Origin of the sequence: Chromobacterium haemolyticum (genome assembly GCF_002081825.1) — a bacterium.
In the GTDB taxonomy this organism is placed as follows: Bacteria; Pseudomonadota; Gammaproteobacteria; order Burkholderiales; family Chromobacteriaceae; genus Chromobacterium; species Chromobacterium fluminis.
In genome coordinates, this window is sequence record NZ_MUKU01000018.1 from 1 (window position 1) to 55,950 (window position 55,950).

Genomic DNA, 55,950 nt, shown 5'->3' on the forward strand with positions numbered 1-55,950 from the left:
AGTTTATGTCTGGTGGCCATAGCGAGGTGGTCCCACGCCTTCCCATCCCGAACAGGACCGTGAAACGCCTTAGCGCCGATGATAGTGTGGCATTCGCCATGTGAAAGTAGGACACCGCCAGACGCCCCATTGCGAAGCCCAGCTCACACGAGCTGGGCTTTATGCATTTGCGCCTCGGCGCCACAGCAAAGCCTCCCTATGGGAGGCTTTGTTGCGTTTGGGGCCCGTCGGGGCAGAAGAAGCAAAACGACATCGCCGTTTTGTTATTTTTTGGGCTTGGCTGCTGAGGGTTTCTCGGTCGGACTTTCCTGCTTTTTCACCTGTTTATCCGGAGCGATCTCGGTTAGCAACTGCTCCAGCAGTTTGCTGCGAGAGGCGATGTGATGGTCGAAGCGCCAGTCTTTCAGGAGATCAATGGCAACGTCGAAATAACGCATGTCGATATCGTAGAGCAGGCTCAGGTCGAAAGAGCGACCCATTTCCAATGCGGTCGCCAGTTCTTTGAGCACTTGCATTTGCTGCGGATCGTGCCCTTCTTCGATGAAACGGCGTATTTTCTTGGCGGCATTCATGGGGGAGGCTCCCTTGTTGGCAATGTGCCTATCTTAGCCAATGTCGTCGGGGCTGTAACTTGCATTGGCGCAAAGCCAGCCAGTCTTGCCGCTTTCCCCCCTCTACTGTGTTGTTCCTTTCTCGAATACCACCCAAAAGAACTATTTCGATTAGATCGTTTTTCCTTGTGCTTGCCCACGTCTGGCGAATGGGTTTTCCTGCGTACCAGCAGTATGGTGTGAGTATGGAGTTGGACTGGCCGGCCGCTTGGCCGCTGAGGGAGAAAACATGACATCCGCGGCATATAAGCAGTACTCGGTGCTGGCCGTCAGCACTTTTGCTTTCACCGTCTGTTTCATGGTTTGGATGATGATGGGCGTGGTGGGCATTCCAGTGAAGCAGCAACTGGGTCTGAACGAAACCGAGTTCGGGATTCTGGTGGCGATGCCGGTGTTGTCCGGCTCGCTGGTACGGGTGCCGTTGGGAATTTGGACCGATCGCTATGGCGGCCGCATTGTTTTGTTCTGTCTGATGCTGAGCACGGTGCTGCCGATTTATCTGATGGAGTACGCCTCCCAATATTGGCATTTCTTGCTGATTGGTTTGTTCATCGGTTTGGCTGGCGGCAGCTTCTCGGTGGGCACGCCTTATGTGGCGCGTTGGTTCGACGCGCGACATCAGGGGATGGCGATGGGTGTGTTCGGCGCGGGCAACTCCGGCGCGGCGGTGAACAAGTTCGTGGCGCCGGCCTTGATCGCGTTGGGCGGCTGGACGCTGGTGCCTCAGGTCTACGCCGGGGTGATGCTGGCCACGGCGCTGCTGTTTTGGTTTTGCAGCCATCACAACTCTGCGCATTTGAGTGGCGGCGGCCAGCGTTTCATCGATCAATTGCGGGTGATGCGCGACCCTAGGGTTTGGCGCTACTCGCAGTATTACTCGGTGGTGTTTGGCGGTTATGTGGGTCTGTCGTTGTGGCTGACCAAGTATTTTGTAGGCGAATACGGCTTTGATATGAAAACAGCCGCCTTTCTCGCCGCTTGTTTTTCCTTGCCTGGCGGCGTGCTGCGCGCGATCGGGGGCTGGATGTCGGACCGGTTCGGCGCGTATCGCACGACTTGGTGGGTGATGTGGGTGTTGTGGGTTTGCTTCTTCATTTTGTCCTATCCGCAAACTGAAATGGTGGTGGCCACCGTTAAGGGGCCGTGGAGCTTGCATATCGGTTTGAACTCCGTGCTGTTTACCTCGGTTTTGTTCATTGCCGGCGTGGCGATGGCGGTGGGCAAGGCGTCGGTGTTCAAGTTCATCGCTAACGATTTTCCCGACAACATCGGCGCGGTGTCCGGCGTGGTGGGGCTGGCTGGCGGCTTGGCCGGTTTCGTGTTGCCGATTTTGTTCGGCGCGCTGGTGGATCTGGCGGGAGTGCGCTCCAGCTGCTTCATGCTGCTGTACGGCACGGTCTGCGTCAGCTTGGTCTGGATGCATTACTCGTTCAAGCCGGTGGCGGAGGAACGTTTACGCCTGGCGGCAGCTAGTCGTTGAGTTCGAGTTGAATGGCGGCGCTGAAGCGATCCGCTTTTAAAAGATTGTCAAATAGCGCTGGTCTGGCCATGACTTGGGCCGGCGGGGAGGGTTGAGTCATGTCTTATGTCATCAAACGGTGGGAGCCGGAAAGCGTCGAGTTCTGGCAACAGGAAGGCCAGAGTATTGCGCGGCGCAATTTGTGGATTTCGATTCCGTGTCTCACGCTGGCTTTCGTTATTTCCGTATTGTGGAGCGTGGTGACTTTGAACCTGCCGAACGCGGGGTTCAACTACACCAAGGATCAACTGTTTTTGCTGACGGCCTTGCCCGCTCTGTCCGGTGCGACCTTGCGCATTTTTTACTCCTTCATGCCGTCCATTGTCGGCGGGCGCAAATGGACGACCTTGTCCACCGCCTCGCTGTTGATCCCTGCCTTGTGGCTGGGCTTTGCGGTGCAGGATCCCACGACGTCTTATCCGGTGATGCTGGCGATCGCCTTGCTGTGCGGGCTGGGCAGCGGCAATTTCGCCAGCTCCATGGCCAATATCGCTTACTTTTTCCCCAAGGCGCAGAAGGGCGCGGCCAACGGCTTGAACGCGGGCTTCGGCAACCTCGGCGTGTCCTTGGCCCAGTTCGTGATTCCGCTGGTGGTGACTGGCGGCATGTTCGGCGCCTTCGGCGGCGATGCGCAGCATTATGTCAAGGATGGGGTGGAAAAGAGCTTGTGGCTGCAGAACGCCGGCTTCGTCTGGGTGCCGTTCATTGTTTTGGCCACGGCGGCGGCCTGGTTCGGCATGAATGACTTGGCTGACGCCAAGGCTTCGTTCACCGAGCAGGCGGTGATTTTCCGCCGTAAGCATAATTGGTTGATGTGCTGGCTGTACATTGGCACTTTCGGCAGCTTCATCGGTTTTGCCGGCGCCTTTGCTCTGTTGACCAAGACCCAGTTTCCGGATGTGCCGGTGGCCAAGTTCGCTTTTATCGGCCCCTTGCTCGGCGCCCTGGTGCGCCCGATAGGCGGCGTGATTTCGGACAAGCTCGGCGGCGCGCGGGTGACCATGTGGGTGTTCGCGGTGATGGCCTTGGCGGTGGTGGGGGTGTTGCACTTCCTGCCGGCGCATGACGCGGCCGGGCAGTTGAGTGGCGGCAGCTTTGCCGGTTTCTTCGCCATGTTCCTCTTGCTGTTCACCATGGCCGGCGTGGGCAATGGTTCGACTTACCGGATGATTCCGACCATCTTCACTACCGGGCGGCTGCGCGCGGCGGCTGGCCGCGGCGAAGACGCGCGCAAGCAGGCCGAGGCGGACGGGGTTAAGGAATCGGCCGCGGCAGGCGGTTTCATCAGCGCCATTGGCGCTTACGGCGGCTATTTCATTCCGCAGAGCTTTGGCGCGTCCATGAAGGCGACTGGCGGCGCGGAGCCGGCACTGTTGTGCTTCATTGTTTTCTATATCAGCTGCATCGCCTTGTGCTGGTGGTTCTATGCGCGCAAGAACGCCGAAGTGAGTTGCTGACAAGCTAAAGCAGGAAGCAGAACCGGCGGGGCGTCAAGACGATGCCTCGCCGGTTTGTCGTTTATCGTATGCTTTGGGGGCGGGAACTTGGCCGGGCGGGATGCTCAGGGGAGTTTGACGATGTAGTTGGGGCCGCCTTCCCGCGCTTTCTGCAGGGCTTCGTTCAGCCGTTCCAGCATGGGCTTGGGGGTGTTTTCACTGCCGCGCAGGGCGCTCAGCCCGACGCAGGCCGCCGCTTTGCGTTCTTCTCCCTGATACACGAAACTCAACTGGCGCAGCGATTTGATGAGCCTGCGAGCCAGTTCGTTGGCTCCGCTTACGCCGGTGTTGGGCAGCAGAATGATGAAGGCGTCGTCTTCTCGCTGGGCAACGAGGTCGCTATCGCGCGTGCTTTGCAGGCATAGGCTTCCGGCGAGGCGCAGCAAGTGGCGATGAGCCGAGCCTTCGTCAAGCTCCGGCATCGGTTCCGGCACGTTCATCAAACTGAGGATCAAGCCGGAGACGGCGCCGCCGTAGCGACGTGCGCGGCCGGTTTCGGCGTGGGCGGCGGACAGCAGGCGGTGCATGCCGGCCACACCGGTCAGTTTGTCGTCGTCGGTTAGTTTTTCTTCCGCGCGCAGGCTTTTCATCAGGCTGATCGAGCGCTCCACCAAATTGCGCTCAAAATCCAGCAACTGGCTCATCACCTTGGTTTCCGTGCGGTCGCTGAAGCTGTAGATCAGCATGAGCGCGCCTTCCAGCTCCACCTCGCGCAGCGACATCTGCACCTCGAAGCACCGCCCGCCACTGGCTTGCAAGGTCAGCGAGCGGTTGTAGATCATGCTGGTGCGACGCAGTTCCCTGGCCAGCTGTTCTGCGTCGACGGGGTCCGGCAGGAATCGGGAAAAGGGTTGCCCAATCAGGTCGCCGTGCGGGGTGGCCAGCAGGATGGCCGCCAACTGATTGGCGCTGACGATCTGGCCATCGGCGGGCAGCGCAATGACCAGGGCGCCTTGTACGGTGTCGATCAGCGATTGAAAGGCTTGCAGTATCGCCATAGGGCTCTCCGTAAGTCGCGTGAGGCCGGCGAGTTCGCACCTGGGATGGCCAGGCGCGTAGCAGTGGGGCCGCTGTCTAAGAGCTGCTGACAAAACTCCGGACGTCGGGTTGCGTCGGCTCGCCGTCTTGTTTGCGCTGTCCGCGCCGGCGCGTCCCGCCTCGGGGTGAAACTGATATTCGTCAGCCGCTCTAAGTGTATTCCCTGAGTACAGATATTTCATGCTCAACTTGTTGGCTGGAGGCTGACTTGCTCATCTTTGCCGGGAAATGGCCGTACCTATCCGGGAAATAAGAATTAATTGCCTGCGTACGCTGGAAATTGTCATCAATCATGGTAAATTGGCGTTTGTACGCAAAATACACTAGCGAGAACCATAGCCCGTCGCCACCCCTGACGCGGCTTTTGGCCCGCCCACACGGCGATTTTCTCTCCCTTGCCCGGCTTGCCGGGTCCCTTCCGTTCGCTTCCGGGCTTCATGATCTGGCCTGGCGCGGGCCGCGCCTTGTCGGCGCAAAACAGCACCTTTGCCGCTGCGGCGATCGCGTTTGGGCGCGGGCGTCGATTTCGGCGATTCAAAAACAAATATTCGGACAAAGAAGCAGACTGCATTATGGCAAGATCACAATGGGGCTCGCGCCTCGGTTTCATCCTCGCCGCCGCCGGCTCGGCCATTGGGCTGGGGGCGATCTGGAAATTTCCCTATGTCGCCGCAACCAATGGCGGCGGCGCTTTCTTGTTTATTTACCTCGGTATCTGCCTGACGCTGGGTTTGGCGCTGATGTTGGCCGAAATGGCGCTGGGGCGCGCGTCCAAGGCCGGCGCCGTAGGCGCCTTCCGGCAGTTGGCCGGCGGCGGCTGGCCCATCATCGGCTATATGAGCGTCTTGGTGTGTTTCCTGATTCTGTCTTTCTATAGCGTGGTGGGCGGCTGGACAATCGCCTACATCGTCAAGGCGCTGGGGGGCGGCATTATGACGTCGGACGCCAAGACTCTGGGCGCCATCTTCAGCGGCTTCATCAGCGATCCGCTGGAGCCTATCGCCTATCACGCCGGTTTCGCCTTGTTGACAGTGTGGGTGGTGGCCGGCGGCGTGCAGAAGGGTATCGAAAACCTGTCGAAGTTTCTGATGCCGGCCTTGTTTGTGCTGATGTTGGTGTTGATCGCCCGCGGCCTGACGCTGCCCGGCGCTTGGGACGGCGTGAAGTATTTCGTGGCCCCGGACTTTTCCAAGGTCAGCAGCGCCATGCTGGTGGACGCCTTGGGGCTGGCGTTCTTTTCGCTGTCGCTGGGCCTGGGCATCATGATTACTTATGGCTCTTACGTCAGTAAGGACTCTAATCTGCTGGGGTCGGCCTTATGGGTGATAGCGCTGACGGTGGCCACTTGCTTCCTGGCCGGCCTGATGGTGCTGCCGGCGGTGTTCGCTTTTGGCTTCGACCCCTCGGCCGGTCCGGGCTTGACCTTCATCACCATGCCGGCGGTATTCGCCCACCTGCCGCTGGGGCAGCTGTTCGCGGTGATGTTCTTCTGCCTGCTGTTGCTGGCGGCGTTGACGTCTTCGGTGTCCTTGCTGGAGGTGGTGACCAGTTTCGCGATGGACGAATTTGGCCTCAAGCGCACGCAATCCGCCTGGGTGATGACGCTTGGCATCTTCCTGCTGGGCATCCCCGCTTCGCTGTCGCTGGGCGTGTGGAGCGAGTACCAATTGTTTGGCATGAGCTTTTTCGACTTTCTGGATTATCTGACCTCCAAGCTGCTGATGCCGGTGGGTGAACTGCTGCTGGCCTTGTTCGTCGGCTGGAAGGCTTGGCCGGTAGTGCGCCGAGAACTGAGCGGCGAAGGCGCTGGGCGCGGCATGCGTCTGATGCGCGGCTTCTGCATGGCGATGGCGCCGGCTTTGATCGGCTGGATCATGATCGCCAGCCTGCGCGCGGCTTGATCGTCGTCTCCTCGCAACCCGCCGTCTTCCACGGCGGGTTTTTCTTTGCGCGCGCTTGATCTATGCGCTCGCCATGTCAGTGTTATTGCCTTGCCCAGCCATTGCCTATAGTTAGAGCGGTTGGACCGCCGCGCAAGGGTATGCGCCCGGCGGTTTTTGATCCATGGCTTGCAAACAGGATACCCGATGCACTTCCGTCTGAAGCTGGTGCACAAGCTGGCCTTGCTGATCGCTCCGCTGGTGCTGCTCTTGTTGTGCGGCGCTTTGTGGTTTGCCTTTGCGCAATGGCGGACGGTCCAGGCTTTACAACGCGACCAGGCGCTGGTGGACGATGTACAGAAAGTGGGGGAGCTGATTCACGCGTTGCAGAGCGAGCGCGGCCTGAGCAACCGCTATCTTAACGAGCATAAGCCGATGCCGGCCGCCTTGCCGCGGCAAAAGGCGCTGGCCGATGCCCTGCTGGTCCGCTTGCGCCAGCAACCCGCCGAGGGACTGTCGCGCAAGGCGGGCTTGTTTCTCTCCCAGCAGTTGCCGGCGGTGGAGCTGCTTACTACTTTGCGCCGCGATGTGGCGCAGCGCCATATTTCGCCATTGCCGGCGTTTGAGCGTTACACCGAAGTCATCGAGCGGCTTTCCAAAGTCATCACGCTGTTCTACTCGCAAAGCGAGGACGTGCGCGCCTTGGTGCAACAGTGGTCCGCCTTGCATTGTCAGACGGAGTACACCGGCCGCGCGCGCGGCTTGATCGGCGGGGTGCTGGCGGTGGGTAGCTTCAATATCAACGAATTCCGTCTGGCAAGCGGCATGGTGTCGCAGGAGGCGCTATGCCGCAGTCTGTACCGGCAGAACGACGGCGACGAGCGCTTGCTGGCCCGGGCGCTGGACGTGAGCAGCGCGTACGAATCGCTGCGCGACGCGGTGTTGGCGCGCGGGCCGGGCGCGATGCAGAGCTTGTCGAGCGAGGAGTGGTTCGAGGTGGCCAGCCGGCGCATAGACGCGTTGCTGGAGGTCCAAAACGCGGTATTGGCGCGGATTCGAGACGCCTTGGCGGCACAGCAGTCCGCCGCGCGTTGGCAAAGCTGGCTGGTCTTGGCGGTGTTGGCCGGGGTGTTGCTGCCCATCGCCGCCGCATTGCTGCTGGCGCGCAGTATTCTGCGGACCTTGGGCGCAGAGCCGGACGAGGTGGCGCAGGGCATGCGTGAACTGGCCGGAGGTCAACTGGATTTCCGCCTGCGGCTGGCTTCGTCCGACGATGACAGCCTGGCCGCGCACATCCGCCAGATGGGGCGGAAACTGAGCGGGGTGATTCTGCAGGTGCAGCAGGACGCGGACGCGGTGGCCAACGCCTCGCTGCAATTGAACAGCGCATCGCAGGGCCTGTCCGACAGCGCTTGCCGAACCTCCTCCGACATCGAGCAGACCAGCCACTCGGTGGACGAGATTGCCGGGCAGATGTTCGCGATGGCTCGCGACGCCAGCCGCAGCGGCGACGTGGCCAGCGAGGCCGCGCGCCAGGCGGAGGAGGGCCGGCGGGTCGTCGGCGAAACCATAGAGGCGATGCATGTGATCGCCCAGCGTACCGACATCATCGACGACATCGCTTATCAGACTAATTTGCTGGCGCTCAACGCCGCCATCGAAGCTGCGCGCGCCGGCGAGCTGGGCAAGGGCTTCGCCGTGGTGGCCGATGAGGTGCGCAAGCTGGCGATGCGCAGCCAGACCGCGGCCAAGGAGATCGGCCAGGTGGCGGCGGGCAGCGTGCGGCTGGCGGAGGAGGCGGGCAAAAGCCTGAGCGCCATCGTAGAATCCAGCCAGCAAACCCGGCAACTGGTGCGGGACATTTCCAAGGAGGCCGTGGCTCAGGCGCAGCATGTGGGCAGCATCAATCAAGTGATGCAGGGACTGAGTCAGCTATCTCAGGGCAACGCCGCCGCCAGCGAGCAATTATCGGCGGCGGCGCAGGAAGTGTCGCAGCGCGCCGGCAGCTTGCGTCGGCAGATGGCCTATTTCCGACGGCCAACGGACGTTTAGCGTACTTCGCGCATATCGTCGCGCTGGACGCGCAGCCTCACTGGCGCGCCGTCGGCCAGCAAGTCCGCCGGATTGCGGTTCAGCCGGTCTACCTGCAGCAGCGCGCCGGCGCTTTCCACCTGATAGCGGACGATGTTCCCCAGCAGTTGGCGTTGCTTCACCACCGCCGGCAAGCTGTCTGTTTCCGCGCTGTCGCCGGGCAACAGTTGAATGGACTCCGGGCGGATTGCCAGATGGCCCTGGATTTCCAGGCCGAACAGCGCTCGGCTGTCGCCGACGGACAGCAGATTGTAATTGCCCATGAAGCGGGCGACGAACTCGGTGGCCGGCTGGGTGTAGATGGTTTCGGCTGCGCCCTCCTGTTCCACTTTTCCCTGGTTCATCACGAAGATGCGGTCGGACAGGGTCAGCGCTTCCTCTTGGTCGTGGGTCACGAAAATAGTGGTGAGCCCCAGCCGGCGCTGAATGTCGCGGATCTGTTCGCGCAGATTCTTGCGGATGCGAGCGTCCAGCGCCGACAGCGGTTCGTCCAACAGCAGAATGCGCGGTTCCACCACCAGCGCGCGCGCCAATGCCACCCGCTGGCGTTGGCCGCCGGAGAGCTGATGGGGATAATGGTTCTCCTTGCCGGACAGCTCTACCAGCGCCAGCGCCTCCGCTACCTTGCGGCGAATGTCGGCGGCGGCGCGCTTCTGCATCTTCAGGCCGAAGGCGATGTTCTCGCCTGCGCTCATATTGGGAAACAGCGCATAGCTTTGAAACACCATGCCGATGCCGCGTTTTTGCGGCGCGCAGGCCGTGATGTCCTCGCCTAGCAGGCGGATGGCGCCGCCGCTGGGCGTTTCGAAGCCGGCGATCATGCGCAGCACCGTGGTCTTGCCGCAGCCGGATGGGCCCAGGAAAGTGACGAACTCGCCGGCCTCCACCCTCATATTGAAGTCGTGCACCACCGTTTGCTGGCCGTAGCGCTTGTGCAGATGTTGGATGTCCAGGTATGCCATTGTGGGGTTCTTTCTTATTCCGAGGCCGTGGCCTCGCGCAGCGCGCGACGGTGACGGCCGGCCACCTGCAGCAGGCCCATGGCCGCCCAGGTGATCAAAAAGGCGATGATGGCCAGCGCCGCCGGCTCGTAAGCGCGGTTGGCGCCGATCAATTGCAGATAAGGGCCGAAGGCCGGCCGCGCCAGCAAGCTGGCCATGGTGAACTCGCCGATGACAATGGCGAAGGTCAGAAACGCGCCGGACAACAGCGCGGACTGAATATTGGGGAAGATTACCCGCAGCAGGATCACCCGCCAGCCGCCGCCCAGGCTTTGCGCCGCCTCGGCCAGCGACCGCACGTCGATGGCGGACAGGCCGGCGTCGATGGAGCGGTACAGATAGGGCAGGGCCAGCGTCACATAGCTGCAGACCAGCAATAGATCCGTGCCGCGCTCGCTGCCGGTCAAGGGCAGCCAGGCGTCGCTGCCGAACAGGCGCAGATAGCCGAAGACGATGACGATGGCCGGGATCACCAGCGGCAGCAGGGTGATGAATTCCACCAGCGGCCGCAGCCGCGGCAGCCGGAGCTGGATCCAGAACGCGGTGGGGGCCACCAACAGGATGCCGATGACGATGGTGAACAGGGCCATCAGCGCGGAATAGGCGAAGCTTTGCTGAAAACCCGGATCTTGCAGAACCAGCCTGTAGGCTTCCAGGCTGTAACCCTCGCGCAGCATCTTCAGGCTGAATTCGAAAGTGGCCAAGAGCGGCAGCAGGAAGTACAGGCTGCCGGCGACGACGGCGATCCAGGCGCCCAGCCGCGACGACGGCTTGTGGACAGGCTGGTGTTTCATATCCGGCTCCTTTCCGCGCGGCCGCGCAGCCAAATGTAGGCGGCGTTGGACAGGCCGGTGACCACGATCATGCCCAAGGCCAGCGCGTAGCCCAGATTCTGATCGTGCAGCACGTCGCCGCGGATTTGCGCGTATAGCAGGATGGTGACGATGTTGAGCGAACTGCCGGTCAGCGCGTAGGCGGTGGCTACTGCGCCGAAGGCGTTGGCGAACAGCAGCAGCGCCGCGCCCAGGATGCTGGGCCACAGTACTGGCAGCGCGATGCGGCTCCAGTAGGCGAAGGCGGAGCCGCCCAGGCTGTCGCAGGCTTCGCGCCATTCGGTTTTGAGGCCGTCGATGGCCGGGCTGACGATCAGCACCATCAGCGGAATCTGGAAGTACAGATACGTCAGGGTTAGGCCGCTAAAGCTGAGCACGCTGAAACCGCCGGCGTAGAGGTCGAAATCCAGGTAGCGGCGCAACAGTACCGTCACCAAGCCCATGCGGCCCAGCGTGGCCAGGAAGGCGAAGGCCAGGGGCACGCCGGCGAAGTTGGACGCCACGCCGGAGAAGGTGGCCAGCGTCGGACGAATCCAGCCCGGCAGCCGGCCGCGGATTGCGGCCAGGGCCAGCAACAGGCCGAAGGCCGCGCCCAAGAGCGCGGAGGCGGCGCTGATCTGCAAGCTGATCTTGTAGGCGTCGAGAATCGCCGGCTCGAACAGCCGGGCGATATTGTTCAGCGTGAAATGGCCGTCGGCGTCCTGGAAGGCGCCCAGCAGCAGTCGGGCGGTGGGCAGCAGCAGGAAGAGCAGCGCAAACAGGAAGAACGGCGCCACGCCCAGCCAGGACAGCGAGACGAAGCCGCCGCCGGCGCGGCGCGGCGACGCCGGGCCGGAGCGGGCGGCGAGTGAGTCTGAAGATGTGGACATGAGGGCGTGTTTCCAAAGAGAGCCCGCGCGCGGCAGAAGCGCCGCGCGCCAAGGGGATGAGGCCGGCTTACTTGACGTTGCTGCCCACCACGCCGTCCCACTGCTTGGTGATCACCGCCTTGTAAGCCTCCTGCTGTTCCAGCGTGGGGAACAGGGCTTTCTTATAGGCGGCGGCGTCCGGCATCCGGCTCAGCAAGTCCTGCGGGATTTTCTTGCGCGCGGCCAGATCGTTGAAGCGGGTGGGGTGGCAATAGCCCTTGAGCCAGGCCAGTTGGCCTTCGTCGGAGAACAGGTATTCCTGCCACAGCTTGGCGGCGTTGGGGTGCGGCGCGTAAGCGCTGATGCCCTGGGCGTAAACGCCGGCCACCACGCTGCTTTTGGGCACCACCACCTCCACCTTGGGGTTGCCTTTCAAGGTATCGCGGTCGGCCAGCGCGTTGTAGTCCCAGCGGATCACGATGGGGGTGCTTCCCTGGGCCAGCGAAGCCGCTTTGCCGATCACCGGCACGAAATTGCCGCTCTTGTTCAACTGCGCGAAGAATTTGAGGCCGGCGTCGGCGGCCTTGGCCACATTGCCCTTGGACTGGGACAGGCCGGCGGCGAACACGCCCTGGATTGCCTGGTTGGCAGCGCGCGGGTCGCCGGCCAGCGCCACCGCGTTCTTGTACTCCGGCTTCAGCAGGTCGCTCCAGTCGGTCGGCGTCTTGCTTACCAGATCCTTGTTCACCTCGAAGGCCAGCACGCCGTAGTAATCGCCGTACCAATAGCCGTCCTTGTCCTTGACGCTGTCCGGAATGGTTTTCCAGTTGGAGACTTTGTACGGCTGCAACAGGCCGGCGGCCTTGGCTTGCGGGCCGAAGGACAGGCCCACGTCGATCACGTCCGGCGCCTGCGGGCCCTTATTGCTCTTGTTGGCTTTGATCGCCTCCAGCTCGTCGGCGGAGCCGGCGTCCGGATTGAGCTCGTTCACTTTGATGCCGTACTTGGCTTTGAAGCCGGCGATTACGCCGCCGTAGCCGCACCAGTCATGGGGCAGGGCGATCACGTTCAGCTCGCCTTCCTTCTTGGCGGCCTGGATCAGCGCGTTCAGGTTATCGGCGAAAGCGGTGTTGGCCAGCAGGGTCAGAGCGCCCAGCACGGCGCAGCGCAACGGTTTGTTCATGGCATCCATCCCTTTGGACTAGGTCAAATAAAAGCGATGCTGATGGTATTCCGCGGAGATGACATTCCGGTTTACGCTGCATGGCAATTTGATTGCGGATTGGTGACGAATCGGCGCAGGGGCGCCGGAGGCGCTTGCGCCGGTTAATTTCCTTGTCATTTTTTCTTGGTAAAAAGCCGGCGGAGACCTGATCGTTGGACTAGTCCTGATGCCTGAACCGAAACCGCTTTCCCAGGCCGCGCGCATCCGCGCCGCCTTGTTGCAGCAAATCGAGGGCGGCTTGTTGCGGCCCGGCGGCCGCCTGCCGTCGGAGCGCGCGCTGGCCGAGCTGTTCGCCACCACCCGCATCACCCTGAAGGAGGCGCTGGCCGTGTTGGAGGCCGAAGGGCGGGTGTATCGCGAAGAAAGGCGCGGCTGGTTCGTCGCCTTTCCGCGGCTGGAGTACGCGCCGCTCTACGGCAACCATTTCCAGCGCATGGCCGACGCGCAACAACGGACGGCGGAAACTCGGCTTTTAAGCGTGGAGACCGTGCTGGCTTCGCCCGAGCTGTGCCGGGCGTTGGAGGTGCCGCCCTTGAGCTCTTTATGGAAAATCTGTCGTCAGCGCAGCCTGGACGGGCGCGTGGCGCTATACGTGGAGCACTTTCTGCGGCCGGAGCGTTTTCCGGACATTCAGGGCCAGGATCTGAGTCAATCGTTGACCGGGCTGTATCGTCGTCGTTACGGCATTGAATACGCGGCCGCGGCTTTCGACATCCTGCCGGCGGCGGCTCAGGGGAGCGTGGCCCAGGCGCTGATGCTGGCCGAGGGCGGCCCCATTTTGCTGGTTCGCCGTGTCAATCGAGACGCCGCCGGCGCCACTCTGGATTGCGATTACGAGTATTGGCGGCATGACGCAGTGCGTCTGCGCGTGGACAGTCCTGCCGCGGCAGCGGCGAATTGAGCTACCATCGCGGCATTGGACACTGTTTGCAGGAGACCGCATGAGCCGCGTTTTAGTGTTGTACACCGGTGGCACTATAGGCATGACCGAAACCCCGGACGGCCTGGCGCCGTCGCCGGGCCTGTTGCCCGGCCTGTTGGAGCGCTTTCGCCGTCCCGGTCTGGATTTCGACGTGGTCGAATTCGACGAGTTGATCGATTCCTCCGCCATCGAGCCGCGCCACTGGAACCGCATCATCGCCGCGCTGGCCGAGCGTTACGGCGACTACGACGGCTTCGTCGTCATCCACGGCACCGACACCATGGCCTATACCGCAAGCGTGCTGGCTTTCGCCCTGCGCGGCCTGGCCAAGCCCGTGGTGTTGACCGGCGCGCAACTGCCGTTGCTGCATCCTCGCTCCGACGGCTGGAACAATGTCGCCGACGCGTTGGAAGCGGCCCGCCAGCCTGAGCTGCATGAGGTCGCCATCGCCTTTGATCGCCTGCTGCTGCGCGGCAGCCGGGCGCGCAAGCTGGACGTTGAGCATTTTGCCGGCTTCGGCTCGCCCAATGCGGAGCCGCTGGCCCGCTTCGCCATCCATCCGCATTGGAACAAGGCCGCCTGGTTGCCGGGGCTGGGAGAGTTTCAGCCGAAGGCGCTGCGCGAAGATCTGAGTATCGCCTGCCTGTTCCTCAGCCCGGGCCAGGGGGCTGCGCTGGCTGGCCGCCTGATGGCGGACCCTGCCTTGGACGCCGCGGTGCTGATGAGCTACGGCAGCGGCAACGCGCCGGCAGATCCGGCGCTATTGAATGGCGTGAAGGCTTTGACCGCGCGGGGCGGCGCGGTGCTCAACATCACGCAGGCGCCGAGGGGGGCGGTGGAAGTGGGCGCTTATGCCGCCAGCCAGCCGCTGGCGCGCGCCGGCGCGGTGGCCGGGGCGGACCTGACGCCGGAAGCAGCGCTGGCCAAGTTGTACGTGCTGCTGTCCGCCGGCCTCAGCGGACAGCAACTGGTGGCGCAATTGGCTAAACCCTTGCGCGGCGAGATGAGCGCGCATTAAGAAGCTGTTTACGATTTGCTCGCGTAGTGAAACGTGGCACGGTGAGTACAGCACTCGAAATGCTCATGTACCGTATGACCACTCTGCTTTCTCAGCCGTTTTCGCCTTGTCTCGCCTTAGCTCGCGAGATCGTGAATAGACTCTAAGACACTGCGTGCTACCCAGGCTGCTCATTTTTTGAGCGGCCTTTTTTTGTGCCGTTTTTTCAGGACTTTGTCGCGCTTGTCCACAGCTCGCCCACATGGCTTTACACCTTGGGTGTGGGCAAGCGGCGGTGACGATCGGCAGCGGCCTGCCATGGCCGGGGGTGGTGTTTTATTATGTCTATGGCATCAAATGGCGCGCTATTTTGCCTAAAAAATAAGCTGCCGAAAATGTGCTTGGAGGAACAAGGACTTGATAGCCTTATCCACAATTGTCCCACATGACTTTTCACGCTGGATGTGGGTAATCCAGTGAAGCGCCTGTTTTTTAATCAAGTCAAGCAAATCCATTTCACGGCAAGGGCTTAGCTTCCTTGTCCACAGTTGGCGCACAGGACTGTCCCCTTCGCTTGTTGAGAACCGCTGCCCGGCTGTTGATAGCGCGGCAAGCGGCGTATAATTGACCGCTTTTCCGTATTTTGAAAGCAGTGGGATGTCCAAGGGCGCGACGCGGCCGTTGAAGATCGCCATCGTAGGGCCGGAGTCCTGCGGCAAGACCACGCTGGCGCGCGCGCTGGCGGCGGCGCTGAACGCGGCGGGCATTGCCGCCGCCTGGGTGCCGGAATACGCGCGCGACTACTTTGCCACGCGGTCGTACCGTTCCACGCCGGAGATTATTGAGGAAGTGGCGCGCGGACAGTTGGCGGCGGAACAGTCGTTGGCCGCCGACGTCCAAGTCTTGTTGTGCGACACCACCGCATTGAATTGCAAGATCTGGAGCGAGGTGGCGCATGGGCGCTGCAGTCCCGGCTTGTTGGAGCTGTGCCGGCCCAGCGATTACGCCTTGACTCTGCTGGCCGAGCCGGACATTCCCTGGGAGCCGGATCCGCTGCGCAGCCACCCGACTCAGCGGGACTGGTTGTTCGGGCTCTACCGGCAGGCGCTGCAAGACGCGGGGATTGACGCGACGAGGGTGAGCGGCGCGCACGAACGGCGCATGGCTCAGGCGCGGGCCGCGCTGGCCGCGATCTGGCCTGGCGAATTGCCTAAATTTTGATCGGCAAGAATAAAGCGCTGGAAATTCAGCAAATTGCCGCAATTATCCACAACAGGCCCACAAGCTTGTCCTGCCATGGCGTGGATAGTTGTTGGCGATAGATTAAAAAATAAGCGACAGTAAAAAGGCGTGAAAAATGAAGGCGCTGCGGTTCTTGTCCACAGCTCGCTCACAGCCCTGTCCCAATCGAGTGTGCAAAAATGAATGAAACCTTTGAATTGAGCGGCGAATACATCGCCTTGTGCGACTTGCTGAAAATCTGCAATGTTTGCGATTCCGGCGGCGCCGCCAAACATTTCATCGCCGAAGGCAATGTGCGAGTGGACGGTCAGGTGGAACTGCGCAAGACCTGCAAGATCCGCTCGGGTCAGCAGGTTAGCGGCGACGGCTTTTCCATCCGCGTCGCGGCGCCATGAACGACGACGACTTCGACCCGCCGCCGGAAGCGCCCGAGCCCCCGCCGGATGACGCTTGCTGCGGCAGCGGCTGCGACCCGTGCATCTGGGACAGCTATAACGCGCTGATGACGGAATACCGCGCCAAACAGGCCGCCTGGGAACTGCGCGAAGCCGCGCGCCAGACCGCCGCCAACGGACAATGAGCATGGCCAGCATCGATCTGCATTTCCATTCCCACGCCTCCGACGGCGCCTTGCCGCCGGAGCAGGTGATTGCGCGCGCCGCCGAGCGCGAAGCCACGTTAGTGGCGCTGACCGACCACGACTGCACCCACGGCCTGGCCGCGGCGCGGGCCGAGGCGGCGCGGCAGGGCCTGGCTTTCCTCAACGGCGTCGAGGTCTCGGTCACTTGGGGCAAGCACACCGTGCACATCGTCGGCCTGGGCATCGATCCGGAACAGACGACGCTGGCCGCCGGCCTGCAATCCATCCGCGACGGCCGCGTCAACCGCGCGCGGCAGATGTCGGACGAACTGATCAAGGTGGGCATACAAGGCGCGTTCGACGGCGCGATGGCGCTGTGCGACAACCCGGAAATGATAGGCCGCACCCACTTCGCCCGCTTCCTAGTCAATAGCGGGCAGGTCAAGGACGTGCGTACCGTGTTCCGCAAATTCCTGACCCCGGGCAAGCCCGGCTACGTGGCGCACGAATGGGCCAGCCTGGAGGACGCGGTGGGCTGGATCCGCGCCGGCGGCGGCGAGGCGGTGATCGCCCATCCCGGCCGCTACGATATGGGCCGCACCTTGATAGAGCGGCTGATCAACGACTTCAAACTGGCCGGCGGCCGCGGCATCGAAGTGGCCAGCGGCAGCCATAGCCTGGACGATATGCACAAGTTCGCCTTGCTGGCGGACCGCCATGAGCTGTACTCCAGCGCCGGCAGCGATTTCCACGCGCCTGGCGAGGGCGGCCGCGACGTCGGCCGCACCGACGACCTGCCGCCGATCTGCAAGCCCATCTGGAACGCGCTGGCCGCACGCATCATCCACCCGGAGACCGCCGCATGAGCCTGAGTGCCAGCGCTTATCTCGCCACCAGCCTGGACGGCTTCATCGCGCGCGCCGACGGCGCGTTGGACTGGTTGGAGCAAGTAGCCTGTGACGGCGAGGACTATGGCTACGCCGACTTCATGGCGACGGTGGACGTGCTGCTGATGGGCAGCGCCACCTTCCGCAAAGTGCTGTCGTTTCCCGAGTGGCCCTATGCCGGGCTGCGCGTTGTCGTGGCCAGCCGCAGCCTGCGGCCACCCGATGTGCCGGCCGCGCTGCGTTCACAAGTGGAATTAAGCGCAGCCGAACTTCCACGCCTGCTGACGGAACTGCGGGCTTCCGGTGCGCGCCACGTCTATGTGGACGGCGGCCGGCTGGTGTCGGCCTTCCTGCGCGCCGGCCTGCTGGACCAGCTGATTCTCAACCGGGTGCCGGTGCTGCTCGGCGCCGGCATTCCGCTGTTCAGCGGGCTGGACGACGACATCCGGCTGCAACACCAGAGCACGCGGGCTTACGCCAGCGGCCTGCTGCAAAGCAGCTATTCGATCAATCGCGCGGCGGACGCCGCCGAGCAGCCCTGAGGCAAACGCGCCATGGCACAGTTTTTCATGATTCACCCGGACAACCCGCAAGCGCGGCTGGTGCGCGAAGCGGTGAAGATCCTGCGCGAGGGCGGGGTGGTGGTCTATCCCACCGACTCCTGTTACGCGCTGGGCTGCATGCTGGGCGACAAGCCGGCGATGGAACGCATCCTGGACATTCGCCAGCTGGACCTGCGCCATCATCTGACCCTGGTCTGCCACAATCTGTCCGAACTGGCCAACTACGCCAAGGTGGACAACAGCCAGTTCCGCATGCTGAAAGCCGCCACTCCCGGCAGCTATACCTTCATTCTGCAAGCCACCCGCGAAGTGCCGCGCCGGACCCTGCACCCTAAGCGCTCCACCATCGGGCTGCGGGTGCCGGACCACAAAGTGGCGCTGGCCTTGCTGGAAGAACTGGGCGAGCCGATTTTGTCCTGTACCCTGATGCTGCCCGGCGACGAGGAACCGCTGACCGATCCGTATGAAATCCGTGAGCGGCTGGAGCACGCGGTGGACGCGGTGATAGACGGCGGCTGGTGCGGCACCGACCCCACCACCGTGATCGACATGACCGAGGGCGTGGAGTTGTTGCGCCGCGGCAAGGGCGATCCGGCGCCTTTTGGTCTATAAGCACCATCTTTGCCTCACGACATTGTTTTCAACCCACAAGAGACATCATGGGCGATATTAACCTGATCCAGAAAATCACTATTTACGCACTGCCGGTGTTGTTCGCCATCACCCTGCACGAGGCCGCCCACGCCTACGCCGCGCGCCGTTTCGGCGACAGCACCGCCTATATGATGGGACGGATGACGCTGAACCCGCTCAAGCATATCGACCCGATCGGCACCGTGCTGCTGCCCTTGCTGTCGGTGACGCTGGGCGGCTTCATCTTCGGTTGGGCCAAACCGGTGCCGGTCAATTTCGGCGCCTTGCGCAAGCCGCGCGAGCACGGCCGGCTGGTGGCCGCCGCCGGGCCGGCCTCCAATCTGCTGATGACCTTGCTGTGGGTGCTGCTGCTCAAGCTGGCCATAGGCATGGACACCAGCTACAGCGAACCGCTGGCGCTGATGAGCCAGGCCGGCATCGGCATCAATATCTCGCTGATGTTGCTCAATTTGCTGCCCATCCTGCCGCTAGACGGCGGCCGCATCGTGGAAAGCTTTCTGCCGCCGGGCATGGCTTGGAAGTATTCCAAGCTGGAGCCTTACGGCATGTGGGTGCTGCTGGCCTTGATCGCCACCGGCCTGCTAACCACCATTTTGCGGCCGTTCTACGGTCTGATGTACGGGCTGGTGCGCGCCTTGATTTAAAACGCCCGGCTCACCCCAATCCTGACGCGCCGGAATTCGTTTCCGGCGCTGTCGCGCTTATTACCTGAAACGGAATTCACATATGTTCGCCAACCGCATTCTTTCCGGCATGCGCCCCACCGGCAACCTGCACCTTGGTCATTACCACGGCGTGATCAAGAACTGGGTGCAGCTGCAAAGCACTCACGACTGCTACTTTATGGTGGCGGACTGGCACGCGCTGACGACCAATTACGATGACGTCTCCATCATCGGCAAGAGCGTGTGGGACATGGTGATAGATTGGTTGGCCGCGGGAGTGGACCCGGAGCAGGCCACCGTTTTCATCCAGTCCAAAGTGCCGCAGCACGCGGAACTGCATCTGGCGCTGTCCATGGTGACCCCGCTGTCCTGGCTGGAGCGGGTGCCCACCTACAAGGACCAGATCGAAAAACTGTCCACCAAGGACTTGGGCACCTACGGCTTCCTCGGCTACCCGCTGCTGCAAGCCGCCGACATCCTGATCTACAAGGCCGGCCTGGTGCCGGTGGGCGAAGATCAGGTGCCGCACATCGAACTGACCCGTGAAGTGGCGCGCCGCTTCAACAATCTGTTTGGCCGCGAACCCAACTTCGAAGAACTGGCCCGCGCCGCGGTGAAGAAGATAGGCAAGGCCGGCAAGGAGTTCGACCGCCTGCGCACCGCCTATCTGCAAGACGGCAACGCCGAAGCGCTGGCCGGCGCGCGCGAGATCCTGGCCGCCAGCCAGAACCTGGGCGCGGCGGACCGCGAGCGCCTGTTCGGCTGGCTGGAGAACAAGGGCAAGAGCATTCTGGCCGAATGTGAGGCGATGCTGACCGAGGCGTCCAAGATGCCGGGCCTGGACGGCCAGAAGATGTCCAAGTCCTACGGCAACACCATCACCATGCGCGAAGACCCGGCCACCGTCACCAAAAAAGTGCGGGGGATGCCGACCGACCCGGCGCGCGTGCGCCGCACCGATCCAGGCAGCCCGGACAAATGCCCGGTATGGCAGCTGCATCAGGTGTACAGCGACGCAGACACCCGCGAATGGGTAAAGCAGGGCTGTACCAGCGCCGGCATCGGTTGCCTGGACTGCAAGCAACCGGTGATAGACGGCGTACTCCGCGAACAGCAGCCGATGTTTGAACGCGCCGAGCAGTATCTGAGCAATCCCAATCTGGTCAAGGAAGTGGTGGCCGCGGGCAACGCCAAGGCCGAGCAAGTGGCGCGCGCCACCATGCAGGACGTCAAGGAAGCGATGGGGCTGGGCTACTAAGCGCCTTTGTCTGGATGGATACGAAACGCCCGGCTTTGCCGGGCGTTTTTCTTGGCATGGCGGAGGCCGGCGGCGCGGACCGCGCCGTCTTGACTTATCCATCCGACTCGCCAACAATCCCCGCGTGCCGTCGCAATCTCGGCACAAGGGGTTTAGCAGCCCTTCTTGCATCTTGGCAGACCAAGCGACTTCGTCGTGGCTTGGTTTGTGTCGGCGCACGCATAGATGGCAGGCGCTGGTGGGGAGCCCCTCGTGGGCTGCCGGTTCCAAGATGCCGGTCTGCTAACCCTGTCAGGTGCCTGCCGCTCCCGTTTAGCAGCGGGAAGCAGGCTTAACCCATCTCGGAGGTGTAAGTCATGATTGATTCGAATCGCGTTCCGCGAACCTTGTTTTCCCTTGACCCTGACAGGCTGAAAGCCGGCTACCGCCGCGCCTAAGCGCTGACTCCTGGCTGCGCCTGCCCGGCCTGTATGTCGCTGCGTCGCATGGCAAGACGGTGGCGGCGCCTTGGCCGGGGGCGCGGGCGTCTCAATAGCGCGCCGGCCTGGCGTGGCAGGCGGCGGGGATTCCGCCGCGGGAAAGCTTGAGCCGTCGTTTGGCGACAAACGGCGGCTTTTTGCATCGGTTCGACAGCGGAGCGTAAACCGTTTCCTAGGCGAAAGCCTGACACACATCCACCCAGTCGGCCTGGGTGATGTGGTGCAGCTGCTGCGGCGACAAGCGCACCGCACTGTGGACGGCGCCGGCGGCCGGCAGCACTTCGTCGTAGGCCTGCAGCGATACGTCCAGATAGATGGGCAGCTCGGTGGCGAGGCCGAAGGGGCAGACGCCGCCCACCGGGTGGCCGGTGATGGCTTCCACCTCGTCCGGAGGCAGCATCTTGCCCTTGCCGAAGGCGTCCTTGAACTTGCGGTTGTCGATACGGGCGTCGCCGCGCGCCACCAGGATGACGTCGCGGCCGTCGTTCAGGCGGAAGGCCAGGGTCTTGGCGATGCGGCCGGGCTCCACGTCGTGGGCGGCGGCGGCTTCCGCCACGGTGGCGGTGCTGACTTCCAGCTCTATGATGGGGATGTCCAGCTGACGGGCGGCGAAAAACGCCTGAACGGACGCTAAGCTCATGGTGGCCTCAAAGCGAAGGGTGGAGCGTTTCATTATTCCGCCCCATCCTTCGCTTGTGAAGCATTTTTACTTCAGTCCTGCCGGGTGATGTCGCTGAGCTTATCGGCGATATCCTGCGAGGTGGCGGCCTGTTCTTCCGAGGCGTTGGCGATTTCCACCACGAAATTGCGCATGGTGTTGATCTCGCCAACAATGGTGTGTAGCGCCGCTTCAGCCCGTTGGAAGTCGCTTTCGGTCGTTTGCACCTGGTCGCGCCCCAGTTCGATGGCGCGCACGTTTTGCTGCACTTCTCCCTGGATCGCGCGGATCATATCGCCGATTTCCTGGGTGGCCTTGGTGGTGCGCTCGGCCAGCTTGCGCACTTCGTCCGCCACCACGGCGAAGCCGCGCCCCATCTCGCCGGCGCGCGCCGCCTCGATCGCCGCGTTCAAGGCCAAGAGATTGGTCTGATCCGCAATGTCCTTGATCACGTTGACGATCTGGCCGATGGTTTCCGAGCGCTTGCCCAGCGACATCAGGCTGTCGGCGGTCTGGCGCACCATATTGCCCACTTGCTGCATGCTCTGGCTGGTGTCGTTGACGATGGCCACGCTTTTTTTGGCCTCGCCCAGCATGAGGTCCGCGGATTCGGAAGCCGATGAAGTCTGCACCGCGACGTTTTCTATCGTGGCGCTCATCGCTTGCATATTGTCGGAGAGTTCGTTGACGCGGGCCTCCAGAAATTCGCGGCGCTGATTGCCCTGATCCTGTAATTGCTGGGCGCGGATTTCGGCGGACACGTCCTGAAAACTGGCCATGAAGCACAGCAGTTGGTCGGGATGGGCGGAGTCCCAGATCGGGAATACCTTGGTCTTGAACATGACCTCGCCCACCGGAATCATCGCGATGTGCTGGTCTATCTTGCGGCTGGCCAGGTCGGCCAGGATGCGGCGGTTGTGCTCCGGATTTTGGTGGAACTGATGAATGCTGTGGCCATGGGCGTGATTGACGTCGACGCCGGCGCGGAATTTCTGGTTCATCATTTCCCGGTGTCGGCCCAGGATGTCGTGCGCGGTCTTGTTCATGTAGAAGATCACGTTGTCGCGGCTGGTGTCGCACAGCATGATCAGATTATCGGCGTGGTCCAGCACGCTTTCCAACTGGCGCACCTGCCGCGCCGTGTCCGCGGTCTTGTCCACCGCCTTCATGAAACCGAACATCTTCGTCTCCCGCCTAGGTAGTTTTACGCTAGCAACAGCTGCTTGTGGTTTGGCTTAGACGGAAGGGGAATGCAAGCATTTTCTTGATTTAAATCAAATGCAAGACGGCGCTTTTAAACGGCTTATTTATTCTCCTAGCGGCAGCAGCAGGGTCTCCTTGACCTCTTCCATCACCACATAGCTTTTGGACTCCTTGGCCGACGGCAGCTGCAGCAGGATGTCGCCCAGCAACTTGCGGTACATCGACATGTCCGGGATGCGCGCCTTGATCAGGTAGTCGAATTCGCCGGACACCAGGTGGCATTCCAGAATTTCCGGGATGCGCATGATTTCTCGGCGGAAGGCGTCGAAAATATTGCCGGATTTGGCCTCCAGTTTGATCTCCACGAACACCAGCAGCGCCGCGCCCATCGCATGCGGATTGAGGCGGGCGTAATAGCCTTCGATGATGCCGTCGCGCTCCATCCGGCGCACTCGTTCGGTGCACGGCGTGGTGGAAAGTCCCACCTTTTCAGAGAGTTCCGTCATCGAGATGCGGCCATTCTTCTGCAGCAGCCGCAGGATTTTCAGGTCGGTTTTATCCAGCGCTTTGTCGCTGCTTGAACTTTTCTTCATGTTTTCACTATGGCTATGAAATTTTGCAGTTTAAAAATCTGTAGTCTGACGCTACTTTGGTGAAAAAACCCAGTGTTTCATTAATATACTACGCAAAATCACTATAGCCATGTAGTGCTGCAAACGGAGATGCAAAAATGAAGGTGATCGTGCTGGGCGGCGGTGTTCTGGGCGTGTCCACGGCTTGGTATCTGGCCAAGGCGGGTTGCGAGGTGACAGTGCTGGAGCGTCAGGAGGGCGTGGCGCTGGAAACCAGTTTCGGCAACGCTGGCCAGATTTCCCCCGGATACTCCACGCCCTGGGCCGCGCCGGGCATTCCGCTGAAGGCGGCCAAATGGCTGTTCCAGCGTCACGCGCCGCTGGCGGTGAAGCCGGACGGCAGCTTGTACCAGCTGCAGTGGATCGCCAAAATGCTGGCCAACTGCAATGAAGACGCTTACGCGGTGAACAAGAGCCGGATGATGCGTCTGGCCGAGTACAGCCGCGACAAGATGAAAGAGCTGCGCGCTGAAACCGGCATCGGCTACGAAGCGCGCCAGGGCGGCACGCTGCAGCTGTTCCGCAGTCAGGCTCAGGTGGACGGCGTCAGCAAGGACATCGCCGTGCTCAAGGAGTGCGGTGTGGATTTCAAAGTGTTGGACCGGGACGGCTGCGCGGAGGTGGAGCCGGCGCTGGCCAGCGTCAAGCACAAGCTCAGCGGCGGCCTGCAACTGCCCAATGACGAAACCGGCGATTGCAATCTGTTCACCGCCCGCCTGGCCGAGATGGCGCGCGCCAAGGGCGTGGAATTCCGCTTTGGCGTGACTGTGGACGGCATCGAGAGCGATGGCAAGCGCATCACCGGCATTCGCGTCGGCGACGATCTGCTGCGCGCGGACCACTACGTGGTGGCGATGGGCAGCTTCTCTCGCGACATGGTCAAGTCGCTGGGCATCGACATCCCGGTCTACCCGGTCAAGGGCTATTCGCTGACCGTGCCGATCACCAATCCGGCCGGCGCGCCGGTGTCCACTGTGCTGGACGAAACCTACAAGGTGGCGATCACCCGTTTCGACGACCGTATCCGCGTCGGCGGCATGGCCGAGCTGTCCGGCTACGATCTGTCGCTGAATCCGCGTCGCCGCGAAACGCTGGAAATGGTGGTGGGCGATCTGTACCCGAACGGCGGCGACATCCCGGCCGCCAGCTTCTGGACCGGCCTGCGCCCGATGACGCCGGACGGCACCCCCATCGTGGGCGGCACCCGCTTCGCCAATCTGTCGCTGAACACCGGCCACGGCACCCTGGGCTGGACCATGGGCGCCGGCTCCGGCAAGGTGCTGGCTGACATCATCACCGGCGCTAAGCCGGAGATCAGCCTGGACGGTCTGTCCATGCAGCGCTACGCCAAACAGGGCGAGACCCTGGTGGTGCCGGCCGCGCGGCCGGCCGTGGCGGGCGTCTGAGCATGCGGCCGCTGATCGCCACCATCCGCACCCAATACCTGCGCGACAACTATCTGCTGGCCAAGCGCCAGCACGGCGGGCGGGTATTGGCGGTGCTGAAGGCCAACGGCTACGGCCACGACGCGGCGCGTTGCGCCCAGGCGCTGGCCGATGTCGCCGACGGTTTCGCCGTCGCCTGTCTTGAGGAGGCGCTGCACCTGCGCGCCGCCGGCGTGAGCGCGCCCATCCTGCTGCTGGAAGGCGTGTTCGAGGCGGCCGAGCTGGCCGAAGTCGAGCGCCACCGGCTGTGGCTGGTGGTGCAGAGCGAAGAACAGCTGCGCATGCTGGAAGAGGCCCAGCCGGCCGCGCCGTTCCGGGTTTGGCTGATGCTGGACAGCGGCATGCACCGCGAGGGCTTCTTGCCGCGGCATTACCGCGCGGCCTGGGAACGGCTGCAGGCCAGCGGCAAGGCGGAGAGCATCGTCAAGATGACCCACTTCGCCCGCGCCGACGAGCCGACGGTGCCGATGACCTTGGCGCAGATCGAAAGCTTCGACGCCGCCACCGCGGGCTTGCCGGGGGAGGAGAGCGTGGCCAATTCCGCCGGCATCCTGTGCCATCCGCGGTCGCGTCGCGACTGGGGGCGCGCCGGCATTCTGCTCTACGGCGCCAGCCCCTTGCCGGCGGGTTTTCCGCAAGGCGATGCGTTGAAACCGGTGATGCGGCTGAGTAGCCGCATCTTCGGCGTGCGCGAGCTGGCCGCCGGCGAGCCTATCGGCTACGGCAACAACTTTGTCACCGATCGGCCGACCCGGGTGGGCCTGATCGCCGGAGGCTACGCCGACGGTTATCCGCGGCTGGCGTCCAGCGGCAGCCCGGTGGTGGTGGACGGCCGCCGTTCGCGCATCATCGGCCGGGTGTCCATGGACATGATCACCGTGGACTTGAGCGACTTGCCCGCCGCGGGCATCGGCAGTGAGGTGGAGTTGTGGGGCGACACCGTGTCGGTCAACGAGGTGGCCGCCGCCGCCGGCAGCATTGCCTATGAATTGCTGTGCAATATCAAGCGCGCCCACTTTATGTTCGAATAAGTTTTTTCTGATCTTCTGAAAGATATTTCAGAATCAAACGACTAAAAGGAAAGCCCGGCCATTGGCCGGGTTTTTTTATTTATATTGCATTTTGTGTTGCACTGATGCCGCAAGGCTGGCATCAAGGCTGGGTAATAGTGTCATTATTTGATAATTATTCTCATTAGTCTGGACGCGACATGGAATTTCTGTTTTCCTTTATTTAAAAATAGTTACGAATCCGATGATGATTAAATACAAAAAACCATCTCCAGCCCAGTTCTGGCGGATGGCGGGGATCGTTTGTTGGGGCGCGGCGGCGCAGGCCACGGAAGTGCCCGGCATGTCTGGCAGCATGCATCAGCAAATGGAAAACGATTCGCGGCGCCTGTTGCAGGACAACAGCCGCCGCTTCGACGCCATCATTCAGCAACATCGGCTGCGGCAAATGCAGCCGGACAGCAATATGATGCGGCGGCCGCAAGCCGCGGACATGAGCGAGCTGGACTGCCTGCGCGTCAAGGGCGTGCGTCTGGCCGGCATCAAGCTGTTGAGCCGAAAGGAAGTGGCTTCGCTGGGTGAATTGGCCAGCGACTGCCTGAACAACGAGGAGCTGAACCGCTATAGCCGCGCCTTGACCCAGCTCTATCTGAAGAAGGGCTATATCGCCGCGCGCGTGGCGGCCGAAGGCCCGGACGAGCAGGGCGTGCTGACCTTGCGCGTGCATGAAGGCAGGGTGGAGAAAATCGTCAGCGACGACCGGCGCAGCAATCCGGCCACCCTGTTTCCCGGCGTGGTCGGCCGGCCGCTGAACATCCACGACGCCGACCAGGGGCTGGACCAGGCCAATCGCCTGCCGTCCAGCAAGGCGACGCTGGACATCCTGCCCGGCGAAACCGTCGGTGGTTCCATTCTCAGCTTGCGCAACAACAAGGATGCGCCCTGGCGTTTGAGCTTCAACGCTGACAACACCGGCCGCGACAGCACCGGGCGGGTACAGGCCGGGGTGGGCCTGTCCTGGGACAGTCCGCTGGGCTTGTCCGATTTCGTCAGCGTGTCGGCGCAGCGCACCAGCAACGACAACGCAGTGCGGCACAGCCGCAGCGAATCGCTGTTTTACTCTCTGCCCTATGGCTATTGGACTTTCAGCGCCTTCATCAGCCGCGCCGATTATCTGAACACGCAACAGCTTACTAATAATCTGGTGCAACTGTCCGGCAGCACCGCGCAGAGCGGCTTGCGCGTGGATCGGGTGCTGAGTCGCGGCCAAAACCAGACCACCTCGCTGATGGCGCAGCTAATCCATAAACGGGTGCGCAATTACATTCAGGATGCGGAGTACGCAGTGTCCAGCCCCACGCTGAGCGTGGCCGAACTGGGTTTGTCGCGTTTGCAATTGCTCAGCGGCGGCGTGTTGATCGCGGACGCCGGCGTGCAGCGCGGTACGCGCTGGCTGGGCGCGAATGCGCCGGACCCGCGCGCGTCGGACGGCCCCAATCCGCAGTTCACCAAGTGGAAGGCTTCGCTGAATTGGTTTCAAAGCCTGGGCCTGCCCGGCGGGCCTTACCAGCTCAACAGCGCGCTAACGGGTCAGACCAGCCGCGACTATCTGCCCGGCGTTGAGCAGATGGATGTGTCCGACGCCAGCGCGGTGCGCGGTTTCCGCCGCAACTTTCTGGCAGGAGAAACTGCCTGGTCCTGGCGCAACACCTTGTCGCGTCGTTTCGAGGTGGCTGGAGTCGGCGTGACGCCGCGGATTGGTCTGGACGGAGGTCGGGTGCTGCCGCTTGGTTCAGTCCAGCAATGGCAGAGCATTGCCGGTGCCAGCCTGGGCCTGGCCTTCAGCTATCGCAAGGCCAGTCTGGATCTGGAATACAGCCGGCCCTTGTACAAGCCCGCCGGCTGGCAGCAGGAAGGCCATCAGCTGTTCGCCAGGCTGGCATTGTCCTGGTAATGCTTTTGGTATTTATTTTTTGACGTGGACGTTTTTTGAAAGAAATTAATCGCGAAAGCGACTAAGCGATATTGGCAGTATTTCATTTGAATGGATTTAAAAAGAGACGTAGATTCGAAATCAAACGTATGTTTCATTGGGGTGGATCCGGCTGGCAGGCCGGCGCAGTCCGCGGAACATGGGTTGTCCGGATAGACGGTTTTGGACCGAATCTGCTTGTTCTCTGAATGAACGGGACTCAAATCATGAAGAAAAAAATAAATTTCGGCTTATCGGTGACGGGGAAAGTGGCCGCGGCGCTGACCCTGGCGTTTTGGGCGGTGGAAGCCGCGATGGCGGCCGGCATCGTTGCCGGCGGCAACGGCGCGCAGCCGCAGGTGAGCAACGCCGCCAACGGCGCGGCGGTGGTCAATATCGTGGCGCCCAGCGCCGCGGGCCTGTCGCATAACCAATACCAGGATTTCAACGTGGGCAAGCCGGGCGCGGTGTTCAACAACTCCGCCGCCGGCGGCCAATCGCAGCTGGCCGGTCAGTTGGGCGCCAACGCCTTGCTGGGCGGGCGCGAAGCCAGCGTGATCTTGAACGAAGTGATCAGCCGCAATCCGTCCTTGCTGTTGGGCAAGCAGGAAGTGTTTGGCAAGGCCGCCGACTATGTGCTGGCCAACCCCAACGGCATCACGTGCAGCGGCTGCGGCTTTATCAACACCCCGCGCGCATCGCTGCTGGTGGGCAACGCCAATATCGAGAACGGCGCCATCGCCTCCCTGCAGGCGGCGATGAACGGCAACGCGCTCACCGTTAACGGCGCCAGTCTGAGCGGCGTCAATGTGTTGGATTTGATCGCGCCGCGCATTGATGTGCGCGGCAATGTGGCCGCGCGCGAGCAGCTTAATGTCCGCGCCGGCTTCAACCTGGTGGATTACCAAGGCAAGGACGCCAAGGTGCTGCGCAGCGACAAGGCCCCCGAGGGCGTGGGCTCGCTGGACAGCGTGTTCCTGGGCGCGATGCAGGCCGGCCGCATCAATATCATCAGCACCGCAGACGGCGCCGGCGTCAATGTGGGCGGCAGTCTGAACGGCGCGCAAGAAGTGTCGGTGGAGGCGCGCCAAGGAAAATTGGCGTTGGAAGGCGCGCAGATCCGCGCCAGCGAAGGCAAGGTGGCCCTGTCCGCGCGCCAGATCGACAGCCGCGGTCGGGCGGAAACCTCCACCACCCAAGATAGCGGCCACGACGAGAGCTGGTTCATCTGGAAAACTGGTGAAAGCAATACCGCCAGCAATGGCAGCGACACCCGCATCAAGCGCAGCGTCATCAGCGCGCGCGACGATGTGAGCCTCAGCGCCGGCGACGCGGTGACCTTGGCCGCCACCGACATCAGCGGCCGCAATGTGGCGCTCAGCGGCAAGGATTTGACGCTGGACAGCCAAGTGGCGGACAGCGCGTCCAGCAACAGCAATCACGCCTGGAAAAACTCCTGGGCCTATAACCGCGACCAAAGCGAAACCAGCCAGCGTCAGGAAGGCGTGCGCATCCGCGCCGAGCAGGACGCCACGCTGACCGCGGCGGCGACGGCGGCGGACAACCAGGCGGTGGACAACCAGGCGGTGGACGGCGCGCAGCCGCGCGGCCAGATCGCCATCCGCGGCGGCAGCGTCAGCGCCGGCCAGGACATCCGTCTGCAGGCCGACGGCGGCGTGAAGCTGAGCGGGGTGACGGAAACCGACACCCGCAGCGATAGGGGCAATCGCAAGAACGACGGCGCCAGCCTGGAAACCGGCTCTTGGGACCATGCTTCCAGCGAGCAACGGCTGGCGCAAAGCCAGCTGCGCGCCGGGCGCGATCTGGATATCCGCGCTAGCGGCGATATCGACGCCAAGGCGGCCAAGCTGACCGCCGGCCGCGACGCCTCCCTGGACGCGGGCGGCGCGCTCGGCCTGGGCGTGCAGCAGACGACAAACCAGAACAGCCAGCGCAACGACCAGGTGTACTGGGGCGGCATCGGCGGCGGTGGCAACCGCGACAACGGCAAGACCGATACAGTCAACACCGGCAGCGATCTGACCGCCGGCGGCAAGCTGACGCTGCGCGGCGACAGCGTGGCCATCGCCGGCAGTCGCGCCCGCGGCGAGCAGGATGCGGTGGCGATCAGCCGCAACGGCGACATCAGCATCGACAGCGTGGTCAACCAATCGCAAACCCGCACCGATCAGCGCAGCGGCACCGCTTTCAACATCACCAAGAGCAGCAGCAAGGGCAATGCCAGCCAGCAGCAGGCGGTCAACGCCGAGCTGAAGTCTGACACCAATCTGAGCATCCAGTCCGCCAAGGACGTGGCGATCAGCGGCAGCCAGGTGCGCGCCGGCGGCGAGTTGAACGTGGCCGCCAACGGCGACATCAAGGTGGCGGCGTCGCAGACCCGCGACACGGTGAAGAGCAAGGACACCGAGCTGGCGCTGCGCGGCGTCGGCGAGGTCACCGGGGACAAGCAGTACCGCGGCGGCGTGCGCATCGAGCACAGCAGCAGCAGCGTGGACCGCGACGCGACCCAGAACCAGGCGGCGACGCTCTCCGGCGACAAGGTGGCGCTCAATGCTCAGGGCGATCTGACCGTGACCGGCTCCAAACTGAACGCCGGCGCCGGCGGCGCGGGCCTCAGCGGCCAGAACGTCAGCCTGAACGCGGCGCAGGACACGGTGAAGGAAAGCAAGAGCAGCAGCGTCACCGGTGGCGGCATCTATATCGACGCCGGCCTGGACAAGACCGGCGTGGCGCTGGGCGTGGACCAGAAGAACAGCCGCAGCCAATCCGACAGCAGCACCGCCCAGGTCAGCGCCATCAACTCCAAGGGCGGCGTCAGCATCATCGCCGGAAACGGCGACGGCGACATCCGCAATCAGGGCACCCAGGTCAAGGCTGAGGGCGACATCAAGCTGGCTGGCGGCCGCATCGACAACCAGGCGGCCAACAGCACCCAGAAAACCACTACCGACAACAGTCATTGGGGCGTGGAAGTGGGCGTCAACGCCGATTACAGCGGCGTGACCCGTCCGCTGGTGGCGGCTGGCGAAAAAGTGGTCAAGGGCGATGTGATCGGCGCGGCCGGCGCGGCCGGCGATCTGGGCGCGGCCAATCTGGGAGTGGATGTAGGCGTCAAGGCCGGCGTCGGCTCGGAAACCCGCCAGTCCAGCACCGCGCAGGCCAGCAGCCTGAACGGCGGCAATATCAAGGTGGACGCCAAGGCCGGGCTGAACGATCAAGGCACCCAGTACCAGGCCGGCAACACGGTGGAGATCAAGGCGGATAGCCATCAGTTCAGCGCCGCGGCCAATACCCAGAGCCAGAGCGGCAGCAAGACCGAGGCCGATGTCGGCGTGCGCGTCTACACCACCACCGGCGAAGACGTGAACGTCAAGGCGGCCGGCAGCGGCAGCACGGTGACCAGCGCTTCGTCCAGCTCCACCGCGGTGACCGGCGGCATCCGCGCCGGCAACGGCGTCAAGGTGGAGGTGGACAACAACGCCGCCTACCAAGGCGTGACCATCGCCGGCGGCAAGGGCGCGGCCAGCGTCAGCGCCGGCGGCGACCTGAGCTTCACCCAGGCGAACAACAGCAGCAGCAGCGAGCAGCGCACCGTGGGCGGCAAGGCCAACCTGGCCATCACCACTAGCCCGATCGAAGGCGGCGGCAAGAATGTCGGCGGCAGCGGCGGGGTGGCGGTGAACGTGGACAAGCAGCAAGCCAAGCCCAGCACCGCGGTGACCGGCGGCGTGGACGCCGATGCTGGCGTGGCATTGACGGCCGGCGGCAAGCTGGCCCTGCAGGGCGACAAGATCGCCAGCCGCGGCGACGTGGCGCTGAAGGGCGACAAGGTGGAGTTCAAGGCCGCCGAATCCAGCGCCGAGAAGTCCGGCAACCAGTGGGGCTTCGATGTCAAAGCCGGCGGCAGCCAGAGTAATGGTCAGGAGAAGGCAAGCAAGGGTTTCAACGTGGGCGCCGGCGGCAATTACGCCAGCACCGACGAGTCCAGCCGCAGCCAGACCGGCGGCAGCGTGATCAGCGGCGGCCAAGCCAGCATAGAAGCCGGCAACGGCGGCATCCGCCTGAGCGGCACCCAGGTGCAGGGCGACAGCGCCAAGCTGAATAGTCAGGGCGATAGCCGCCTGGAGTCGGCGCAGTCCAGCAGCCAGCGCAACAACTGGAGCGTGGCCGGCAATATCGGCGGCGGCAACAAGGCCAATAGCGACAAGGAAAACGGTCAGATCAAGCCGGACAGCACCAAGAACGTGCATGACGTCAAGGCTGGCTTGGAGGTGAAGGTGGATCAGCAGGACAAGCTGAGCAACGCCAACGCCAGCGTGACCGCCAAGCAGCAAGTGGAACTGAACGCCGAGGGCAACGCCACCCTGGCCGGCGCCAATGTCAGCGGCAAGACCGTCGGCGGCCAGGTGGGCGGCAAGCTGGCGCTGGAGAGCCGTCAGGATCGCGACAACAGCGTGAAGGTGGATGTGTCGCTGGGCGTCAACAGCTCCAACGGCAAGGAGGCCAGCTTGGTCGATCAGGCCGCCGACAAGGCCGGTCCGCTGAAGGACAAGGTGAAAGAGAAGGGCACCGAGCTGGTCAACGCCGCGTCCGACAAGGTGAAGGAGAAGTATGACAGCTTTGCCTTCAACAAGGGCCTGAAGGAAGACACCACCAATGCGGTGAGCTTCAACGTCAACAGCGAAACCGTCACCCTGCCCGAGAAGCCAACCTCCGGACCGGCCAAGTCCGGCACGCTGGACACCCTGGCGCGGAAAGGCGGCAACACGCTGAAGGACAAGCTGCTGAACGCTCAGGACAAGGGCACCGAGCTGAAGGCCGACGTGGATGTCAGCGTTAAACGTGACAACTCGGTGGGCGCCGTCACCGGCATCGCCGGCGCCGACGGCGTGACGTTGCAAGTGGGCGGTAAGACCCAGCTGACCGGCGCGACCGTGTCGTCCGCCAACGGCAAGGTGAACCTGGGCGATTCCAAGGTGGAAACCGCCGACATTGCCACCGAGCGCTACAAGGGCGGCGGCGGGGTCAAGCTGAACAGCACCCCGTCCGGCATCCTGAAGCAGGCGGTCAGCGACGTGACTTCCGGCAAGGCGCCGCTGATCCGCGCCGAGCATGAGAGTACGCCGACTGTGGTGAAAGGCGGCATCCAGAGCAAGTAAGACGCTGGATCCAAGCGAAAACCCCCGCCAGGCAACTGGCGGGGGTTTTGTTTTTAGCCGGCTGCTCTCACAAGGGAATGAACTCGGTCTCGCCCGGCACCATCGGGAAACGCTGGGCGATCCAGTCCGCGCGCGCCTGGGCCAGCCGCTCGCGGCGGCTGGACACGAAGTTCCAGTCCAGGTAGCGCGGGCTGGCCGGCGGCGTGCCGCCCAGCAGCATCACCCGGCTGTCGCGCCGCGCGATCAGTTCGCCACCCTGGCCGGTTCGCAGCAGGCCCAATTCGTTGGCGTTCAGCGTGGCGCCGTCCACGTCCAGCTTGCCGGCGGCGACATAGGCGGCCAGTTCGTCCACGCCTTCCGGCAGCGTCAGCTGCGCGCCGGCCGGCATGAGGGCGCTGGCGTAGAACACCGGCAGCGGATAGGCGACCGGCGAGCGACGGCCCCAGCCGGCGCCGATCAGCAGGTTCAGTTCCACCCCGTCCTGGTTCCAGCGCGGCAAGTCCTCGGCCGGGTAATGGGCGAAGGCCGGCGCGCATTCCTCCAGTTCATCCGGCAGCGCCAGCCACAACTGCATGCCTTCCACCGCGACGCCTTGCTGGCGGATGTCGGCCGGCACCCGCTCGGAGTGGGTGATGCCGCTGCCGGCGGTCATCAGATTGACCGCGCCGGGCGCGATGCGCTGCACCGTGCCCAGGCTGTCGCGATGCATCATCGCGCCGGAGAACAGATAGGTGACGGTGGCCAGGCCGATGTGAGGGTGAGGCCGCACATCGCCGGCGCTGCCTTCGGCGGCGAAATGGGCCGGGCCCATGTGATCGAGAAACACGAAGGGGCCGACGCGGCGCGCCTGTCGGGTGGGCAACAGCCGGCGCACCGGAAAGCCGATGTCGCGGTCCAGGCTGGCGATGGTTTGGGTAAGCAGTGGCATGGCGGCTCCAGCTTAGGGTTTGAGGGTCAGAAGCGTCCGTCGCGGAAATCAGCTATGGCTTCTTCCACTTGCTCGCGGGTATTCATCACAAACGGCCCCCACTGGGCGATGGGTTCGCCCAAGGGTTTGCCGGCAATCAGCAGCAAGCGGCTGTCGGCGGAAGCGCGGAGGCTGACGCCGTCGCTGCCGATACGGTTGTCCAGCACCGCCATCTGCCTTGCCTTGACGCCGCGCCGCTGTGCGCCGACGGCGATCTCGCCCTGGTAGACGTAGATGAAAGCGTTGTGGCCGGTGGGTATCTCCAGCGCCTCTTCGCCTCCGGCGTCCAGATGCAGATCCAGATAGAGCGGTTCAGTGAGCTCGCGCTCCACCGCGCCGGCCTGGCCGCGCCAATGCCCGGCGATCAGCCGCGCCGCGCCTTGGGCTGGTGCAGACGGAATCTCGGCGGCGGGAATGTCGCGATACCACGGCGCGCGCAGCTTGCGCTCCGCCGGCAGGTTCAGCCACAACTGGAAGCCGTGCATCAGGCCGTCTTCCTGTTCCGGGAGTTCGGAATGGACGATGCCGTGGCCGGCGGTCATCCATTGCACGCCGCCGGGTCCGAGCAGGCCTTCGTTGCCGGCGTTGTCGCGGTGGCGCATGCGGCCGGCCAGCATATAGGTGACGGTTTCGAAGCCGCGGTGCGGATGGCTGGGGAAGCCGGCGTTGTAGTCGCCGGGGTTGCCGGAGCGGAACTCGTCCAGCATCAGGAAAGGGTCCAGCCGCCGCTGAAGATCGGCGCTGAGCACGCGCAGCAGGCGCACGCCGGCGCCGTCGGTCACCGCTTGGCCGTTGACCAGACGCTCCGCTTCCCGGCTGATGAAAGGGTGTTGCATGACCATGTCTCCCTGTGGGGCCGGACTAGCGTCCGGCGGTTGGCATGGTCGGATTATTGCGCGTCGCCGCGGCGCTTGATAGCGCAAAGAATTGCGCGCCAAGTTCAAATTATTTGAAGGCGAGGCGGCGGGGTTCAGCCCAAGGCGTTCTGCTGGCTTTGGTTGCGCAGGTAGTCTTCCAGCGCGTGGCCGGCGGACAGGATGTGGAAGCGGATGAATTCCGAGGCTTCATCTGCCTTGCCTTGGCGCGATAGCTCCAGCAGCTTGCTGTGTTCCTCGTGGGCCCGTTCCATGGTGCGGGTGAACAAGATCTGCATCCGGGTGTAGCGATCGGTCTTATTGTGCAGTTGCTCGATCAGCGCCAGCGTGTTCGGCCGCTTGGCGGCTCGGTACAGTGCCAGGTGGAAGCGAGAGTTCAACTCGCCCCAGTGGCGCACGTCGTTGTTGCGCAGCGCTTGTTCGAATTCGCGCAAGGTTTGCTGGGCCAGATCGTGATCGGCCTTGGTGTGACAGGGGATGGCGGCTTTAAGAACCGAGCCCTCCAGCATCGCGCGGATTTCCAGCAGCTCCAGCACGTCTTCCAGCGACAACTTGGATACCAGCGCGCCCTTGTGGTCGATGATCTGGATCAGGCCTTCGGCTTCCAGCTGGCGCAGCGCCTCGCGCACCGGCACCCGGCTGACGCCGTATTCATTGGATAGCGCCTCTTGGCGCAATTGTTGGCCATCGGGGAATTCCCCGGAGAGAATGCGCTGGCGCAAGGATTCGGTTACGGCACTGGTGAGCGTCTGGCGCTTGATCGGCTGCATGGTGGTCATGGTGGTGGGTGTCGTCGTCAGTCAAGCGGTGTCATGCAAATGTATTCGATTATACGGAGCTTGAACTGTCAGACAAGGCCCAAAACTGACCTTATGAGTCGCAAAAATGAAAAAACCCGGCATTTGGCCGGGTTTTTGAAGATTTGGGGTGGATGATGGGGCTCGAACCCACGACAACAGGAATCACAATCCTGGACTCTACCAACTGAGCTACATCCACCGCAGAAAGCGGTGAGTCGACGCCATGAAGCGGCAACTTAAAATAGGGTGGGGTGGATGATGGGGCTCGAACCCACGACAACAGGAATCACAATCCTGGACTCTACCAACTGAGCTACATCCACCACTGAAAAAACGACTGCATTGTACCACAACTACTTTGGCGCGCCCGACAGGACTCGAACCTGTAACCCCCGGCTTAGAAGGCCGGTGCTCTATCCGGTTGAGCTACGGGCGCTCAGGTCGGGTTTTGCCTCGTCTGGTCGGGGCGGCGGGATTCGAACTCGCGACCCCCTGATCCCAAATCAGGTGCGCTACCAGGCTGCGCTACGCCCCGACGACAGAGACCGCAACTATACGGATGGCGATTTAGGCTGTCAACACCCGTTTGCAATTAATTTTAGGCCGGTTGGAGGCGCAATATTGAGAGGACGGCGAGCGGGTTGGTAGTTCCCTTTACTTATCTTGATGTTAAGTCAGTTTTGTTGCGCAGCGGCATTTCGGAAACGGCCGAAAAATGCGAGAATATGCGCCTTCTTTTTCAGCTTCTTTATGGAACCGGCCCATGGCAGCACAACTGATTGACGGCAAAGCGGTAGCGGAAAAACTGATCGCCCAAGTGGGCGAGGGCGTGCAGGCGCGCCTGGCCGCGGGCAAGCGCGCCCCGGCGCTGGCGGTGATTCTGGTGGGCGAGGACCCGGCGTCCGCGGTGTACGTGGGCAGCAAGAAGCGCTCCTGCGAGAAAGCCGGCATCCGTTCCTTGGCCTATGATCTGCCGGCCGGCACCAGCCAACAGGAACTGCTGGATATCATCGACCGCTTGAACGCCGACGCGGACGTCGACGGCATTCTGGTGCAGCTGCCGCTGCCCAAGCAGATCGATCCGCAGGCGGTGATCGAGCGCATCGATCCTAAAAAGGATGTTGACGGTTTCCATCCCTATAATATGGGCCGGCTGGCGATCAAGATGCCCTTGCTGCGGCCGTGCACCCCGCGCGGCGTGATGACGCTGCTGGAAGAGTACGGCATTGATCCCAAGGGCAAGAAGGCGGTGATTGTCGGCGCGTCCAATATCGTAGGCCGTCCGCAGGCGCTGGAAATGCTGCTGGCGCGCGCCACGGTGACGGTGTGCCACAGCGCCACCGCCGATCTGGCCGCCGAAGTGGCCGCGGCCGACATCGTCGTGGCGGCGGTGGGCATTCCCAATTTCGTCAAGGGCGAATGGATCAAACCGGGCGCGGTGGTGATCGACGTGGGCATCAACCGTCTGGACAGCGGCAAGCTGTGCGGCGACGTGGAGTTCGCCGCGGCGGCCGAGCGCGCCGGCTTCATCACCCCGGTGCCGGGCGGCGTGGGGCCGATGACGGTGGCCACCTTGCTGCAGAACACTCTGGATTCCGCCAATATGCACGCTTGAACGGCGCGCCGTTCAGCCGAAAACGCCATCGCCGCTTCCGCGGCGGCGGCGTTTTTGTTTTATCGGCGGGCGATAGGGCCGGCGCTTGCAAACAAAGCGAGACGTTGGCGGCCCGGCTATCGTAAAATCGACGGTTTTAGTTCGCAGTAAGCAAATCCGATCATGAGTCAAGACAAGCAGTCGGCCACGCTGTTGATCAGCGCGCCGGACAAGAAGGGCCTGGTGGCGGCCATCGCCAACTTCCTGATGACCTACAACGCCAACATCATGCACGCGGACCAGCATCAGGACACCAGCGAAAACCTGTTTCTGATGCGGGTGCAGTGGGACGTGAACGGCTTCACCCTGCCGATGGAGAACTTCGCCGCCGCCTTCCAGCCGATTGCCGACGAACACGCGATGAACTGGAAAGTGTCGCTGTCCACCCGCAAGCCGCGGATGGCCATCTTCGTGTCGCAGTACGAGCACTGCCTGGTGGACCTGATGCACCGCTGGCGCATCGGCGAACTGGACTGCGAGATTCCGCTGGTGATTTCCAACCACGAAACCTGCCGCCGGCTGGTGGAGTTCAACGGTATCCCCTTCCATGTGATCAAGGTCACCAAGGACAACAAGGTCGAGGCCGAGGCCGAGCAGTTCCGCTTGTTGGAAGAAGCCGGCGTGGACTTCATCGTGCTGGCTCGTTATATGCAGATTCTGTCGCACAAGTTTGTCGAGCGGTATCCGGACCGGGTGATCAACATCCATCACAGCTTCTTGCCCGCCTTCGATGGCGCCAAGCCCTACCACCGCGCTTTTGCGCGCGGGGTAAAGCTGATCGGGGCCACCAGCCACTATGTGACCGAGGACCTGGACGAAGGCCCGATCATTGAGCAGGAAGTCACCCGCATTTCTCATCGCGACGAGGTGGACGACTTGATCCAGAAAGGCCGCGATCTGGAGAAAGTGGTGCTGTCGCGCGCCGTGCGCTGGCATATGGACAACCGCGTGCTGTCCTATAACAACAAGACGGTAGTCTTTGACTGAGAGCGGACATGCGCCTGCTGATTGACGATGTGGTGGATTTGCTTCGCTTCCGGGTCAAGCCCCTGGACGAGTATCAGTATCCGCGCTGGCAGACCCTGCTGTTTCTGATGGCGCTGGGCCTGGTGGCCAGCGCCGACACGGCCGAACTGGGCAACAACCTGACTGGCCGCATGCTGTTCATGGTGTTGTTCACCTTGGCGGAAACTCTGTGCTTCGCCGGCTTCATCGGTTTATGGCTGCGTTTTGCCAAATGGGACGGTCATGGCTCGCTGTTCGGCCTGGTGGCGGTGGCCAGCGGCCTGCAGTTCGTCGAGCCGCTGACCAGCTGGTTGCCGGACGACGCGGCGCTGGCGGTCAACGCGGTGTTGTCCATCTTCGGCATTCTGGTGCTGGTCAACGCGCTGGCCGTGGTGTCCGGCATTCACCGGCTGCGGGTGGCGCTGGGCGTCTTGTTGTTCGCGCCGGTGGCCATGGTGTTGCTGGCCGGGGCTTTGTCGTTGGGTTCGGCCGCGGGTTGGGTGAATTTGCCGGCGGGTGTGGCGGACAGCGCGCGCGGGGCGGAAAGCTCGGCGCCCATTGCCGGCATCTGAGCCGCATCGGGAGCCGCATCGGGAGCCGGAAAAAAACAGGACATGCCTAGGCATGTCCTGTTTTCCGTTGCGGGGCGGCATTCAGTCCACTTTGGCGATGTCCACCTTGGCGATGTAGCGGGCCAGCCCCAGCAAAGCGCGCAGCGCGTCGCCCTTGGCCGTGACCTCGCCGCGCAGCCGCGCGTAGCGGCGCAGGATGGCGCGGCCTTCTATGAACAAATCCATATCGGTGTCCGGCGACGATACCAGCGCGATGCGTTCGATCTCTCCCTGCGGGCGCGGCTGACCCTGCGCTATGCACAGGTAAACCTTGTGCGCGTTGAACGGGGTGATGTGATCGAACAGGTACAGCATGGAGTTGATGCGCAAGCCGGTTTCTTCCCGCACTTCGCGGATCAGCGCCTGAGAGCGCAATTCACCGCGGGCGGCTTTGCCGCCAGGAAGATTGTAGCGGCCGCCTCTGGCCGCAGTGACCAGCACGCCATCGGGTAGCTCGATAATGGCGGTTGCGCGCCTGGCCAGGTCAGCGGGCAGGCGCTCGTTTCTTTTTTCTTCCAAAACGCTCATTCTTCAAAAAATTAGTTAGGGCCACTGTCGAGAGCGGCCCTGGATATTATTCTTCCGATTCTAAAGCACTAGACCGATCAGTCCAATAAGCTGTGCTCAAAATTTGTTCAAATATAGGATTGGAATCCGATTTATTGCAGTGATATGCGTTTTGAAAATTGGCTTGAAATATTTGGAGGGTGTTTACGATCTCGAAAGCCAAGTGGGGGCGCAAGGCGCACTCGCCGGGCCACGTCTCGCGGTATCGCCACAGCGCAGCAGATCGTAAGCAGGTAGAGCCGCTAACAAAACTCAGTTTCACGGCTGAGACAAGGCGCGCCGACGCAGGCAGTACTTGAGTACGGCAAGTCGGCGCAACGCAGCATCAGGGGGGGTAACGGGGCTAAATCAGCTTGATCAGCAGGCCACCCAGACCCACCAGCAGGCAGTAGTAGCCAAATGGCCGCAAGGATTCGATCTCGCTTTTCTTGAAGTAGCGCATCAAAAAAGCCGTGCTGGCGTAAGCGCAGGCGCCGGACAGCAGGCCGCAGGCCAGAAGCAGCCCTGCCGAAGCTTGGCTGTGCGCCAGCTTGGGCACTTCCAATACGCCGGCGGCAGCGATGATGGGGGTGGCCAGCAGGAAAGAGAAACGCGCGGACGAGGCGTAATCCAGGCCGTGAGCGAGGCCGGCCACCAGGGTGGCGCCGGAGCGGGAGAAGCCGGGCAGCAGGGCCAGGGCCTGGCCCGCGCCTATCTTGATTGCGCCGGACAAGCTCAACTTGTCCAGGTCCAAATGGGATTGTTTCCCTTTCAGGCGATCTCCCCAGAGCAGGAGTAGACCGTTCAGGCTGAGGAAGATCAGCACCGCGGTGGCGCTGGCGAACAGCGCGCGCAGCTGCTTCTCCAGCAGCAGGCCCAGCAGGCCGGCGGGAATGGTGCCGGCGATCAACAGCCACATTAGCCGAGCTTCCGGGTTGTCGGCTTTGCCTCGGGCTTTCAGGAAGCCGCCTATCAATCTCAGCCAGTCGCGGCGGAAATACAGCAATAGCGCGGCGGCGGTGCCCAAGTGCAGCACCACCATGAAGGGCAGGAAGTCCGGGCTTGTGCGGTTGATGGACCAGTGCAGCCAGTCCGGTATCAGCACACCGTGCCCCAGGCTGCTGATGGGGAAAAGTTCGCTGACGCCTTGGATGACGGCAAACAGCAGGGCTTCTATAGGATTCATGGCGGGTCCTGTGGCGGTGGGCGGCGGCTTGCGCCGGCCTGCTTATCAACGCCGCCGCCGCGGACCGGTTGACCGGCTCAGTTGCGCTGCCTGCGCTCCAGCTCCTGTTCCTCCTCTTCCAGACGCCGGCGAATGGCGGAGAAGAAGCGGTGAATGCCGTGCACAGACTCGGACAGCTCGGCCAGGCATTGTTGGCGTCGCTCGGGCGTCAGCGCGGGCACTTGCACTTCCGGGGCCGGATTGCGCTCGAAAGCCAGGGTCAGGATGGGCTCCAGCAGCGGTGCCTGTTCCGGATCGTCGAACAGCAGGCCCCAGTCCTCGTTCAGCAACTGCATGCCTTCGGAAAAGCCTTCGGCCCAGTCGTTGCCGCGGATCTCGCCGGCGGCGTCTGGCTCCAGCCAGGGTTGGAAGGCGCCGTCCTCGCGCAGCGCGGCGGAGATGTCCAGCCAATGCCCCATCAGCAGCTTGGCGAACTGTTCCAGCGCCTTGTCGCTGGGAAAGGCGGAATCGTCGTCGAAGGCGTCGCCGATGATGAGGGGCAGGCATTCGGTCGGCTTGATCTGCTCCGGACCGCTGAGCAGGGCGGCGAAAAAGCCGTCCAGGCGCTCCAGGTTCATGCCATGTTGCGGCAGAAAGCGGTTCAGGGTGGAGGCCAGGCGTTGGTAGTCGGCGTCGGAAAGCGGGGTATGGCTCATGGCGGACCAGGGCTAGGGGGGAAAAGCCCATTATCCGCCATCTGGCGGCGGAGCGCATCGCCAGCCGCGCGGCGCTTAACAATCGCGATGCGGAGGGCTTGACGGCTCTGTTACAATTGTTCTTTTTTGACCCAACCTCCAATAGGTTTCCATCATGTTGACCGTGTATAACACCCTGACCCGCCAGAAAGAAGAGTTCAAACCCATCGAGCCCGGCAAGGTGTGTATGTACGTGTGCGGCATGACGGTGTACGACCTCTGTCATATCGGCCACGCGCGCATGCTGACGGCCTTCGACCTGATCTACCGCTGGTTCGCCGCTTCCGGCTACGACGTCAATTACGTGCGCAACATCACCGATATCGAGGACAAGATCATCAAGCGCGCCGCCGAGCGCGGCATCCTGCCGCAGCAATTGGTGGAAGAGACCATCGCCGACATGCATCAGGACGCGGCGGCGCTGGGCCTGTTGCCGCCCACCTTTGAGCCGCGCGCCACTCAGCACGTGCCCGGCATGGTGGCCTTGATCGAAAAGTTGATCGTCAACGGCAAGGCCTACGCCGCCGACAACGGCGACGTATATTACGCTGTGCGCGAGTTCGAGGGTTACGGCAAATTGTCCGGCCGCACCCTGGACAAGCTGCGCGCCGGCGAGCGGGTGGAAGTGGACCCGCACAAGCGCGACCCGCTGGACTTCGTGCTGTGGAAGGCCGCCAAGCCGGGCGAGCCGTCCTGGGACAGCCCATGGGGACAGGGGCGTCCGGGTTGGCACATCGAGTGCTCGGTGATGAGCTGCCACCATCTGGGCGAGCAGTTCGACATCCACGGAGGCGGCGAGGATCTGCAGTTCCCGCATCATGAGAACGAAATCGCCCAGTCCGAGGGCGCTCACGGCCACCAGTACGTCAATTACTGGCTGCACAACGGCTTCATCAACGTCGACGGCGAGAAAATGTCCAAATCGCTGGGCAATTTCTTCACCATCCGCGACGTGCTGGGCCATTTCGACGGCGAGGTGATCCGCTTCTTCATCGTGCGCAGCCATTACCGCAGCCCGGTGAACTACACCGACAGTATTCTCGTCGACGCCAAGCACGGCCTGACCCGGCTCTACACCGCCTTGCGCGGCTTGGAGCTGCCGGCTTCCACAGGCATAGACTGGAAGGACCCGTTCGCCGCTCGTTTCCAGGCGGCGATGAACGACGACTTCAATTCCTCTGAGGCGGTGGCGGTGCTGTACGAACTGGCCGGCGAAGTCAACAAGAGCCGCGATCCGCGTCAGGCGCGCCTGCTGAAGGACTTGGGCGGCGTGTTGGGTCTGTTGCAGCGCGACCCGGAAGACTTCCTCAAGGGCGGCGTCAGCGCCGGCGAGTTGACGGCCGAAGCCGTGGAAGCGTTGATCCAGGCGCGCAAGGACGCGCGCGCGGCCAAGAACTGGGCGGAATCCGACCGTATCCGCGATGAGTTGATCGCCAAGGGCATTGTGCTGGAGGACGGCGCCCAGGGCACTATCTGGCGTCGCGCCTGAGCTGTCGCCGCCGTGGTTGGCAGTGGATTTGGCACTTGTCAAGCGGCGGCAAAGCGCGGATAATCGATAGTTTCGCAAGCAGTACAGGCAAATCCCCTGTACCCGATTTGAAAGGAAGACACATGAAAACCGATATTCACCCGAATTACAAAGATCTGACTGTTACCTGCTCCTGCGGTAGCCAGTTCGTGACCAAGTCGACCATGTCCAAGGACGCGTTCGGCATTGAAGTTTGCTCCAACTGCCACCCGTTCTACACCGGCAAGCAGAAGATCGTCGACACCGCCGGTCGCGTTGACAAGTTCAACCAAAAGTTCGGCGGCTTCTTCAAGCGCTAAGCGCGGAGCGAGTTGGACACCCAGAAAAAGGCAGCCCAGGCTGCCTTTTTTCTATGATTCCGGCGCGCGGCCGGTTGCAGGTCCTGGCAGATCCCCGCCGGACGCGCGCGTATCCACATCTGCAAGGTTGAGGCCATGGCGATCCACATCGTTTACCTGTCCCACGGCGGCAAGAAATACTACGACCAGACCCGCTTTTCCGTGTTGAGCCTGTTGCACTTGCTGCTAAAGCAGCAGCGGCAGGACGTGAAGATCATGGTGTACACCGACGCGCCGGACAGCGTGCCCGCGCACCCGCTGGTCCGCACGGAGACCTTGAGCCGGGCGCAATTGCAAGCTTATCGCGGCCAGTTCGACTACGTGCACCGCATCAAATTGGAAGTGATGTTGAAGGCGGCGCGCGAACTGGGCACCGCCGTGCTGTACGTGGATTGCGACACCCGCTGGCTGCGCGTGCCAGACGAGTTGTTCGCCCGGCTGGAAGAGGGGAAGGCCAGTTGCATGCACGTCAACGAAGGCGTGTTCGGCCCCGGCTTTTTCCCGGACTATCTCGCCGCGGTGGACAAGCACGGCGCCGAGTTGCGCAAGATGGGGGTGGCCGACGTCCAGGGCCTGGCGATGTGGAACGCCGGCGTGGTCGGCGCTTCCGCCGGCATGGTGCCCTTCTTCGAAACCGCCTTGCGCCTCAACGACTTCCTGCTGCCGCGCGTGGAAGCGCGCAACTGGACCGAGCAGCTGGCCTGGTCGCTGGTGGCCTGCGACGGCCGCGAGCCGCTGGCGCTGGGGGATGCGCTGCACCACTACTGGAACTACAGTTACGAGGCGCCGCTCTACCTGGCGGAGGTGTTCGCCGGCATGGCGCCGGAATGGGACGTGGCGCGTCAGGCCGAGTACTGCGGCGAATTCGCTTGGGACGAGTCGCGCTTGAAGGCGATACAGGCCGATCCCGAGCATAAGCGTCAGCGCCGTCGCAACAAACTGCGCAATTCCATTTCCAAGCGCAAGGTGGATTGGCGCATTCTGATCGCCCGGCTGCGCGGCGCATTGCCGTCGGCCGATTGAAACCGTTTGAACGAGACTCATGCTCACTTATTCGGAACAATCCCAAACCCTGGCCAAGCCTACGGAAAAACCGTGGATTCTGCTGCTGCTGTGTTTCGTCTGGCTGTGGCCGGGCATCATAGGCCACGATCCGTGGAAGCCTGACGAGCCCTTTGTGCTGGCGGCGGTGCAGGGCATGCTGGACACCGGCAATTGGCTGTTGCCCACGGTGCAAGGCGCGCCCTACCTGGATAGTCCGCCATTGTACTATTGGGTGGCGGCCATCATGGTCAAGCTGCTGTCTCCCTGGTTGCTGGCGGCGCACGACGCGGCGCGGCTGGCCACGCCCTTGTTCATGGCCTTGGCCTTGCTGCTGGCCGGCATGGCCGGCCGCGATCTGATCGGCCGCCGTCACGGCCGCAGCGTGGTGATGGTGCTGATAGGTTGCGTAGGCCTGGTGGAAACCGGCCATCAGCTCACCTCGGTGGTGTCCGGTTTCGCCGGTTTCGCGGCCGCCTTCTACGCCTTGTCCTTAACCCTGCGCTCGCCCGGCCTGGCCGGCGCTTTGCTGGGCGCGGCCAGCACGGCGATCTTCCTCAGCGCCAGCCTGATGGAGCTGATGTTGCTGTGGATGGTGGTGTTGTTGCTGCCGGCATTCTCCGCCTGGCGCAGCAAGCAGTACGCGATTACCGTGCTGCTGGCCTTGTTGATCGCCGCGCCCACCTCCTTGGTGTGGCCGCTGGCGCTGGCCAAGAGCCATCCGGACGCGTTCAGCCTCTGGTGGAACGACTACTCGCTGGGCCAGCTCAACGGCTTCGGCCGGGTGCAGTTGTTTCACGACTTCGGCTACTACAGCCTGAACGCCCTGTGGTTCGCGTTCCCGGCCTGGCCGCTGGCCGGCTGGACCCTGTATCGCAACCGGGAGCGGCTGGATCAGGCGCGCTTGCAGCTGCCGCTGATGTTCTTCGCCGTGGTGTTGATTCTGCTGACCTTGTCCAGCCGGCCCAATATGACCTATGCGATGCCGCTGCTGCTGCCGCTGTCCTTGCTGGCGGCGGTGGAGCTGGACAACCTCAAGCGCGGCGCGGCGGCCTTTCTCAACTGGTTCGGCCTGATGACTTTCGGCTTCTTCGCTCTGCTGGTGTGGTCCGGCTGGGCGGCGATGAACTTTGGCTGGCCGCAAGGCCTGGCCGGGCGCGCCCAGTACTTCAGCCCGTATTACCAAGTGCATGTCTCCAGCCTGGCGGCGGTGTGCGCGGTGATCGCCACTCTGGTGTGGCTATGGGCCTTGACGCGCAAACATTTGCGCGGCCGTCAGGCCATCAGCAACTGGGCGGCGGGCCTGACCCTGCTGTGGGGCTTGGGCATGACCTTGTGGCTGCCTTGGTTCGACGCCGCCAAGAGCTACCGGCCGGTGGTGGAGCGGATGATGAAGGCGTTGCCGGCGGACGCCGCCTGCGTGGCGACCGAGAGCCGCAACCAGTTGGCGTTGATCAGCTGGCGCTATTACGCCGGCCTGGATCTGGTGTCCTATCCGGAGGGCAACGCCTCGCCTTGCGACTACCAACTGGTGGTGCGCTCTGAGGACGAGGGTATTGCCGAGCCGGGCTGGGAGGTGTTGTGGTATGGCTCCCGGCCGCGCGAGCAGAATATGATGTTTGCGTTGCTGAGGCGGGTCCACTCGCGCTAGCCATGAAAAACCCCCGCATCAATTGAACTGAGCGGGGGTTTTCTTGAGCCGCGCGCCGGTTCAGCTTTGCAGTTCGTTCAGATTCTCGAACAGCTTCAGCGCTTCCGGATTGGCCAGCGCGGTGAGGTTGCTGACCGGCAGGCCGTGAATCACGTTCTTCACCGCCAGCTCGACGATCTTGCCGCTGATGGTTTTGGGTATGTCGGCGACGGCGATGATCTTGGCCGGCACGTGGCGCGGGCTGGCGCCGGTTTTGATCCGCGCCTTGATCCGCTGCTGCAGGTCTTCGTCCAGCCGCGCGCCGGCGCGCAGTCGCACAAACAGCAATACGCGCTCGTCGTCCTGCCATTGCTGGCCGACGGCGATGCTCTCCAGCACCTCGTCGAAAGCCTCCACCTGGCGATAGATCTCGGCGGTGCCGATGCGCACGCCGCCGGGGTTGAGCACCGCGTCGGAGCGGCCGTAGATGATCATGCCGTCGTGGGCGGTGAGTTCGGCGTAGTCGCCGTGGCACCAGATATTGTCGAAACGGCCGAAATAGGCCTGGCGGTACTTGCCGCCGTCGGCGTCGTTCCAGAAGCCCACCGGCATCGACGGGAAGGGGCGGGTGCACACCAATTCGCCTTTTTCGCCGCGCACCGGCCGGCCGTACTCGTTGTAGATGTCCACCGCCATGCCCAGGCCGCGGCATTGCAGCTCGCCGCGATAGACCGGCAGGCTGGCGCAGCCCAGCGCGAAGCAGGACACGATGTCGGTGCCGCCGGACACCGAGGCCAGATTGATGTCGGCCTTGATGTTGGCGTAGACCCAGTCAAAGCTTTCCGCCACCAGCGGCGAGCCGGTGGAGAACACCGCGCGCAGCGAATCCAGCTTCCATTCCCCGGCCGGCACGATACCGCTCTTGCGCAGGCCGTCTATGTATTTGGCCGAGGTGCCGAAGTGAGTGAAGCGCTGCCGCTCGGCGTAGTCCCACAGCGTGCGGCCTTCGCCGACAAAGGGCGAGCCGTCGAACAGCATCAGCGCCGCGCCGGAAGCCAGGCCGGACGCCAGCCAGTTCCACATCATCCAGCCGCAGGTGGTGAAATAGAACAGGCGGTCGCCGTGATGCACGTCGCCGTGCAGCTGCTGTTCCTTCAGGTGCTGCAGCAGGGTGCCGCCGGCGCCGTGGACGATGCACTTGGGTTTGCCGGTGGTGCCGCTGGAATACAGAATGAACAGCGGGTGCCGGAAGGGCTGCCGTTCAAAGTGCAGTGCTTGCGCTTGATACGCGGCGGTGAAATCCGTCAGGGTAATGGCCTTGGGCACGTTTTCCGCGAACACGCCGGTTTCGCCCAAATACGGCACCACGATGATTTGCCGCACCGAGGGCAGGGCCTCCGCCAGCGCCGCCATCTTGGCGCGGATGTCCACCGCCTTGCCGGCGTACCAGTAGCCGTCCGGGCAGAACAACAGCTTGGGTTCGGTCTGGCCGAAGCGCTCCACCGCGCCGTCCACGCCGAAGTCCGGCGAACAGCTGGTCCACACCGCGCCCAGGCTATTGGCGGCCAGCATGGCGGCGATGGTTTCCGGCATATTGGGCATGAAGCCCGCCACGCGGTCGCCGGCCTGGATGCCGGCGTCGCGCATCGCCTGTTGCAGCAGCGACACCTGGGCGCGCAGCTCGCGCCAGCTCCAGCGCCGTTGCAGTTTGTCCTCGCCCCAGAACACCAGCGCGTCGCCGTCGTCGTCGCGGCGCAGCAGGTTTTCGGCGTAGCTCAGCCGCGCTTCCGGAAAGAAGCGGGCGGCCAGCATGTTGTCGCCGTCGCTCAGCGCTGTCGCGCCCTTGTCGCCGATCACGCCGCAGTAATCCCAGACCAAGGACCAGAAGCGGGCCGGATCGGCCACGCTGGCGCGCCACAGTTCGGCGTAGCCGTTCAGCTTGCGGTCGTAGGATAGTTCGGCCAGCTTGGCGAAGGCGGTCAGGTGGGCGCCGGCCAAGCGGCCGGCGGAGGGGGTCCAGATGGGCGTGTCGGGGGTCATGCTTTCTCCTGTGTCTGAGGACTTCGAAAACCTGCTGCGCGGTCCGATAGCGGCGTTGCTTCGGGTTCGCTCCCTCGCTGTACTATTTGTACTATCTCGGTCGCTGCACTCGATGCGCCTTGCTCTCGAACCGCTCGCGACGGTTTTTCGAGGCCTCCTTTTTTCTCCGCGCGCCGGCCCATGGACGGACGGCGGCTTGTTATTGCTCCGGTTTGGCGGCGCGCTTGTCGGCAAAGGCGTAGGCCAGCTTGGAGGCTGGCGGCTTGCCCAGCGCGTCGGCGATGAACCAGGCCGTGTCCACCAGCGCGGCCAGGTCGACGCCGGTATCGAAGCCCTCGCCGTGCAGCAGGTAAACCACGTCTTCGGTGGCGACGTTGCCGGAAGCTCCCTGAGCATAAGGGCAGCCGCCAAGGCCGGCAACCGAAGAATCGAATGTCATCATTCCCGCGCGCAAACATGCATGAATATTGCTTATCGCCATGCCATAAGTGTCGTGGAAGTGGCCGGCCAGCTGCGACATTGGCACAGTCTTGCTCACTGCTTCCAGCATCGCCAGCACGCTGGACGGCGTGCCCACGCCTATGGTGTCGCCCAGCGAAATCTCGTAACAGCCCATGTCCAGCAGCCTCGCCGCCACCTCCGCCACCTTGGCCGGCGCGATGCGGCCTTCGTAAGGACAGCCCACCACGCAGGACACATAGCCGCGCACCGGCACGCCGGCCGCCTGCGCGCGCGCCATCACCGGCAAGAAGCGCTGCAGGCTTTCGGCGATGCTGGCGTTGATATTGCGCCGGCTGAAGCTTTCGCTGGCTGCGCCGAACACAGCGATTTCACGCGCGCCGGCCGCCAAGGCCGCGTCCAGCCCCTGTTCATTGGGCACCAGTACCGGGTAGGACGCCGGCCCGGCCAGGTCCAGGCCGGCCAGCACCTCGGCGCTGCCCGCCATCTGCGGCACCCATTTGGGCGAGACGAAGGCGCCGGCCTCTATGCTGCGCAGGCCGCTGGCGGCCAGGCGGCGGATCAGCTCCAGCTTGACCGCGGTGGACAGCGCTTGTTTTTCGTTTTGAAGCCCGTCGCGCGGACCCACTTCCACAATCTTCACTTGCGGCATGTTTGGCTCTTTATCAGCGGCGGCGCGGCTGCACCGGGATGTAGATGTCCATCTGGCGTTGCGGCTGGTCCGGCGCGCAGCGGCCGTCGTAGCGCTCGAAAGCGCCCAGCGGCGCTTGTTCCCATTGCTTGGACGCCGGCAGCCAGTCCTGTGTGATGTAGCGCCAGGCGCCCTGGATGGCCTGGCCGAACTCGGCGTCGCTGCCGGCCGGCTTGGTGGTGAACACCGCGTACTTGGCCGGCGGCGTGCGCCGCTGCGCGCAGCCGGGCGGCAGCGGCAAGGGCTGCGGGTATTCCATCCCTATCATATAGCCGAAGCGGCCCGTGTCCGGGTCGAAGTCGTGGATCAGCCCGTATTCGGCGGCGTCGGCGCGGCCCAGCGCCGCCAGCAGCGGCTGGCGCAGCGTGTCCGCGTATTCGCCCCAGAACTCGGGGATCTGCCGCAGATTGTCGCCGTTCTCCATCCGGGTGGCGATACTGTAGCCGGCCAGATTCAAGCCGGGGTGATTGATGATGATGGGGTCCATGAGCTTCACTCCGCTTCGAAGTCGACCAGCTCGTCGCCGTCGTTGACCTGCTCGCCGGTGCCGAAATAGAAAGCCTTGACCACGCCGTCCGCCGGCGCGGGGATGGTGTGCTCCATCTTCATCGCCTCCAGGATCAGCAGCGGGTCGCCCTTGTTGAGTTTAGTGCCGGTGGCGGCCAATAGGGCGACGATGCGGCCCGGCATCGGCGCTTTCAAATGGGTTTCGCCGTGCACTTCCTCGGCGGCCACGGCCAGCGGGTCCAGCCACTGTGCCTCCAGCCGCTGGCCGGCGGCGAACAGCACTCGTTGTTGGCCGTTACGGGCGACGACGGCTTCCACTTGTTTGTTGTCCAGCCGCGCGCGCAGCGTTCCGCCGTCCAGGCGGCCGGCGGCGGAGAAGCGGAGGCCGGCGGCTAGGATCTCGAAGCCGTCTCCCTGATAGCGCAGCGCCGTCGGGTAGTCTTGGCCGTCGATGTGGAAAACGAGCTTGCGGTTGAGCGCGCCGTTGAGCCGCCAGCCGGCGGCCACCGGGAAACCGCCGGGCGCGGCCAGCGCTTCGGCCAGCGCCAGCAGCGCCAGTTGTTCGGCGTCCGGCGCGGCGGGCGGCGGTAGCAGCGCGTCGTGATGGCGGGCAATCAGGCCGGTGTCCACCTGGCCGCCGGCGAAACTGGCGTGCTGCACGATGCGGCGCAGGAAGGGAATATTGGTGGTGACGCCGGCCACCTGATAGTCGGCCAACGCCGCGTCCAGCCGTTGCAGTGCCTGGCGACGGTCCTCACCCCAGACGATGAGCTTGGCGATCATCGGGTCGTAGAAGGGCGAGATGCTGTCGCCGGCGGTCACGCCGGTGTCGATGCGCACGACGTCGGATTCCGCCGGCGCGCGCAAGTGATAGAGGGTGCCGGTGGCGGGCAGAAAGCCCTTGTCCGGGTCTTCGGCGTAGATGCGCGCTTCGATGGCGTGGCCGTTGAGGCGCAGCTGCTCTTGGCTCAAGGGCAGCGGTTGGCCGCTGGCGACGGCCAGTTGCCAGGCCACCAGGTCTTGCCCGGTGACCATCTCGGTGACCGGATGCTCCACCTGCAGCCGGGTGTTCATTTCCATGAAGAAGAAGCGACCGGGGCTGCCGTCGGCCAGCACTTCCATGATGAATTCCACAGTGCCAGCGCCAACATAGCCCACCGCGCGCGCGGCGGCGCAGGCGGCCGCGCCCATCGCTTCGCGGGTGGCCGGCGGCAAGTCCGGCGCCGGCGCTTCCTCCAGCACTTTCTGATGGCGGCGCTGCACCGAGCAATCGCGCTCGAACAGATACACGCATTGGCCCTGGCAGTCGGCGAACACCTGGATTTCCACATGGCGCGAGCGCGGCAGGTATTTCTCCACCAGCACCTTGTCGTCGCCGAAGCTGGCGCGCGCTTCGCGCTGGCAGGAGGCCAGCGCCGCTTCGAAGTCCGCGGAGGCTTCCACGATGCGCATGCCCTTGCCGCCGCCGCCGGCGCTGGCCTTGATCAGCACCGGGTAGCCGATGGCGTCGGCCTGGCCGCGCAGGAAGTCCGGTTCCTGGCGTTCGCCGTGGTAGCCGGGCACCAGCGGCACCTGGGCTTGCTCCATCAGCGCCTTGGCCGCGGATTTGCTGCCCATTGCGGCGATGGCGGAGGCGGGCGGGCCGATGAAGGCGATGCCGGCGGCCTCGCTGGCGGCGGCAAAGTCCTCGTTCTCGGACAAGAAACCGTAGCCGGGGTGGATGGCTTGCGCGCCGCTGCGGCGGGCGATGTCCAGGATCAAGTCCCCGCGCAGATAGGAGTCCGCCGCCGGGGCCGGGCCCAGCCGGTAGGCCTCGTCGGCCAGTTTGACGAAGCGGGCGTCGGCGTCGGCGTCGGAATGGACGGCGACGGTGGCGATGCCGAGCGCGCGCGCGGTCTTGATCACCCGGCAGGCGATTTCCCCGCGGTTGGCGATGAGTATCTTATTGAACATGTCCGTCTCCCGCGGAGAAATCGCCACGGCGCATCCGCGCCGTCAGGCCATTTTGCTGCGCAGCTGCACAGCCTGAAGGCTGTTGGTCACCGCGGTTGGCGATGAGTATCTTATTGAACATGGTCCGTCCCTTGTTTCTTGTTCGCGTCATGACCAGTTGGGCGGCCGTTTGTCGAAGAAGGCGGCCAAGCCCTCGCGCGCCTCGGCGCCGGCGCGCACGCTGGCGATCTGGCCGGCGGTGTCCTCCAGCAATTGATCGTCCCAGGGCGAGCCCTCGCGCAGCATGGCCAGCAAGTCCTTGGCCGAGGACAGCGCCTGCGGCGCGCCCTGGGCCATCGCCTCGGCGACATCGGCCACGCGCGCGTCCAACGCCTCGGCCGGCACTACCTCGTGCACCAGGCCGATGCGCAGCGCCGTGGCGGCGTCGATGCGCTCGGCGGACAGGAAATAACGCCGCGCCTGACGCCAGCCTATCGCGTCGGCCACATAGGGGCCGATGGTGGCCGGCACCAGGCCCAGCCTCACCTCGGTCAGGCCGAACTTGGCGGCCTCGGTGGCGATGGCCACGTCGCAAACCGCGGCCAGGCCGGTGCCGCCGGCCAGCGCCGCGCCGTGAATGCGGGCGATCACCGGCTTCTTGCTGCGGTAGATGCTCTTGAGCATGGCCGCCAGCCGCTGCGCGTCGGCGAGGTTCTGGTCCTCGCTGTAACCGGCGGCGCGGCGCATCCAGTCCAGGTCCGCGCCGGCGGAAAAGCTCTTGCCGCGGCCGGCCAGCACGATGACACGGCAGTCCGCCTGCAATTGCAGGTGGGAGAAGGCGGCGGTCAGCTCGGCGATCAGCGTTTCGTTCATTGCATTGTGAACGTCCGGCCGGTTCATCCAGATCGTCGCGGTCTTGCCGCTGTGTTCGATTTCAAGCGTGGTGTAGCTCATGGGTTTCGCCTTTATCCCTCACATCCGGAACACGCCGAAGCGCGTGCTTTCCACCGGGGCGGACAGGGCCGCCTCCAGCGCCAGGCTCAGCACTTCGCGGGTTTGCGCCGGGTCTATCACCCCATCGTCCCACAAGCGCGCGCTGGCGTAATAGGGGTGGCCCTGACGTTCGTACTGCTCGCGCACCGGCGCTTTCAGCGCTTCTTCCTGTTCAGCCCCGAAGGCGTCGCCCAGTTGTTCCTTCTTCACCTGGGCCAGCACGCCGGCCGCCTGCTCGCCGCCCATCACCGAGATGCGGCTATTGGGCCACATCCACAGAAAGCGCGGCGAATAAGCGCGGCCGCACATGCCGTAGTTGCCGGCGCCGAAGCTGCCGCCTATCAGCACGGTGAACTTGGGCACGCGGGCGCAGGCCACGGCGGTGACCAGCTTGGCGCCGTCCTTGGCGATGCCGCCGTTCTCGTACTTCTTGCCCACCATGAAGCCGGTGATGTTTTGCAGGAACAGCAGCGGAATGCCGCGCTGGCAGCACAGCTCGACGAAGTGCGCGCCCTTGAGCGCGGATTCGGAGAACAGAATGCCGTTGTTGGCGATGACGCCGACGCGGTAGCCGTTCAGCCGAGCGAAGCCGGTAACCAGGGTGGCGCCGTAGTTCTGCTTGAACTCGTCGAATTCGGAATCGTCCACCAGCCGGGCGATGATTTCGCGCACGTCGAAGGGCTTTTTCGGGTCCGCCGGAATCACGCCGTAGATTTCCTCGGCCGCGTAGCGCGGCGGGCGCGGTTCGGCGCGGTCCAGCTCGCCCTGTTTGCGCCAGTTGAGACCGGACACGATGCGGCGGGCGATGGACAGCGCGTGGGCGTCGTTTTGCGCCAGGTGGTCGGCCACGCCGGACACGCGGGCGTGCACATCGCCGCCGCCCAGCTCCTCCGCCGTCACCACCTCGCCGGTGGCCGCCTTCACCAGCGGCGGGCCGCCCAGAAAGATGGTGCCTTGTTCCTTGACGATGACGGTTTCGTCCGACATCGCCGGCACATAAGCGCCGCCGGCGGTGCAACTGCCCATCACCACCGCGATCTGCGGAATGCCGGCGGCGGACAGATTGGCCTGGTTGTAGAAGATGCGGCCGAAGTGCTCGCGGTCCGGGAACACCTCGTCTTGCAAGGGCAGGAAGGCGCCGCCGGAATCGACTAGATACACACAAGGAAGGCGGTTGTCGCGCGCAATCTCTTGGGCGCGCAAATGCTTCTTCACCGTCATCGGGTAATAGGTGCCGCCCTTGACCGTGGCGTCGTTGGCGATGATCAGGCAATCCACGCCGGCGACGCGGCCGATGCCGCTGATCAGGCCGGCGCCGGGCGCGTCGTCGTCATACATGCCGAAGGCGGCCAGCTGGGACAGCTCCAGAAAGGGCGCGCCGGGGTCCAGCAGCAGATCGATGCGCTCGCGCGGCAGCAGCTTGCCGCGGGCGGCGTGCTTGGCGCGCGCCTTGTCGCCGCCGCCCAGCGCGGCCTTGGCCACCTTGTCGCGCAGATCGGCCACCAGCGCGCGCATCTTGTCGGCGTTGGCCTGGAAGTCCGCCGCGCGCGGCGAGAGTTTGGATTCGAGGATGGGCATATCGTTTTACCTTGTCATTCGCCGTCGACGAAGCGTGCGGTCAGTGAGCATTGGGCTTGCCGGGTGGGGCTGAAGCGCAACGCGGCATCAGGCTTTTCTCCGCCGCGATTACCGGGTTTCGGCCATCAGCTCGCGGCCTATCAGCCAGCGGCGAATCTCGCTGGTGCCGGCGCCGATCTCGTACAGCTTGGCGTCGCGCAGCAGGCGGCCAGTCGCGTATTCATTGATATAGCCGTTGCCGCCCAGGCACTGGATGGCGTCCAGCGCCATCTGGGTGGCGCCCTCCGCCGCGTACAGGATGGCGCCGGCGGCGTCCTTGCGGGTCTGGCGGCCGGTTTCGCCGCGGTCTAGCGCCTGGCCCACCGCGTAGACATAGGCGCGGCTGGCGGACAGCTTGACGTACATGTCCGCCAGTTTGCCCTGCATCAGCTGGAAATCGCCGATGGCCTGGCCAAACTGCTTGCGGTCGTTCAGGTAAGGCACCGTGATGTCCATGCAGGCCTGCATGATGCCCAGCGGGCCGGCGGCCAGCACCGCGCGCTCATAGTCCAGGCCGCTCATCAGCACCTTGACGCCGTTGCCTTCGCCGCCCAGCACATTGGCGTCCGGCACGAAACAGTTGTCGAAGAACATGGGGTAGGTGTTGGAGCCGCGCATGCCCAGCTTGTCCAGCTTGCTGCCGTGGCTGAAGCCGGCGAAGCCGCGCTCCACGATGAAGGCGGTGATGCCCTTGGCGCCGGCGCTGACGTCGGTCTTGGCGTAGACCACCATCACGTCCGCGTCGCCGCCGTTGGTGATCCACATCTTGCTGCCGTTGAGCAGGTAGCCGCCGTCGGCCTTGTCGGCCTTCAGCTTCATGCTGACCACGTCGGAGCCGGCGTTGGGCTCGGACATCGCCAGCGCGCCGACATGCTCGCCGGACACCAGCTTGGGCAGTAGCCGGCGTTTTTGTTCGTCGTTGCCGTTCTTGTGGATCTGGTTGACGCAGAGGTTGGAGTGCGCGCCGTAGGACAGGCCCACCGAGGCGGAGGCGCGGCTGATTTCCTCCATGGCGATCATATGAGCCAGATAGCCCATCTGGGTGCCGCCGTACTGCTCGTCCACCGTCATGCCCAGCAGGCCCAGATCGCCGAACTTGCGCCACAGGTCGGCCGGGAACAGGTTGTCGCGGTCGATGTCGGCTGCGCGCGGGGCGATTTCGCTTTGGGCGAAGTCGCGCGCGGTTTCACGCAACATGTCGTAGGTGTCGCCAAAGGCGAAGCGCAGGCTGCTGTACATGGTTTCTCTCCTCTGAGGGGCGCGCGTATTTCGCGTGATATGCTCTATCATTACTTACGTTTACGTAAGCGTCAACATGGCGACGACGGAAACCGGCGCGAAACCGTTATCATGGCCGGGTTTGCATGCAGAGAACAGACAATGACGATATGGGTGGACGCGGACGCCTGTCCCAAGGTGATCCGCGAAACATTGTGCCGGGCGGCGCAGCGCACCGGCGTGGAGCTGGTGTTCGTCGCCAATCAGCTATTGACGGTGCCTAAGGCGCCGAATATCCGCGCCTTGCAAGTGCCGAAAGGCTTTGACGTGGCCGACAACGAGATTGTCCGCCGCATCGCGGCGAACGATCTCTTGATCACCGGCGACATCCCCTTGGCGTCCGATGCTTTGAGCAAGGGCGCGCAGGCGCTGAATTGGCGCGGCGATGTGTATTCGCCGGACACCATCGCCGCGCAGCTGACGATGCGGGATTTCATGGACACGCTGCGCGCCAGCGGCGTGCAGACCGAAGGCCCGCCGCCTTTGAGCCAGTCGGACCGTCAGGCTTTCGCCCGGCAACTGGATATCTGGCTGGCCAAGCGGCGGGGCTGAGGCGGCAGCGATTATGGAGGAGGGGGCCGCGTGGGTATCGCTGCGCTCCACCCACCCTACCCATGACGAGCCACTGC

Annotated in this window: 49 protein-coding genes, 4 tRNA genes and 1 rRNA gene; 27 read left to right on the forward strand and 27 right to left on the reverse strand. The window is 63.6% G+C overall.

The features are described from left to right. The first annotated feature begins 8 nt into the window (after nt 1-8). A 5S ribosomal RNA gene (gene rrf, locus B0T39_RS14385) occupies nt 9-123 on the forward strand. Between the two features lie 140 nt (nt 124-263). Here the strand turns inward: rrf and B0T39_RS14390 are convergent. Then, nucleotides 264-572 (reverse strand): hypothetical protein, encoded by a 309-nt coding sequence (locus B0T39_RS14390; protein WP_081547763.1) that lies wholly within the window; start codon nt 570-572, stop codon nt 264-266. A 268-nt stretch (nt 573-840) separates the two neighbouring features. On the opposite strand from B0T39_RS14390, the gene B0T39_RS14395 reads away from it, so the two are divergent. Together B0T39_RS14395 and B0T39_RS14400 are read left to right on the forward strand one after the other, a co-directional pair. Next, on the forward strand, nt 841-2,091 hold the full coding sequence (locus B0T39_RS14395) for an MFS transporter (RefSeq protein WP_081547765.1): 1,251 nt from the start codon (nt 841-843) through the stop codon (nt 2,089-2,091). Between the two features lie 98 nt (nt 2,092-2,189). After that, on the forward strand, nt 2,190-3,587 hold the full coding sequence (locus tag B0T39_RS14400) for a NarK family nitrate/nitrite MFS transporter (RefSeq protein WP_081547767.1): 1,398 nt from the start codon (nt 2,190-2,192) through the stop codon (nt 3,585-3,587). A gap of 104 nt (nt 3,588-3,691) precedes the next feature. Here the strand turns inward: B0T39_RS14400 and B0T39_RS14405 are convergent, their stop codons facing one another. After that, entirely contained in the window at nt 3,692-4,624 is a 933-nt protein-coding gene (locus tag B0T39_RS14405; protein ID WP_166452577.1) for a PAS domain-containing protein, read from the reverse strand. A gap of 612 nt (nt 4,625-5,236) precedes the next feature. Between B0T39_RS14405 and B0T39_RS14410 the strand changes: the two genes are divergently transcribed. Next, nucleotides 5,237-6,565 carry a sodium-dependent transporter gene (locus tag B0T39_RS14410; protein WP_081547921.1) on the forward strand — a complete coding sequence of 443 codons (1,329 nt, stop codon included), beginning with the start codon at nt 5,237-5,239 and terminating at the stop codon, nt 6,563-6,565. Nucleotides 6,566-6,751: 186 nt separating this feature from the next. Next, the gene (locus B0T39_RS14415; RefSeq protein WP_081547771.1) at nt 6,752-8,596 is read left to right on the forward strand and encodes a methyl-accepting chemotaxis protein; all 1,845 of its coding nucleotides are present in this window, start codon (nt 6,752-6,754) and stop codon (nt 8,594-8,596) included. Here the strand turns inward: B0T39_RS14415 and B0T39_RS14420 are convergent. The 4 genes from B0T39_RS14420 to B0T39_RS14435 all read right to left on the reverse strand — a co-directional run bounded on the left by B0T39_RS14420 (nt 8,593) and on the right by B0T39_RS14435 (nt 12,500). Beyond that, nucleotides 8,593-9,597, reverse strand: a complete 1,005-nt coding sequence (locus B0T39_RS14420) for an ABC transporter ATP-binding protein (protein WP_081547773.1) — start codon at nt 9,595-9,597, stop codon at nt 8,593-8,595. The two genes, B0T39_RS14415 and B0T39_RS14420, sit on opposite strands and share 4 nt — an antisense overlap. A gap of 14 nt (nt 9,598-9,611) precedes the next feature. Then, nucleotides 9,612-10,430: an ABC transporter permease gene (locus tag B0T39_RS14425; protein ID WP_081547775.1), complete on the reverse strand. Its 819-nt coding sequence runs from the start codon at nt 10,428-10,430 to the stop codon at nt 9,612-9,614. Then, nucleotides 10,427-11,338, reverse strand: a complete 912-nt coding sequence (locus tag B0T39_RS14430) for an ABC transporter permease (protein WP_081547777.1) — start codon at nt 11,336-11,338, stop codon at nt 10,427-10,429. Before B0T39_RS14430 ends, B0T39_RS14425 begins: the two co-directional genes overlap by 4 nt. Before the next feature lie 67 nt (nt 11,339-11,405). After that, nucleotides 11,406-12,500 carry an ABC transporter substrate-binding protein gene (locus B0T39_RS14435; RefSeq protein ID WP_081547923.1) on the reverse strand — a complete coding sequence of 365 codons (1,095 nt, stop codon included), beginning with the start codon at nt 12,498-12,500 and terminating at the stop codon, nt 11,406-11,408. Between the two features lie 208 nt (nt 12,501-12,708). Here B0T39_RS14435 and B0T39_RS14440 point away from each other — a divergent pair, with 208 nt between their 5' ends. Then, nucleotides 12,709-13,443, forward strand: coding sequence for a UTRA domain-containing protein (locus B0T39_RS14440; RefSeq protein ID WP_081547779.1), 735 nt, complete (start codon nt 12,709-12,711; stop codon nt 13,441-13,443). 40 nt (nt 13,444-13,483) lie between these two features. After that, nucleotides 13,484-14,482: an asparaginase gene (locus tag B0T39_RS14445; protein WP_081547781.1), complete on the forward strand. Its 999-nt coding sequence runs from the start codon at nt 13,484-13,486 to the stop codon at nt 14,480-14,482. 353 nt (nt 14,483-14,835) lie between these two features. On the opposite strand, the gene B0T39_RS25115 is transcribed toward B0T39_RS14445, so the two are convergent. Beyond that, complete coding sequence (locus B0T39_RS25115; protein WP_141111233.1) at nt 14,836-15,156, reverse strand: hypothetical protein; 321 nt, start codon at nt 15,154-15,156, stop codon at nt 14,836-14,838. On the opposite strand from B0T39_RS25115, the gene B0T39_RS14450 reads away from it, so the two are divergent. From B0T39_RS14450 to B0T39_RS14485, 8 genes are all read left to right on the forward strand, one after another. Beyond that, the gene (locus B0T39_RS14450) at nt 15,143-15,682 is read left to right on the forward strand and encodes an AAA family ATPase (protein WP_254894562.1); all 540 of its coding nucleotides are present in this window, start codon (nt 15,143-15,145) and stop codon (nt 15,680-15,682) included. The two genes, B0T39_RS25115 and B0T39_RS14450, sit on opposite strands and share 14 nt — an antisense overlap. A 200-nt stretch (nt 15,683-15,882) precedes the next feature. Then, entirely contained in the window at nt 15,883-16,098 is a 216-nt protein-coding gene (locus B0T39_RS14455; protein WP_081547785.1) for an RNA-binding S4 domain-containing protein, read from the forward strand. Then, a complete protein-coding gene (locus B0T39_RS14460) occupies nt 16,095-16,283 on the forward strand; it encodes an oxidoreductase-like domain-containing protein (protein WP_081547787.1) in 189 nt (62 codons plus the stop codon). Before B0T39_RS14455 ends, B0T39_RS14460 begins: the two co-directional genes overlap by 4 nt. 2 nt (nt 16,284-16,285) lie before the next feature. Then, nucleotides 16,286-17,149: a 3',5'-nucleoside bisphosphate phosphatase gene (locus B0T39_RS14465; RefSeq protein WP_081547789.1), complete on the forward strand. Its 864-nt coding sequence runs from the start codon at nt 16,286-16,288 to the stop codon at nt 17,147-17,149. Beyond that, nucleotides 17,146-17,712, forward strand: coding sequence for a dihydrofolate reductase family protein (locus B0T39_RS14470; protein ID WP_081547791.1), 567 nt, complete (start codon nt 17,146-17,148; stop codon nt 17,710-17,712). Before B0T39_RS14465 ends, B0T39_RS14470 begins: the two co-directional genes overlap by 4 nt. 12 nt (nt 17,713-17,724) lie before the next feature. Then, nucleotides 17,725-18,345 (forward strand): L-threonylcarbamoyladenylate synthase, encoded by a 621-nt coding sequence (locus B0T39_RS14475; RefSeq protein WP_048410477.1) that lies wholly within the window; start codon nt 17,725-17,727, stop codon nt 18,343-18,345. Nucleotides 18,346-18,392: 47 nt separating this feature from the next. After that, entirely contained in the window at nt 18,393-19,031 is a 639-nt protein-coding gene (locus B0T39_RS14480) for a site-2 protease family protein (RefSeq protein ID WP_081547793.1), read from the forward strand. An 82-nt stretch (nt 19,032-19,113) separates the two neighbouring features. Next, nucleotides 19,114-20,310: a tryptophan--tRNA ligase gene (locus tag B0T39_RS14485; protein WP_081547795.1), complete on the forward strand. Its 1,197-nt coding sequence runs from the start codon at nt 19,114-19,116 to the stop codon at nt 20,308-20,310. A gap of 651 nt (nt 20,311-20,961) precedes the next feature. On the opposite strand, the gene B0T39_RS14490 is transcribed toward B0T39_RS14485, so the two are convergent. From B0T39_RS14490 to B0T39_RS14500, 3 genes are all read right to left on the reverse strand, one after another. Then, on the reverse strand, nt 20,962-21,429 hold the full coding sequence (locus B0T39_RS14490; protein WP_043641076.1) for a YbaK/EbsC family protein: 468 nt from the start codon (nt 21,427-21,429) through the stop codon (nt 20,962-20,964). A 71-nt stretch (nt 21,430-21,500) separates the two neighbouring features. Continuing rightward, nucleotides 21,501-22,628, reverse strand: a complete 1,128-nt coding sequence (locus tag B0T39_RS14495; protein WP_081547797.1) for a methyl-accepting chemotaxis protein — start codon at nt 22,626-22,628, stop codon at nt 21,501-21,503. Nucleotides 22,629-22,754: 126 nt separating this feature from the next. Continuing rightward, nucleotides 22,755-23,243, reverse strand: a complete 489-nt coding sequence (locus B0T39_RS14500; protein WP_081547799.1) for a winged helix-turn-helix transcriptional regulator — start codon at nt 23,241-23,243, stop codon at nt 22,755-22,757. A 137-nt stretch (nt 23,244-23,380) separates the two neighbouring features. On the opposite strand from B0T39_RS14500, the gene B0T39_RS14505 reads away from it, so the two are divergent. The 4 genes from B0T39_RS14505 to B0T39_RS14520 all read left to right on the forward strand — a co-directional run bounded on the left by B0T39_RS14505 (nt 23,381) and on the right by B0T39_RS14520 (nt 32,889). Continuing rightward, nucleotides 23,381-24,688 (forward strand): D-amino acid dehydrogenase, encoded by a 1,308-nt coding sequence (locus B0T39_RS14505; RefSeq protein WP_081547801.1) that lies wholly within the window; start codon nt 23,381-23,383, stop codon nt 24,686-24,688. Between the two features lie 2 nt (nt 24,689-24,690). Further along, complete coding sequence (alr, locus tag B0T39_RS14510; protein ID WP_081547803.1) at nt 24,691-25,758, forward strand: alanine racemase; 1,068 nt, start codon at nt 24,691-24,693, stop codon at nt 25,756-25,758. 226 nt (nt 25,759-25,984) lie between these two features. Next, entirely contained in the window at nt 25,985-27,691 is a 1,707-nt protein-coding gene (locus B0T39_RS14515) for a ShlB/FhaC/HecB family hemolysin secretion/activation protein (RefSeq protein ID WP_176219557.1), read from the forward strand. A gap of 245 nt (nt 27,692-27,936) precedes the next feature. Further along, nucleotides 27,937-32,889, forward strand: coding sequence for a hemagglutinin repeat-containing protein (locus B0T39_RS14520; RefSeq protein ID WP_176219558.1), 4,953 nt, complete (start codon nt 27,937-27,939; stop codon nt 32,887-32,889). A gap of 67 nt (nt 32,890-32,956) precedes the next feature. Here the strand turns inward: B0T39_RS14520 and B0T39_RS14525 are convergent, their stop codons facing one another. The 7 genes from B0T39_RS14525 to B0T39_RS14555 all read right to left on the reverse strand — a co-directional run bounded on the left by B0T39_RS14525 (nt 32,957) and on the right by B0T39_RS14555 (nt 36,066). Then, a complete protein-coding gene (locus B0T39_RS14525; RefSeq protein WP_081547809.1) occupies nt 32,957-33,817 on the reverse strand; it encodes a pirin family protein in 861 nt (286 codons plus the stop codon). Nucleotides 33,818-33,843: 26 nt separating this feature from the next. Then, entirely contained in the window at nt 33,844-34,692 is an 849-nt protein-coding gene (locus B0T39_RS14530; protein ID WP_081547811.1) for a pirin family protein, read from the reverse strand. A 134-nt stretch (nt 34,693-34,826) separates the two neighbouring features. Further along, nucleotides 34,827-35,510: a GntR family transcriptional regulator gene (locus B0T39_RS14535; RefSeq protein ID WP_081547813.1), complete on the reverse strand. Its 684-nt coding sequence runs from the start codon at nt 35,508-35,510 to the stop codon at nt 34,827-34,829. 144 nt (nt 35,511-35,654) lie between these two features. Beyond that, nucleotides 35,655-35,730: transfer RNA gene (locus B0T39_RS14540), tRNA-His, on the reverse strand. 48 nt (nt 35,731-35,778) lie between these two features. Next, nucleotides 35,779-35,854, reverse strand: a tRNA-His gene (locus tag B0T39_RS14545). A gap of 36 nt (nt 35,855-35,890) precedes the next feature. Continuing rightward, a tRNA-Arg gene (locus tag B0T39_RS14550) sits at nt 35,891-35,967 on the reverse strand. Between the two features lie 22 nt (nt 35,968-35,989). Continuing rightward, nucleotides 35,990-36,066 (reverse strand) — tRNA-Pro (locus tag B0T39_RS14555). A 228-nt stretch (nt 36,067-36,294) separates the two neighbouring features. Between B0T39_RS14555 and folD the strand changes: the two genes are divergently transcribed. The 3 genes from folD to B0T39_RS14570 all read left to right on the forward strand — a co-directional run bounded on the left by folD (nt 36,295) and on the right by B0T39_RS14570 (nt 38,762). After that, entirely contained in the window at nt 36,295-37,146 is an 852-nt protein-coding gene (gene folD / locus B0T39_RS14560; protein WP_081547815.1) for a bifunctional methylenetetrahydrofolate dehydrogenase/methenyltetrahydrofolate cyclohydrolase FolD, read from the forward strand. Between the two features lie 162 nt (nt 37,147-37,308). Further along, nucleotides 37,309-38,172 (forward strand): formyltetrahydrofolate deformylase, encoded by an 864-nt coding sequence (gene purU, locus B0T39_RS14565; RefSeq protein ID WP_081547817.1) that lies wholly within the window; start codon nt 37,309-37,311, stop codon nt 38,170-38,172. Between the two features lie 8 nt (nt 38,173-38,180). Next, nucleotides 38,181-38,762 (forward strand): hypothetical protein, encoded by a 582-nt coding sequence (locus B0T39_RS14570; RefSeq protein ID WP_081547819.1) that lies wholly within the window; start codon nt 38,181-38,183, stop codon nt 38,760-38,762. An 81-nt stretch (nt 38,763-38,843) separates the two neighbouring features. Here the strand turns inward: B0T39_RS14570 and B0T39_RS14575 are convergent, their stop codons facing one another. From B0T39_RS14575 to B0T39_RS14585, 3 genes are all read right to left on the reverse strand, one after another. Continuing rightward, nucleotides 38,844-39,329, reverse strand: coding sequence for an NUDIX hydrolase (locus B0T39_RS14575; RefSeq protein WP_081547821.1), 486 nt, complete (start codon nt 39,327-39,329; stop codon nt 38,844-38,846). Nucleotides 39,330-39,711: 382 nt separating this feature from the next. After that, on the reverse strand, nt 39,712-40,533 hold the full coding sequence (locus tag B0T39_RS14580) for an undecaprenyl-diphosphate phosphatase (protein WP_081547823.1): 822 nt from the start codon (nt 40,531-40,533) through the stop codon (nt 39,712-39,714). 77 nt (nt 40,534-40,610) lie between these two features. Beyond that, entirely contained in the window at nt 40,611-41,228 is a 618-nt protein-coding gene (locus B0T39_RS14585; RefSeq protein ID WP_081547825.1) for a UPF0149 family protein, read from the reverse strand. Nucleotides 41,229-41,382: 154 nt separating this feature from the next. Between B0T39_RS14585 and cysS the strand changes: the two genes are divergently transcribed. The 4 genes from cysS to B0T39_RS14605 all read left to right on the forward strand — a co-directional run bounded on the left by cysS (nt 41,383) and on the right by B0T39_RS14605 (nt 45,825). Beyond that, nucleotides 41,383-42,756, forward strand: a complete 1,374-nt coding sequence (cysS, locus tag B0T39_RS14590) for a cysteine--tRNA ligase (RefSeq protein WP_081547827.1) — start codon at nt 41,383-41,385, stop codon at nt 42,754-42,756. Between the two features lie 122 nt (nt 42,757-42,878). Further along, nucleotides 42,879-43,094 carry a 50S ribosomal protein L31 gene (gene rpmE, locus B0T39_RS14595; RefSeq protein WP_043634312.1) on the forward strand — a complete coding sequence of 72 codons (216 nt, stop codon included), beginning with the start codon at nt 42,879-42,881 and terminating at the stop codon, nt 43,092-43,094. 135 nt (nt 43,095-43,229) lie between these two features. After that, nucleotides 43,230-44,156: a hypothetical protein gene (locus B0T39_RS14600; RefSeq protein WP_081547829.1), complete on the forward strand. Its 927-nt coding sequence runs from the start codon at nt 43,230-43,232 to the stop codon at nt 44,154-44,156. Nucleotides 44,157-44,175: 19 nt separating this feature from the next. Beyond that, the gene (locus B0T39_RS14605) at nt 44,176-45,825 is read left to right on the forward strand and encodes an ArnT family glycosyltransferase (RefSeq protein ID WP_081547831.1); all 1,650 of its coding nucleotides are present in this window, start codon (nt 44,176-44,178) and stop codon (nt 45,823-45,825) included. 60 nt (nt 45,826-45,885) lie between these two features. Here B0T39_RS14605 and B0T39_RS14610 read toward each other — a convergent pair whose 3' ends face one another. The 7 genes from B0T39_RS14610 to B0T39_RS14640 all read right to left on the reverse strand — a co-directional run bounded on the left by B0T39_RS14610 (nt 45,886) and on the right by B0T39_RS14640 (nt 55,282). Then, nucleotides 45,886-47,844, reverse strand: coding sequence for an acetoacetate--CoA ligase (locus B0T39_RS14610; protein WP_081547833.1), 1,959 nt, complete (start codon nt 47,842-47,844; stop codon nt 45,886-45,888). Nucleotides 47,845-48,043: 199 nt separating this feature from the next. Further along, the gene (locus B0T39_RS14615) at nt 48,044-48,955 is read right to left on the reverse strand and encodes a hydroxymethylglutaryl-CoA lyase (RefSeq protein ID WP_081547835.1); all 912 of its coding nucleotides are present in this window, start codon (nt 48,953-48,955) and stop codon (nt 48,044-48,046) included. Between the two features lie 13 nt (nt 48,956-48,968). Next, the gene (locus B0T39_RS14620; protein WP_081547837.1) at nt 48,969-49,481 is read right to left on the reverse strand and encodes a GyrI-like domain-containing protein; all 513 of its coding nucleotides are present in this window, start codon (nt 49,479-49,481) and stop codon (nt 48,969-48,971) included. 5 nt (nt 49,482-49,486) lie between these two features. After that, nucleotides 49,487-51,454, reverse strand: coding sequence for an acetyl/propionyl/methylcrotonyl-CoA carboxylase subunit alpha (locus B0T39_RS14625; RefSeq protein ID WP_081547839.1), 1,968 nt, complete (start codon nt 51,452-51,454; stop codon nt 49,487-49,489). Between the two features lie 147 nt (nt 51,455-51,601). Continuing rightward, complete coding sequence (locus B0T39_RS14630; protein WP_081547841.1) at nt 51,602-52,387, reverse strand: enoyl-CoA hydratase/isomerase family protein; 786 nt, start codon at nt 52,385-52,387, stop codon at nt 51,602-51,604. Nucleotides 52,388-52,405: 18 nt separating this feature from the next. Continuing rightward, nucleotides 52,406-54,004, reverse strand: a complete 1,599-nt coding sequence (locus B0T39_RS14635; protein ID WP_081547843.1) for a carboxyl transferase domain-containing protein — start codon at nt 54,002-54,004, stop codon at nt 52,406-52,408. Between the two features lie 108 nt (nt 54,005-54,112). Then, a complete protein-coding gene (locus B0T39_RS14640; protein ID WP_081547845.1) occupies nt 54,113-55,282 on the reverse strand; it encodes an isovaleryl-CoA dehydrogenase in 1,170 nt (389 codons plus the stop codon). Nucleotides 55,283-55,423: 141 nt separating this feature from the next. Between B0T39_RS14640 and B0T39_RS14645 the strand changes: the two genes are divergently transcribed. After that, on the forward strand, nt 55,424-55,873 hold the full coding sequence (locus B0T39_RS14645; RefSeq protein WP_081547847.1) for a YaiI/YqxD family protein: 450 nt from the start codon (nt 55,424-55,426) through the stop codon (nt 55,871-55,873). Nucleotides 55,874-55,950 lie beyond the last annotated feature (77 nt).

Bases quoted from the DNA above. Each gene is read 5' to 3' on its own strand.
- B0T39_RS14390 (WP_081547763.1), bottom strand. From the start codon at position 572: ATGAATGCCGCCAAGAAAATACGCCGTTTCATCGAAGAAGGGCACGAT.
- B0T39_RS14395 (WP_081547765.1), top strand. From the start codon at position 841: ATGACATCCGCGGCATATAAGCAGTACTCGGTGCTGGCCGTCAGCACT.
- B0T39_RS14400 (WP_081547767.1), top strand. From the start codon at position 2,190: ATGTCTTATGTCATCAAACGGTGGGAGCCGGAAAGCGTCGAGTTCTGG.
- B0T39_RS14405 (WP_166452577.1), bottom strand. From the start codon at position 4,624: ATGGCGATACTGCAAGCCTTTCAATCGCTGATCGACACCGTACAAGGC.
- B0T39_RS14410 (WP_081547921.1), top strand. From the start codon at position 5,237: ATGGCAAGATCACAATGGGGCTCGCGCCTCGGTTTCATCCTCGCCGCC.
- B0T39_RS14415 (WP_081547771.1), top strand. From the start codon at position 6,752: ATGCACTTCCGTCTGAAGCTGGTGCACAAGCTGGCCTTGCTGATCGCT.
- B0T39_RS14420 (WP_081547773.1), bottom strand. From the start codon at position 9,597: ATGGCATACCTGGACATCCAACATCTGCACAAGCGCTACGGCCAGCAA.
- B0T39_RS14425 (WP_081547775.1), bottom strand. From the start codon at position 10,430: ATGAAACACCAGCCTGTCCACAAGCCGTCGTCGCGGCTGGGCGCCTGG.
- B0T39_RS14430 (WP_081547777.1), bottom strand. From the start codon at position 11,338: ATGTCCACATCTTCAGACTCACTCGCCGCCCGCTCCGGCCCGGCGTCG.
- B0T39_RS14435 (WP_081547923.1), bottom strand. From the start codon at position 12,500: ATGAACAAACCGTTGCGCTGCGCCGTGCTGGGCGCTCTGACCCTGCTG.
- B0T39_RS14440 (WP_081547779.1), top strand. From the start codon at position 12,709: ATGCCTGAACCGAAACCGCTTTCCCAGGCCGCGCGCATCCGCGCCGCC.
- B0T39_RS14445 (WP_081547781.1), top strand. From the start codon at position 13,484: ATGAGCCGCGTTTTAGTGTTGTACACCGGTGGCACTATAGGCATGACC.
- B0T39_RS25115 (WP_141111233.1), bottom strand. From the start codon at position 15,156: ATGGCGATCTTCAACGGCCGCGTCGCGCCCTTGGACATCCCACTGCTT.
- B0T39_RS14455 (WP_081547785.1), top strand. From the start codon at position 15,883: ATGAATGAAACCTTTGAATTGAGCGGCGAATACATCGCCTTGTGCGAC.
- B0T39_RS14460 (WP_081547787.1), top strand. From the start codon at position 16,095: ATGAACGACGACGACTTCGACCCGCCGCCGGAAGCGCCCGAGCCCCCG.
- B0T39_RS14465 (WP_081547789.1), top strand. From the start codon at position 16,286: ATGGCCAGCATCGATCTGCATTTCCATTCCCACGCCTCCGACGGCGCC.
- B0T39_RS14470 (WP_081547791.1), top strand. From the start codon at position 17,146: ATGAGCCTGAGTGCCAGCGCTTATCTCGCCACCAGCCTGGACGGCTTC.
- B0T39_RS14475 (WP_048410477.1), top strand. From the start codon at position 17,725: ATGGCACAGTTTTTCATGATTCACCCGGACAACCCGCAAGCGCGGCTG.
- B0T39_RS14480 (WP_081547793.1), top strand. From the start codon at position 18,393: ATGGGCGATATTAACCTGATCCAGAAAATCACTATTTACGCACTGCCG.
- B0T39_RS14485 (WP_081547795.1), top strand. From the start codon at position 19,114: ATGTTCGCCAACCGCATTCTTTCCGGCATGCGCCCCACCGGCAACCTG.
- B0T39_RS14490 (WP_043641076.1), bottom strand. From the start codon at position 21,429: ATGAGCTTAGCGTCCGTTCAGGCGTTTTTCGCCGCCCGTCAGCTGGAC.
- B0T39_RS14495 (WP_081547797.1), bottom strand. From the start codon at position 22,628: ATGTTCGGTTTCATGAAGGCGGTGGACAAGACCGCGGACACGGCGCGG.
- B0T39_RS14500 (WP_081547799.1), bottom strand. From the start codon at position 23,243: ATGAAGAAAAGTTCAAGCAGCGACAAAGCGCTGGATAAAACCGACCTG.
- B0T39_RS14505 (WP_081547801.1), top strand. From the start codon at position 23,381: ATGAAGGTGATCGTGCTGGGCGGCGGTGTTCTGGGCGTGTCCACGGCT.
- alr (WP_081547803.1), top strand. From the start codon at position 24,691: ATGCGGCCGCTGATCGCCACCATCCGCACCCAATACCTGCGCGACAAC.
- B0T39_RS14515 (WP_176219557.1), top strand. From the start codon at position 25,985: ATGATTAAATACAAAAAACCATCTCCAGCCCAGTTCTGGCGGATGGCG.
- B0T39_RS14520 (WP_176219558.1), top strand. From the start codon at position 27,937: ATGAAGAAAAAAATAAATTTCGGCTTATCGGTGACGGGGAAAGTGGCC.
- B0T39_RS14525 (WP_081547809.1), bottom strand. From the start codon at position 33,817: ATGCCACTGCTTACCCAAACCATCGCCAGCCTGGACCGCGACATCGGC.
- B0T39_RS14530 (WP_081547811.1), bottom strand. From the start codon at position 34,692: ATGCAACACCCTTTCATCAGCCGGGAAGCGGAGCGTCTGGTCAACGGC.
- B0T39_RS14535 (WP_081547813.1), bottom strand. From the start codon at position 35,510: ATGACCACCATGCAGCCGATCAAGCGCCAGACGCTCACCAGTGCCGTA.
- folD (WP_081547815.1), top strand. From the start codon at position 36,295: ATGGCAGCACAACTGATTGACGGCAAAGCGGTAGCGGAAAAACTGATC.
- purU (WP_081547817.1), top strand. From the start codon at position 37,309: ATGAGTCAAGACAAGCAGTCGGCCACGCTGTTGATCAGCGCGCCGGAC.
- B0T39_RS14570 (WP_081547819.1), top strand. From the start codon at position 38,181: ATGCGCCTGCTGATTGACGATGTGGTGGATTTGCTTCGCTTCCGGGTC.
- B0T39_RS14575 (WP_081547821.1), bottom strand. From the start codon at position 39,329: ATGAGCGTTTTGGAAGAAAAAAGAAACGAGCGCCTGCCCGCTGACCTG.
- B0T39_RS14580 (WP_081547823.1), bottom strand. From the start codon at position 40,533: ATGAATCCTATAGAAGCCCTGCTGTTTGCCGTCATCCAAGGCGTCAGC.
- B0T39_RS14585 (WP_081547825.1), bottom strand. From the start codon at position 41,228: ATGAGCCATACCCCGCTTTCCGACGCCGACTACCAACGCCTGGCCTCC.
- cysS (WP_081547827.1), top strand. From the start codon at position 41,383: ATGTTGACCGTGTATAACACCCTGACCCGCCAGAAAGAAGAGTTCAAA.
- rpmE (WP_043634312.1), top strand. From the start codon at position 42,879: ATGAAAACCGATATTCACCCGAATTACAAAGATCTGACTGTTACCTGC.
- B0T39_RS14600 (WP_081547829.1), top strand. From the start codon at position 43,230: ATGGCGATCCACATCGTTTACCTGTCCCACGGCGGCAAGAAATACTAC.
- B0T39_RS14605 (WP_081547831.1), top strand. From the start codon at position 44,176: ATGCTCACTTATTCGGAACAATCCCAAACCCTGGCCAAGCCTACGGAA.
- B0T39_RS14610 (WP_081547833.1), bottom strand. From the start codon at position 47,844: ATGACCCCCGACACGCCCATCTGGACCCCCTCCGCCGGCCGCTTGGCC.
- B0T39_RS14615 (WP_081547835.1), bottom strand. From the start codon at position 48,955: ATGCCGCAAGTGAAGATTGTGGAAGTGGGTCCGCGCGACGGGCTTCAA.
- B0T39_RS14620 (WP_081547837.1), bottom strand. From the start codon at position 49,481: ATGGACCCCATCATCATCAATCACCCCGGCTTGAATCTGGCCGGCTAC.
- B0T39_RS14625 (WP_081547839.1), bottom strand. From the start codon at position 51,454: ATGTTCAATAAGATACTCATCGCCAACCGCGGGGAAATCGCCTGCCGG.
- B0T39_RS14630 (WP_081547841.1), bottom strand. From the start codon at position 52,387: ATGAGCTACACCACGCTTGAAATCGAACACAGCGGCAAGACCGCGACG.
- B0T39_RS14635 (WP_081547843.1), bottom strand. From the start codon at position 54,004: ATGCCCATCCTCGAATCCAAACTCTCGCCGCGCGCGGCGGACTTCCAG.
- B0T39_RS14640 (WP_081547845.1), bottom strand. From the start codon at position 55,282: ATGTACAGCAGCCTGCGCTTCGCCTTTGGCGACACCTACGACATGTTG.
- B0T39_RS14645 (WP_081547847.1), top strand. From the start codon at position 55,424: ATGACGATATGGGTGGACGCGGACGCCTGTCCCAAGGTGATCCGCGAA.